This window comes from Variovorax sp. EBFNA2 (genome assembly GCF_033802765.1).
Taxonomy (GTDB): Bacteria; Pseudomonadota; Gammaproteobacteria; order Burkholderiales; family Burkholderiaceae_C; genus Variovorax; species Variovorax paradoxus_H.
Genome location: NZ_CP138496.1, coordinates 2,780,708 through 2,836,728, shown reverse-complemented (window position 1 = coordinate 2,836,728; position 56,021 = coordinate 2,780,708). Strand labels below are relative to the sequence as shown.

Genomic DNA, 56,021 nt, shown 5'->3' with positions numbered 1-56,021 from the left:
AGATCAGCCGGCTCGAAAGTGAGCTCTCGACGCGCCTCCTGCAGCGCAGCTCGACCGGCGTTACGCCCACCGACGCGGGCCTGGCCTTCCTGCACCAGGCACAGCTCACCTTGCGCCATGCCGACGATGCGGTGCGCGCTGCGCAGCAGGCGCGCCTCTCGGGCCATGTGAGCGTGGGCCTGGCGCCCACCACCGCCACCGTGCTGGGCGTGCCGCTCATGCAGGCCATGCAGGCGCGCTACCCCGAGGTGCGGCTGCACATGGTCGAAGCGCTGTCGGGCCACCTCACGACCATGCTGCATGCGCGCCAGCTCGACCTGGCCGTGCTGTTCCAGACCGACACGCCGCGGCGCTGGAGCGTCGCGCCGCTGCTGGCCGAAAAGCTCTTCGTCATCGCCTCGCCCACGCTCACCCCGCGCCCCACCGGCGCGAAGGTGCGGCTGTCGCAACTGGCCGAGGTGCCGCTGATCCTGCCCAGCGGCAGCCACGGCCTGCGCGCCACGCTGATGGCCGCCTTTGCGCGGGCGCGCGTGGCACCGCGCATCGTGGCCGAGGTCGACGGCCTGGCGCTGCTGATGGACGCGGTGCGCGCCGGCCACGGCGCCACCATCCAGCCCGGCGCCGCCACCGCGCGGCACGACCGCGACGACCTCGAACTCACGCAGATTTCCGACGCCCACGTCGGCCGCCGCAACCTGCTCGTGAGCCTGTCGGACGATGAGCTCTCGCCCGCCGCCCTGGCCGCGCGCGTGGTGGTCACCGAAACGGCCCGCACGCTGGTCAGCGAAGGCCGATGGGCTGGTGCAAGTCTTCTCGAAAGCTGAACACCTGTTGCCTCAATCGGCCTTTCGCGTGAAGGCCGCGCTCCCTAAAGTCTCCTGCATTCCAAGGAGACCCACGAGTGATAGACGTACTGGTTGTCGGTGGCGGCAATGCCGCGCTGTGCGCCACCCTGATGGCGCGCGAGGCCGGCGCTTCGGTGCTGCTGCTGGAGGCCTCGCCCAAAGCATGGCGCGGCGGCAATTCGCAGCACACCCGCAACCTGCGCTGCATGCACGACGCGCCGCAGGACGTGCTGGTCGAGGCCTACCCTGAAGAGGAGTACTGGCAAGACCTGCTGAAGGTGACCGGCGGCCTCACCGACGAGCACCTGGCCCGCCTCGTGATTCGCGCCTCGTCGAACTGCCGCGACTGGATGCGCCGCCACGGCGTGCATTTCCAGCCGCCGCTGTCGGGCGCGCTGCACGTGGCGCGCACCAACGCCTTCTTCATGGGCGGCGGCAAGGCGCTCGTCAACGCCTACTACCGCAGCGCCGAAGCGCTCGGCGTGCAGATCCGCTACGACACGCCCGTGGCCTCGGTCGAACTCGACGGTGACCGCTTCGTGGCCGTGCGCACCGAAGCCGGCGAGCGCATCGAAGCCAGGAGCTGCGTGCTGGCCTCGGGCGGCTTCGAATCGAACCGCGAATGGCTGCGCGAAGCGTGGGGCCAGAACGAGCGCGGCGAGTGGCCAGCCGACAACTTCCTGATCCGCGGCACGCGCTTCAACCAGGGCGTGCTGCTGAAACACATGATCGCCGCGGGCGCCGACAGCATCGGCGACCCGTCGCAGGGCCACATGGTCGCCATCGACGCGCGCGCACCGCTGTACGACGGCGGCATCTGCACGCGCATCGATTGCGTGTCGCTCGGCGTGGTGGTCAACCGCGACGCGCAGCGCTTCTATGACGAGGGTGAAGACTTCTGGCCCAAGCGCTATGCGATCTGGGGCCGGCTCGTGGCGCAGCAGCCGGGGCAGATCGCCTGGTCGGTCATCGACCAGCAGGCGGTCGGCCGCTTCATGCCGCCCGTGTTCACCGGCACGCAGGCAAACACGCTCGGCGAACTGGCACAGAAGATCGGCCTGGACGAAGCGACTTTCGTGCGCACCGTGCAGGACTACAACGCCGCCTGTCGCGTCGGCCGCTTCGACCACACCGCGCTCGACGACTGCCACACCGAAGGCCTCGCACCCGCCAAGACGCACTGGGCGCGCCCCATCGACACCGCGCCCTTCTACGCCTACCCGCTGCGCCCCGGCATCACCTTCACCTACCTGGGCCTGAAGGTCGACGAGACCGCGGCCGTGCGCTTCGGCGGACGGCCGAGCCCCAACCTCTTCGTGGCCGGCGAAATGATGGCCGGCAATGTGCTGGGCAAGGGCTACACGGCCGGCGTCGGCATGAGCATCGGCACGGTCTTCGGGCGCATCGCCGGCACGCAGGCTGCGAACGCGGCAAAGAACCACTTGAAGCATCTCCCGGAGACCGCCCTTGCAGCAGCTCACTGACCTCGTCGCGCGCGCCCGTGCGGATACCGACGGCATCGGCAGCACCCCGTCACGTGTCATTCCGATCCAGCCTGCGCTGCCGTTGACCGCCTCCGAAAGCGAGGTCGCGCGCATCCTGGAGATCTGCAATGCCTGCCGCTACTGCGAGGGCTTTTGCGCCGTGTTCCCCGCGATGACGCGCCGGCTCGAATTCGGCAAGGCCGACACGCACTACCTCGCCAACCTGTGCCACAACTGCGGTGCGTGCCTGCATGCCTGCCAGTACGCGCCGCCGCACGAGTTCGCGGTCAACGTGCCGCAGGCGATGGCGCAGGTGCGCCTGCAGACGTACCACGACTACGCCTGGCCACCCGCGATGGGCGCGCTCTACAAGAAGGCCGGGCTCACCGTGGCGCTGGCCCTCGCCGGCGGGCTCGCGTTGTTCCTGGTGCTGGCCGTGGCGATGTCGGGCTCGCTGTTGCACGAGCCGCTCGCGGGCAACTTCTACGCGATCTTTCCGCACAACTTCCTCGCACTCGTGTTCGGCGTGGTGTTCCTGTTCGTGGTGTTCGCGCTGGCCATGGGCACGCGCCGTTTCTGGCGCGAGGTTTCGCCTGCGAACGACCCGGGCAATGCCCCCGACCTGCCGGGCGTGCGCCGCGCAGCGAGCGCCAAAGCCGCGCACGACGCGCTGCGCCTGACCTACCTCGACGGCGGCCACGGCGAAGGCTGCAACAACGCAGACGATCGCTTCACGCTGTGGCGCCGGCGCTTCCATCACTTCACCTTCTACGGCTTCATGCTGTGCTTCGCCTCCACCTGCGTGGCGACGCTGTACCACTACCTGTTCGACCTGCATGCGCCCTACGCGCTCACGAGCCTGCCGGTGCTGCTGGGCACCACGGGCGGCATCGGCCTCGTGATCGGCCCCGTCGGCCTGCTGTGGCTCAACCTGCGGCGCCACGCCGCGCACGGCGACGTGGCGCAGCGTCCGATGGACCGCGGCTTCATCGCGCTGCTGCTGCTCACGAGCCTCACCGGCCTGGCGCTGCTCGCGTGGCGCGACACGACCTTCATGGCGCTGCTGCTCGCGGTGCACCTGGGTGTGGTGATGGCGCTCTTTCTCACGCTGCCCTACGGCAAGTTCGCGCACGGCATCTTCCGCTGCGCGGCGCTGTTGAAGTTCGCCATCGAGAAGCGCCTGCCCAGCCGGTTGCGGCTGGGTGCCGACTGATCCGCACGGCCTGAAACCACCCGGGTCGGACAAGCCCCTACGGCCAGGGCGGAAACCCGCTGGCCGGCGCCGATGGGTGTTGTCTGCAGAATAGGCGGCCATGCATGTTCGAAAAGCCGCCGTTCTCGCCCTCGTCCTGTCCGCCCTCTCCCTCCCCGCCCTGATTCCCCCCGCCACCGCGGCGTCCGTTCCCAAAGCCCTCCAGCCTTCGCATTCGCCCCAGGCGCTCGACGCGGCCGAAGCCCGCATCGAATCGCTGATCGCGCGCATGACGCTGCAGGAAAAGGCCGGCCAGCTCAGCCTGTACGGCCCGGCCGACATCAACGTCCCGAACAACCCGCAGGCCGGCTGGCGCAACGGGCAGCAGGAGACCGAGGACGTGCGCAACGGGCGCCTCACGGGCCTGTTCAACAACGCCGGCCTCGAAGGCAAGCGGCGGCTGCAGCAGGTGGCGGTGCGCGAGTCGCGCCTCGGCATTCCGCTGATCTTCGGTGCCGACGTGATCCATGGCTTTCGCACGATCTTCCCGATGCCGCTGGCCGAGGCCTCGAGCTGGGAGCCCGCGCTGGCCGAGCGCACCGCGCGCGCGGCGGCGGTCGAGGCCACGGCCGACGGCTTTCGCTGGACGTTTGCGCCGATGGTCGACATCGCGCGCGACGCGCGCTGGGGCCGCGGCCTCGAAGGCGTGGGCGAAGACCCGTACCTCGCGCGCCAGTTCGCAGCGGCGCGCGTGCGCGGCTTCCAGGGCAGTGCGCTGTCGAACGCCGATTCGATGCTGGCCACGCCCAAGCACTTCGCAGCCTACGGCGCGGCCGAGGGCGGGCTCGACTACAACACGAGCGAGCTTTCCGAACGCACGCTGCGCGAGGTCTACCTGCCGCCGTTCCGCGCGGCGCTCGATGCGGGCGCGCTGTCGGTCATGAGCGCCTTCAACGAGATCGGCGGCGTTCCCTCGACCGCCAACCCCGCGCTGCTCACCGGCGTGCTGCGCGGCGAATGGAAGTTCAAGGGCTTCGTGGTGTCCGACTACACGGCCGACGAGGAACTCATCGAGCACGGCCACGCTGCCAACAGCCGCGAGGCCGCCAAGCTGGCCTTCATGGCCGGCACCGACGTGAGCATGCAAAGCGGCCTGTACATCCGCCACCTGCCCGACCTCGTGGCTTCGGGCGAAGTGTCGATGGCGCGGCTCGACGAGGCCGTGCGGCGCGTGCTGCGCGTCAAGCTCAAGCTCGGCCTCTTCGACGACCCGATGCGCGGCCTCGACGGCCAGCCCGCCGACCAGCGCGTGGAGAACCCCGAGTTCATCGCGCTGGCCCGCGAGAGCGCGCGCCGCTCGATCGTGATGCTGAAGAACGAAGGCCAGCTGCTGCCGCTGGCCAAGACCGGCCCGCAGAAGATCGCACTGATCGGCCCCTTCGCCGAAGGCACGAAAGACCTGATGGGCTCCTGGAGCCTGTTCCCGGGCCAGTCCGCGCCCGTGGGCATCGACGAAGGCCTGCACGCCGCCCTCGGCATCGAGGCCTCGCGACTGACCGTCACGCGCGGCGCGAACGTCGAATCGCCCCTGCCCGGCGGCATCGAAACCGCCGTGGCCGCCGCGCGCGACGCCGACGTGGTCGTGCTGGCCATCGGCGAGAGCCAGAAGATGTCGGGCGAGTCGCGCTCGCGCACCGACATCGGCCTGCCGCAGGCGCAGCAGGACCTGGCCGAAGCCGTGGCCGCCACCGGCAAGCCGGTGGTCGTGCTGCTGAGCAACGGCCGCGCGATGGCGCTCAAGGGTGCGGTGCGCAACGCGCGCGCGATCCTCGTGACCTGGTTCCTCGGCGTGCAGACCGGCCACGCGATTGCCGACGTGGTGTTCGGCGACGCCAACCCCTCGGGCCGCCTGCCCGTGAGCTTTCCACAGACGGCTGGCCAGGTGCCCTACTACTACGCCCACAAGCGCACCGGCCGCCCGTCGCCCGAAAGCGCGCCGGGCACGGCCTTCAAGACCCGCTACCTGGACGCGACGAACGAGGCGCTGTACCCCTTCGGTTTCGGCATCGGCTATGCACCGGTGCGCTACGACCATGTCGAGCTGAGCAGCGACCGCTTGGCCATCGGCAACACGCTGCGCGTGCGCGCCACCGTCACGAACACGGGCACGCGCGAGGCGGAAGAAGTGGTGCAGCTGTACCTGGCGCAGCGCGCGGCGAGCGTGACGCGGCCGGTGCGCGAACTGAAGAATTTCCGCAAGGTGCGCATTGCGCCGGGTGCATCGGAGGTGGTCGAGTTCACTGTCGGCGATGACGATCTGCAGTTTCTGGGGCGCGACATGAAACCGGTGGTCGAACCGGGTGAGGTCGATCTGTGGGTCGCGCCTTCGGCTGCGAGCGGGATTCAGAAGCGCTTCGTGCTGACGCGGGAGTGAGTTGACGCACGGGCCGACTCGTCACGCCCGACGAGTCCTGCGGCCCCGCAGTCCTCGCACCGCACTGGTCACAGCACACGCTGCGCCAGCGCCGACGAAAAAAGCTGCGCCCCTTCATTGCGCAGCAAGGTCACGAGGCGCCGCGCCGCCGGCGACAGGTAGCCCTCCTTGCGGTACGTGACGCCCAACTGGCGGCGCAACGTGGTCTCCTTCAGCGGCACTTCGCGCAGCGTGCCTTCGCGCCCCGCCGCGCCGAGCGTGTGGCGCGACAGGAAGCTCAGCATGTCGGAGCGCGAGATGAGCCGCGGCAGCAGCGGGATCGAGTTCGCGTTGACCTGCACCGCGGGCAGCGGCAGCCCGCGCGACTGGAACGCCGCGTCGAGCCATTGGCGGCTCGGAATGGGGTCGGCGGGCAGCACCCAGCGCCATTGCAGCAGCGACTTCATCGTGATCTTCGGCAGGTCGAACACCGGGTGCTGCGGGCTGGCGGCGACCACCACCACGTCCTCGACGATGGAGTGCGTGACAAAGGCCGGGTCGTGCTCGGGCATGAGACCGATCAAGAGATCGATGGCGCCTTCGCGCAGCCGCTCGCGCAGCGCCATGCTGGGCGCGACGGTGATGTCGATGCGCGTGTCGCCGGCCTCGGCCAGCAGCAGGTTGCACACCTCGGGCAGCACGTGGTCGGCCGCGATGGGCCCGCTGCCGATGCGCACATGACCCGCGTTGCCCTTGGCGAAATCGCTCACCTCGCGCAGCGCCTCCTCGGTGGCGCCGCGCAGCAACCGGGCGCGCGCCAACAGCACCTCGCCCACCGCCGTGAGCTGGATGCCTCGGCCCTTGCGCTCGAACAGCGCGCTGCCGAAGGCTTCTTCGAGCCGCTGCACCGCCTTGGTCAGCGCGGGCTGCGTGCGGCCCAGCTTGTCGGCGGCCTGGCCCAGATGGCCGGTGTCGGCGACCACCTCGAAATATTTCAGGTCGCGCAGCTGGATGTCCATTCATAGCTCCGAGGAATCATTGAATGAACATTATCGATTGGACGGAATGAATGGCGATTTCCACAATCCAGCCCATACCGACCCTTGAACGACCCCGATCCATTCATGAACCCCACCGTCCTGGTCACCGCGCCACGGCTTGCCGAGGCCGGCGCCGACCTTCTCGCCGAAGCCGGCGCCCGCGTCATCTACCTTGCGAACGCAGACAGCGTTGAAGAAGTTGAACAACTGATGGCGAGCGAGCCCATCGACGCCGTCATCTCGCGCACCGTGCAGCTGTCGGCCCGCGCCATCGCTTCGTGCCCGACGCTGAAAGTGATTTCGAAGCACGGCGTGGGCGTGAGCAACATCGACGTCGAGGCGGCCAGCACGCGCGGTATTCCGGTCTACGTCACGCCCGGCGCCAATGCGCAGTCGGTCGCCGAAATGACGCTCGGCCTCATGCTCGCCGCCGCCCGCCGCATCGGCTGGATGGACCGCGAACTGCACGACGGCCGCTGGTCGCGCGCGCAGGACGGCGTGCAGCTGCATGGCAAGACGCTGGGCCTCGTCGGCTTCGGCCAGATCGGCCAGCGCGTGGCCAGGGTGGGCCTCGCGCTCGGCATGCACGTCGCCGCGTTCGACCCTGCGCTCGGCAACGGCCCGAGCCCGGTGGCCGGCGTGCGCCTGCTGCCGTCGTTCGATGCGCTGTTGCCGCTGAGCGATGTGCTCAGCCTGCACGTGCCGCTCAACCGCCACACGCGCCAGATGCTCGGCGCCGCGCAGCTTGCGGCGCTGCCACGCGGCGCGATCGTCGTGAACACGGCGCGCGGCGAGGTGATCGACGAGCCCGCGCTCATCGCCGCGCTGCAAAGCGGCCAGTTGCACGCGGCCGGCCTCGACACCATGGCCGACGAACCCCTGCCCGCCGGCAGCCCGCTGGCCGCCCTGCCCAACGTGGTGCTCACGCCGCATGTCGGCGGCTCCACGCCCGCCGCCCTCGCGGGCATGGCCAGCGGCGCCGCGCGCAACGTGCTGGGCTGGCTGCAAGGCCGTCCGGTCGATCCTTCGGCTTGCGTGAACCCGCAGGTTTTGTCTTCACCCCTTCTGCACGGAATCACCGCATGACCGCCCCGCTCTCCTGGCCGCCCGGCTACCGCATCAACCCACGCGCGCCCGGCCTCGACGCCGCCCTCGTCGACGCCTTCCGCACGCTGCCCGTCGCCGCCATCGGCGATGCGATGAGCCGCAACGTCGGCACCGTCGGCCTGCGCCAGTACCACGCGCGGCTCGACACCGTGCTGTGCGGCCCGGCCGTCACCGTGCGCGTGCGGCCCGGCGACAACCTGATGATCCACAAGGCGCTGATGATGGTCGCGCCGGGCGACGTGCTCGTGATCGACGGCGGCGGCGACGTCGCGCAGGCGCTGGTCGGCGGCCTGATGCGCACCACCTGCATCGCGCGCCAGCTGGCGGGCCTCGTCATCGACGGCGCCGTGCGCGACCTGTGCGAGTGGGCCGAAGACGGCATGCCGATCTTCGCGCGCGGCCACACGCACCGCGGGCCCAGCAAGGACGGCCCCGGCGAGGTGAACGTGCCGGTTTCGTGCGCGGGCCTGGTCGTGATGCCGGGCGACCTGGTGGTGGGCGATGCCGATGGCGTCATCGCCGTGCCGGCCGCCGAAGCGGTCGACGTGCTCGCCAAGACGCGGGCCCACCTCGCCCGCGAGGAAAAGATCCGCGAGACCAACCGCACCGGCACCGCCGACCCCGAGCGCTTCGACGCTGTGCTGCGCGCCAAGGGCCTGCCGGTCTGAACAGCAGCCACGAAAACACAAGAACCCCCAGGAGACAAGACATGAACCGACGAGACTTTCTGCAGACCACCGCCTTCGCATCACTCGCCCAAGCGGCGGGCATGGCCTACGCCCAAGGCGACTGGCCGCAGCGGCCCGTGAAGCTGGTGGTGCCCTTCACACCCGGCGGCGGCACCGACGCGACCTCGCGCCTGATTGCGGAGCGCCTCACCTCGCTCGAGCGTTGGACCGTCGTCGTCGACAACAAGCCCGGCGCGGCCGGCAACATCGGCCTCGACGCCGTGGCCAAGGCCACGCCCGACGGCTACACGATCGGCATGGGGCAGACCTCGAACCTCACGATCAACCCCTGGCTCTATTCGAAGATGCCCTTCGAGGCGCTGAAAGATTTTTCGCCCATCGCCGAAGTCGCGTCGCAGCCCGTCGTGCTCGCCGTGCGCGCGGACTCGCCGCTGCGCACGCTGGCCGACTTCATCAAGGCCGCGAAGGCGAAGCCGGGCGAGTTCAGCATCGCGCAGGCCGGCAATGGCACCGTGGGGCACCTGGCCGGCGAAATGCTGGCGCGCCGCGCGGGCATCAAGGTCATGCAGGTGCCCTACAAGGGCGCGGGCCCGGCCATGAACGACCTGATCAGCGGGCAGATCGCGTTGTACTTCGGCAGCAGCGTGTCGGTGATGTCGCAGCTGTCGAACGGCCGCGCCCGCGCGCTGGCCGTCACCTCGGCCAAGCGCCTGCCCGCATTGCCGAACGTGCCCACCGTGGCCGAACAGGGTTTCGCGGGCTTCGAGGCCACGACCTGGGTCGGCCTCGTCGGTCCGGCCGGCCTGCCCGCCGACGTGGTCAACCGCATCAACGCCGCCGTGGTGAAGACCGTGGCGCGCAAGGACGTGCAGGACAAGCTCGCGCAGGAAGGCAGCGTGCCCGCCAGCGGCACGCCGCAGCAGTTCGATGCCTACATCCGCGCCGAACACGCCAAGTGGGGCGCGCTGATCCGCGAATCCGGCATCAAGCTGGACTGAGCCGCATGGACCGGATCGACTGCGTCGTGATCGGCGCCGGCGTGGTGGGCCTGGCCATTGCGCGATCGCTCGCCCTGGCCGGGCGCGAGGTGGTGATCCTCGAGGCCGAGCACGCCATCGGCACGCACACCAGCGCGCGCAATTCAGAGGTGATCCACGCGGGCATTTCGTACGCACCCGGCTCGCTCAAGGGCCGGCTGTGCGTGGCGGGCAAGGCCGCGCTCTACGCCTACTGCGCCGAACGCGGCATCGGCCACCAGCGCATCGGCAAGCTCATCGTGGCGGTGCAGGACTCGGAGCTGCCCGAGCTCGACAAGTACATCGCGCTCGGCGCGGCCCACGGCGTGACCGACCTGCGCATCCTTGGCGCCGCCGAAACGCGCGACCTGGAGCCCGAGGTGGCCTGCGTCGGCGCGCTGCACTCGCCTTCGACGGGCATCGTCGACAGCCATGCGCTGATGCTGTCGTACCTGGGTGATGCGGAACGTGCGGGTGCCTCGCTTGCGCTACAGAGTCGCGTGCTGGCCGTGCGCCCCACCGCGGACGGTCTTGTGGTCGAGGTGGACGGCGCGGAAGCAACGAGCGTGCTGTGCAACACGGTGGTGAACGCGGCGGGGCTGGGTGCGCAGCAAGTGGCCTCGCGGATCGAGGGCATGCCCGCCGGCCTGGTGCCGCCGCTGTACTACGCGATCGGCCACTACTTCTCGCTCGCCCGCAAATCGCCCTTCCGCCACCTCGTGTACCCGACCGGCCGCGAAGGCGCCTTGCGCGCTCACGTGACGCTCGACCTCGGCGGCCAATGCAAGTTCGGGCCCGACCTGAGCTGGCGCGACGGCATCGACTACAGCTTCGACGCCTCGCGCGAGGCGGCCTTCTACCAGTCGGTGCGCCGCTACTACCCCGCCTTGCAGGACGGTGAGTTGCAGCCGGGCTACACCGGCATCCGCCCGCGACTGGCGGGCCCGGGTTCGTCGATGCACAACACGGCGACGGATTTCGTGATTCAGACGCCGCGCGACCACGGCATCGCGGGGCTGGTGAATCTGTTCGGCATCGAGTCGCCGGGGCTGACGGCGTCGCTCGCGCTGGGCGAGCACGTCGCAGACTTGGTCGCGAAGATGCAGGCATGAAAAAACGGGCCCGAGGGCCCGTTCGTTCGTGTCAGCCCCCGAAGGGACTGTGGTCGCCCAATTACAGGCCAGCCTGGCGCGTGAACGACACGCTGGGCTTCTTGTAAGCAGCCGGCACTTCGTCGCGGTAGAACGCGCGGCGGTCGAGGCTGGCGAGCGGGTCGTGGGCCTTGGCGACGGCTTCAGCGCGGATCGTCGAGCGGTCGGCGGTCGAGGTGAAGGTCTGTGCGCCGGCGGTGGCACCGTCGCTGTATTCGTTGCCGGCACGGGCGGCGGCCACGGCTTGCGACGCGACTTCCGAACGCGAGAGCGTCGAGTTCACGGTGTGCACGCCGTCATAGGTTTCAGCGTGGGCACCGGCAGCAGCCAGCAGCGAGAGGGCAACGGCGGCGAGGGTCTTCGAGGCATTCATTTCAATCTCCTTCAGGTGGTGTGTCGATGGAATGAAGTTTGAACCTGAAGCGCCCAAAAAAACGGCAGCAAAAGGAATCGCGGCGTTCACGGGATTGAAACAATCGCGCACTGCTCGCGCATGCGATGCGGCGGCCGAAACCCTGCCCTCCAGAGGGGAACGCACGAGAAAGTTCTCGTCATGGGCATTCCTTGCATGCGCATGGCGCATGCAAGGAATGCACGCCGAAGCCTCAGTGCGAGATCATCCAGGGCCGCCGCGACGGGGCCGATTTCGCACCGTTCGGCGCCGTCTGCGTGGCACCGCGGCGCGACGATCCCGAGCAGCAACCGCAGCCCGACGGATGCCGCAGCCGCGCATAGTCGCGCGAGCTCGACGGCTCGTGGCGCGCGCGCTCGTTGGTGGCCATCGCGTGGCGCGTGTCGGCGGCCATCAGCGCCAGGCGCGGCGCGGCGGTGAACACGCGCGGCGAGGCCGTGCCGCAGTCGGGGCAGGCAGCGGGCTCGTCGCGCTGGCCCGAAGGCCGCAGCGATTCGAAGCCACCGCACTGCCCGCAGGCGTAGTCGTAGGTCGGCATGCGTGAGCCTTCTCTTCTTCGTCAGCGCAGGTCGTGCGACAGCGGCATGTCGATGCTGCCGTCGATGAACTTCACCGGGCCCGACGCGTTCGGGTTGATGTCGAAGTCGAAGATGCCCGTGGGCAGCCACAGCGTGGCGCACGAGTTGGGCACGTCGACCACGCCGCTGATGTGGCCCTGCACGGGCGCCGTGCCCAGAATCGAATAGGCCTGCGCGCCCGAGTAGCCGAACTTCTTCAGGTACTCGATGGCGTTCAGGCAGGCCTGGCGGTAGGCCACGTTCACGTCGAGGTAGTGCTGCTTGCCGCTCTCGTCGACCGAGATGCCTTCGAAGATCAGGTAGTCGTTGTACTGCGGCGTGATCGGGCTGGGCTTGAAGATGGGGTTCTTGATGCCGTACTTGGCCATGCCGCCCTTGATGAGCGTGACCTTCATGTGCACCCAGCCGGCCATTTCGATGGCGCCGCAGAAGGTGATCTCGCCGTCGCCCTGGCTGAAGTGCAGGTCGCCCACGCTCAGACCCGCACCATCGACGTACACGGGGAAGAACACCTTCGAGCCGCGCGACAAATCCTTGATGTCGCAGTTGCCGCCGTGCTCGCGCGGCGGCACGGTGCGGGCGCCCTCGGCCGCGGCCTTGTCGCGTGCTTCACCGGTCATCTTGCCCATGTGGGCGGTGCCGGCGAACGGCGGGTTCGCGAGGCCGGGCACGCGGTCCGGGTCGGTGGCGATGAGCTTGCCTTCGCGCTCGTTCCACATGTCGAGCATGGGCTTGTCGGGCAGGCAGCCGATGAGGCCGGGGTGGATCAGGCCTGCGAAGTTCACGCCCGGAATGTGGCGCGAACTCGTGAACATGCCCTTGAAGTCCCAGATCGATTTCTGCGCTTCGGGAAAGTGGTCGGTCAAGAAGCCGCCGCCGTTCTTCTTCGAGAAGAAGCCGTTGAAGCCCCACAGGCTGTCCTGCTTGGCGCCGATGTCGAGCAGGTCGACCACCAGCAGGTCGCCGGGCTCGGCGCCCTTCACGCCCACCGGGCCCGAGAGGTAGTGCACGGTGCTCAGGTCGATGTCGCGCACGTCGTCGGCGCTGTCGTTGTTCTTGATGAAACCGCCGGTCCAGTCGAAGGTCTCGAGGATGAAGTCGTCACCCGGGTTGACCCAGCAGGCCATCGGAATGTCCGGGTGCCAGCGGTTGTGGATGTTCTCGTTCTCGGTGGGCGATTGGGTCAGGTCGACCTTGATCAGCGTGTCCGTCATGTGCAGTGGCTCCTGGGGTTGTGGTTAGACAGAGAGGTAGGCTTTGATGTGCTCGACATCGGTCTTGTCGCGCGCGGTCTCGTGCACGAGCCGGCCGCCTTCGATCACGAAGAGCCGGTCGGCCACGTCCATCGCGAAGCTCAGCACCTGTTCGGACACGACGATGGTGATGCCGCGCAGCTTGCGGATCTCGTTGAGCGCCTTGGCGATGTCCTTGATGATCGAAGGCTGGATGCCCTCGGTGGGCTCGTCGAGCAGCAGCACCTTGGGGTCGGTGACGAGCGCGCGCGCAATGGCGAGCTGTTGTTGCTGGCCGCCCGAGAGGTTGCCGCCCTTGCGGCTCTTCATGTCCCACAGCACGGGAAACAGCGCGTAGATTTCTTCGGGGATGCGCCGGGTCTTCGAGTTCTCCAGGCCGGTCTGGATGTTCTCTTCCACCGTCAGCGTCGGGAAGATCATCCGGCCCTGCGGCACGTAGGCAATGCCCTTGGCCACGCGCCTGAAGCTCTCGTCGCGCGACACGTCCTGCCCCGCCACTTCGATGCGCCCGCTCCTCAAAGGCAGGATGCCCATGAGGCTCTTGAACAGCGTGGTCTTGCCCATGCCGTTGCGGCCCATGATGGCGATGGTTTCGTTCGCATGGCCTTCGAACGAGAGGCCGTGCAAGGCCTCGCTCTGGCCGTAGGCGACGTGCAGGTCTTCGACCTTCAGCATGATGTTGCTCATGGTTCAGTGCCCCAGGTAGACGTCGATGACTTTCGGGTCGGCCTGCACCTTCTCCATCGGCCCTTCGGCGAGGATCTTTCCCTGGTGCATCACCGTGACCTTGTGCGCGATCTGCTTCACGAAGGCCATGTCGTGTTCGATGACGATCACGGCGCGGTTCTGGCAGATGCGTTTGAGCAGGTCGGCCGTGAGCTCGCGTTCGCGCGCACTCATGCCGGCAATGGGCTCGTCGAGCATCAGCAGCTCGGGCTCCTGCATCAACAGCATGCCGATTTCGAGCCACTGCTTCTGGCCGTGGCTCAAGAGGCCCGCTTCGGTGCGCAGCTTGTCGGCCAGGCCGATGTCTTCGGCCACTGCCTGCACCTTCGACTTGACTTCGTCGTCGCACTGGAACGCCAGTGCGCCGAACACCGAGCGGCCTTTCGGAAACGACACCTCGAGGTTCTGGAACACGCTGAGGTTTTCGTAGATCGACGGTGTCTGGAACTTGCGGCCGATGCCCAGCCGCACGCGCTTGTGCTCGGCCATCTTGGTGAGTTCGGTGTTCTTGAACTTGATGCTGCCGGCGCTGGCGCGCGTCTTGCCGCAGATCAGGTCGAGCAGCGTGGTCTTGCCGGCGCCGTTGGGGCCGATGATCACGCGCAGCTCGTTCTTGTCGATGTACAGCGTCAGGTCGTCGATGGCCTTGAAGCCATCGAAGGAGACGGTGAGGTCTTCCACGGCGAGCGCGAAGTCGGTGTTGCTCATGGGGTGGGGGCTCCGGGTTCGATCAGGCGCGCTGGCGGCCGATGCCGTCGGGCAAGGGGGGCTCGGCCTGCGGCGCGGCGACAGGTGAAGGGGCCGACACGGCGGCGGGCGGCGGCTTCACCGCGGCATCGCGCAGGGCCTGGCGGCGCGAGGCCCACCACGGCTTGATCGTGTCTTCCCACAGGCCCGCCAGGCCCATCGGGAAGGCCATGGTCACGCCGATGAAGAGCGCGGCCATCAGGAAGAGCCACAGGTCGGGAAAGCTTTCGGAGAACAGCGTCTTGCCCGCATTGACCAGCAGCGCGCCGTACACCGCGCCCACCAGGCTCATGCGGCCACCGACGGCGCAGAAGATCACCATCTCGATCGAGGGCACGATGCCCACGAAGCTCGGCGACATGAAGCCCACCTGCAGCGCGAACATCGCGCCGCCGATGCCCGAGAGCCCGGCCGCCAGGCAGAAGGTGAAGACCTTGAAGTTCGACACGTCGTAGCCCGAAAAGCGCACGCGGTCTTCCTTGTCGCGCATCGCCAGCAGCAGCGTGCCCAGCTTGCTGGTCTGCACCCAGCGGCACAGCAGGATGCTCAGCACCAGCAGGCCCACGCAGACGTAGTAGAGGATGTACTTGGCGCTGTCGGTGCGCGTGTCCCAACCGAGCATCGTCTTCAGGTCGGTCATGCCGTTCACGCCGCCCGTGTAGCCCTGCTGGCCGATGATGAGCACCGTGCAGATCAGCGCCACCGCCTGCGTGATGATCGCGAAGTAGACGCCACCCACGCGGCGCTTGAACATCGCAAAGCTCACGAGCCAGGCCAGCGCCATCGGTGCCAGCACCACCAGCGCCAGGCTCAGCGGCAGGCTCTTGAACGGCAGCCACAGCGCGGGCAGCTCGGTGATCTGGTTCCAGTCCATGAAGTCCGGGATGCCGGGCGTCGACTGGATCTTGGTGGTGATGGGGTCGGACGCTTCGAGCTTGAGGAACATCGCCATCGCATAGCCGCCGATGCCGAAGAACACGCCCTGCCCCAGGCTCAGCACGCCGCCGTAGCCCCACACCATGACGAGGCCCACGGCCACGAAAGCGTAGGTGAGGTACTTGCCCACGAGGTTGAGGCGGAAGATGTCGAGCGACAGCGGCAGCACCACCGCGAGCAGCAGCACCAGCAGCAGGAGGCTGCCGAGCTGGTAGCGCTGGATCGAGGCCTTGAGGAAATTCATCGGGAGGTTCTCCGGGAAGAAGCGGGAATCAGCGACGCACCTTGACGGCGAAGAGGCCTTGGGGGCGCATCATCAGAATCAAGACGATCAGCGACAGCGTCAGCACCTTGGCCATCGAGCCGGTCATGAAGAACTCCGAGATCGACTGCGTCTGCGCAATGCCGAAGGCCGAGACCACGGTGCCCAGCAGGCTGGCCGCGCCGCCGAAAGTGACGACCAAGAAGGCGTCGACGATGTACAGCGAGCCCGAGGTCGGCCCGGTCGAGCCGATGGTGGTGAAGGCCGCGCCCGCTACGCCGGCAATGCCGCAGCCGATGGCGAAGGTGAGGCGGTCGGTCTTCTGGGTGTCGATGCCGGTGGCGTTGGCCATGGTGCGGTTGGCCACGGTGGCGCGCACCCGCAGGCCCCAGCGGCTCTTGTGCAGCGCGATGAGCACGCCGCCCGTGGCCAGCGCGGTGAGCGCCAGCACGAACAGGCCGTTGATGGGAATGTCGAGGCCTTCGTGCGGCGTCCACGAACCCATGAGCCACTCGGGCAGCGTCGGGCTCACTTCCTTCGGGCCGATGAAGGTGCGGAAGATCTGCTGCAGCCCCAGGCTCACGCCCCAGGTGGCGAGCAGCGTGTCGAGCGGTCGCTTGTACAGGTGGCGGATCAGCGCCCATTCCACGAGCCAGCCCGCGATGAAGGCGAACACGAAGGCCAGCCCGATCGCGATCGGAAAGTAGTACGGCATGAACGAGGGCGCCAGGCGCTCGGTCACCTGCGCGGCCAGGAAGATCGAGTAGGCGCCGATGGTCATGAACTCGCCATGCGCCATGTTGATCACGCCCATCTGCCCGAAGATGATCGCGAGCCCGAGGCCCATGAGCAGCAGCACCGCGAAGAGGCTCAGCCCCGCGAAGCCCTGCATCAGGCCGATGTTCATCATGTCCGACAGCGTCATGGCGACAGGTTCCGGTGTTGGGTATTGGGTATTGGGTGTTGGCCCCTTCCCCCTCTGGGGGAAGGTTGGGATGGGGGCTCGTCGGCACTGGCAAGCGCAAGGCTTCATCAACGGCCGCTTGCCCCCACCCCTGCCCTCCCCCAGAGGGGGAGGGAGAAATGCAAGTTACTGGTAGCCCTTCGGAAACGGATCCGGCTTGATCAGCTCAGCCGACTCCGCCACCACCTTGAAGCTGCCATCCAGCTGCCCCTGCCCGATGCGCGCCTTGCTCCACAGGTGATGGTTCGCATCCAGCTTCACGTAGCCTTCTGGCGCCGTCTTCAGCTCGATGCCCGGCGACCCGGCCACCACCTTGTCCACGTCGAAGCTGCCAGCCTTTTCCACAGCCGCCTTCCACAGCCACGGGCCGAGATACCCGGCCTGCGTCACGTCGCCGATCACCGCGTCCTTGCCGTACTTGGCCTTGAAGGCGGCCACGAACTTCTTGTTGTTCTCGTTGTCCAGCGACTGGAAGTACTTCATCGACGAGTAAAAGCCCGCGAAGTTCTCGCCGCCCACGCCGGTCATTTCGTCTTCGGTCACGGCCAGCGTCAGCAGGAACTGCTTGTCGCCGGTGATGCCCGCGGCCTTGAGCTGCTTGTAGAAGGCCACGTTCGAGCCGCCCACCACCGCCGCAAAAATGCAGTCGGGCTTGGCGACCTTGATCTTGTTGATCAGCGAGTTGAAGTTGGTGTGGCCCAGCGGGTAGTACTCCTCGCCCTTGACCGACCCCTTCTGGAAGTTCTCGATGTGCTTGCGCGCGATCTTCATGGAGGTGCGCGGCCAGATGTAGTCGGAGCCGACCAGGAAGAAGGTCTTGGCCTTTTTCTCCTTCGCGCCCCAGTCGAGGCCCCAGATGATCTGCTGCGTGGCCTCTTGCCCCGTGTAGATCACGTTCTTGCTCTGCTCCAGGCCTTCGTAGAAGGTCGGGTAGTACAAGAGGCCGTTCTCTTTCTCGAACACCGGCAGCACGGCCTTGCGCGAGGCGCTGGTCCAGCAACCGAACACGGCGGCGACCTTGTCGTTGACCAGCAGCTTCTTCGATTTCTCGGCGAAGGTCGGCCAGTCGGAGGCGCCGTCTTCCTTGATGACCTTGATCTTGCGGCCCAGGATGCCGCCCATCGCGTTGATCTGGTCGATGGCGAGTTGCTCGGCCTGGATGGAGCCGGTCTCCGAGATGGCCATGGTGCCGGTGGACGAATGCAGCTGGCCCACCGTCACTTCGGTGTCGGTCACCGCGAGCTTGGTGGTGTTGACCTTGGCCGTGGGGAACTGCCCCTGGCCGAAGCTCAGGCCGCTCAGGCCCATCACGGGCAGCGCGGCGGCGCCCTGCAGCAGACGGCGGCGGCGCAGTGCCATGGCATCGAGAGAGGAAGGGTCGGAATCACGCGACATCAGGAACTCCAGGCAGGTTGAAAGAAGGAAGAAGAAGGGAGAGCCGCGCACCATCGAAGTGCATCGGACGGTGCCGCTAGCACCATGGCTGGTACTTTAGAAATCACTTGCGTACTCGCGAATACGTCATTCAACGTAGCGGTGCGTCTCTGCCGGAGCCGCAGACTCCCGAGCCAGACAAGGCAGGAGACAGCAGGGAGCGCTTCTTGCTGTACCTGTCGCATGCCACCGTTGCCGCCGCCGCGAGAACCCGCCATGACATCCGTCTCCGGACAGAAGATCTTTCGCATCCGCCGCGACTACAACGCCTGGGTCGCGAACGAAACGCTGGAGGACTACGCGCTGCGCTACACGCCGCGCAGCTTTCGCAAGTGGTCGGAGTTCCGCGTGGCCAACGCGGCCTTCGGCGCCACCTCGTTCCTGGCGCTGGAGGCCATCGGCGGCGCGATCGCGCTGAGCTATGGTTTTTCGAATGCGCTGTGGGCGATCCTCGTGGTCGGGCTCATCACCTTCCTCACGGGCCTGCCCATCTCGTACTACGCGGCGCGGCACGGCGTGGACATGGACCTGCTCACGCGCGGCGCGGGCTTCGGTTACCTGGGCTCCACGCTCACCTCGCTGATCTATGCGAGCTTCACCTTCATCTTCTTCGCGCTCGAAGCGGCCATCCTCGCGCTGGCGCTGCAGATGTACCTCGACTGGCCGCTGTGGCTGCTGTATCTCGTGTCATCGATCGTGATCATTCCGCTGGTGGCGCGCGGCATCACGCTCATCTCGGGGCTGCAGCTGTGGACGCAGCCGATCTGGATCGTGCTGTTCGTGTGCCCCTTCATCGCGGTGATGGTGAAGAAGCCCGAGCTGTACGCCGACTTCACCGGCCTCGTGGGCCGCACCTCGGACAGCAGCGGCTTCGATCCGCTGATGTTCGGCGCGGCCGCCACGGTGGCGTTCTCGCTCGTGGTGCAGATCGGCGAGCAGGTCGACTACCTGCGCTTTCTGCCCGAGAAGACCGCCGCCAACCGCGGGCGCTGGTGGACGGCCGTGCTGGTCGCCGGGCCCGGCTGGATCGTGCCGGGTATGCTGAAGATGATGGGCGGCGCGTTCCTGGCCTTCCTCGCGCTGCAGCACGAGATTCCGGCCAACCATGCGATCGAGCCCACGCAGATGTACCTCACGGGCTTTTCGTACGTGCTGCGCGACCCGGCCTGGGTGCTGGGCATCACGGTGCTCTTCGTCGTCGTGTCGCAGATGAAGATCAACCTGACCAACGCCTATGCGGGCTCGCTGGCGTGGTCGAACTTCTTTGCGCGGCTCACGCACAGCCACCCGGGGCGCGTGGTGTGGCTGGTGTTCAACGTGGCCATCGCAATCCTGTTGATGGCGCTGGGCGTGTTCGCCGCGCTGGAGCACGTGCTGGGCTTTTACAGCAACATCGCCATCGCCTGGGTCGGCGCGCTGGTGGCCGACCTGGTCATCAACAAACCGCTGGGCTGGAGCCCGAAGACCATCGAGTTCAAGCGCGCGCACCTGTACGACATCAATCCCGTGGGCCTCGTCGCGATGCTGGTCGCGGCCGCGCTTGCGATGCTCGCATATTCAGGCGCACTCGGCCAATGGGCCAAGGCTTTCTCGCCTTTCATCGCACTCGCGACGGCCATGGCGGTGTCGCCGCTGCTCGCGTGGAAGACGCGCGGCCGCTACTACCTCGCGCGCACCGACATCGACCGCTGGACGCCGGGCCAGAGCGTGAAGTGCTCGGTGTGCGACAACAGCTTCGAGTCGGAAGACATGGCCCACTGCCCGGCCTACAGCGCACCGATCTGCTCGCTGTGCTGCACGCTCGAATCGCGCTGCCACGACCGCTGCAAGACCGACTCGCGCGCGGCCGAGCAGATGAGCGGCTGGCTACAGGCGCTGCTGCCGCCTGCGCTGTCGGCACGGCTCAACTTTCGCGTCGCGCACTACCTGCTGGTCGCCACCTCGCTGATCGCGCTGCTCGCCACGGTGGTGGGCGTGGTCTACGCGCAGGAGGCCATTGCCGGCACCATCGATTCGGCGATGGCGACGGCCTTCCTGAAAGTGTTCGCGCTGCTCTCCGTGATCGCCGCCGTGGCCGCGTGGTGGGTGGTGCTGGGCAGCGAGAGCCGGCAGATGGCGCAGGAAGAATCGAACCGCCACAACAACCTGCTCGCGCTAGAAATCGAAGCGCACCGCCGCACCGACGCCGCGCTGCAGACCGCAAAGGAAGCCGCCGAGGCCGCCAACCAGGCCAAGACGCGCTACGTGGCCGGCATGACACACGAACTGCGCACGCCGCTCAACAGCATCCTGGGCTACTCGCAGATCCTGCTCAAGGGCGGCGACGCGGCCCTGCCGCCGCGCGAGGCGGTGCAGACCATCCACCGCAGCGGCGAGCACATGCTGGGCCTCATCGACGGCCTGCTCGATCTCGCGCGCATCGAAGCCGGTCGGCTGCAGCTGGAGCCCTCGCCGCTCGCGCTGCCGGCCTTTCTCGACCAGGTGGTGCAGATGGTGCGGCCGCAGGCCGAGGCCAAGGGCCTGGCCTTTGTCTACACGCATGCGGGCCGGCTGCCGCCGTGGGTGCATGCCGACGTGAAGTGGCTGCGCCAGATTCTCATCAACCTGCTGACCAACGCCGTGCGCTTTACCGACAGCGGCACCGTCACGCTGCATGTGGACGCGCGGCGCGAGGTGCTGCGCTTCGATGTGGTCGACACCGGCATCGGCGTGGCGCCGCAGGACCGCCAGCGCATCTTCCTGCCCTTCGAGCGCGGCGCCGCGGGCCGCCGGCGCGGCGAGCCGGGCACGGGGCTGGGCCTGACCATCACCGGGCTGCTCACCTCGCTCATGGGCGGCGAGCTCAAGCTGGCGTCGACCTCGTCGGCGGGCAGCACCTTCAGCGTGCGCGTGTACCTGCGCGAAGTGGCCGACCCCGGCCCGCAGGCGGGCTCGCGCGAGCCGGTGTCGGGCTACCTGGGCGAGCGCCGCACGCTGCTGGTGGTGGACGACCAGCCGGTGCAGCGCCAGATGCTCGCCGGCATGCTCGCGCCGCTGGGCTTCACGGTGCGCGAGGCGGCCAGCGGCACCGAATGCCTCGACAGCCTGCGCGAAGAGCTGCCCTCGGCCATCCTGCTCGACCTGACGATGGACGACATGGACGGCTGGCAGACCGCGCGCTCGGTGCGGGCCTCGGGCTTCGCCGAGCTGCCGATCATCATCGTCTCAGCCAACATGTTCGAGAACCAGCCCGACCGGCTGCGCGCCGCGGGCTGCCAAGCCTTCGTGGGCAAGCCGGTGATCGAGTCGGAACTCATCGCCACGCTGGAACGGCACCTGGGCCTCGAATGGCTGGCGATCGGCGACGCCCTGCCGCCTGCCGACCCCGACGCGACGCCGCAGCGCCCGCCCCTGCTCGCACTCAGTGAAGACGACCGCGCCGACCTGATGCGCCTGGTGCAGATGGGCCACGTGCGCGGCCTGCACTCCGCGCTCGACCGGCTGGCCGCGGCCTCGCCCGACGCGGCGGCCACCTGCACCTGGCTGCGCGGCATGGTCACGCGCTTCGAACTCGACACGCTCCGCAACGCACTGGCAGAAGATGCAGACACCACCCTCGCCTCCTCCTCCTGAATCCATCTCCGAACGCCCTGTCGTGCTGGTGGTCGACGACGCCCCCAGCAGCCTGGGCATGCTGTGCGACACGCTCGAGGCCAGCGGCTACACCGTGCTGGTGGCGGCCGACGGCGAGTCCGCGCTGCAGCGGCTCGAACTCGTCGTGCCCGACGCGATATTGCTCGACGGCCTCATGCCGGGCCTCTCGGGCTTCGAGACCTGCCGGCGCATCAAGGCCAACCCGGCGCTCGCGCACATTCCGGTGCTGTTCATGACCGGCCTCTCGGAAACCGCGCACGTCGTCGAAGGCTTCGAGTGCGGCGGCGTCGACTACGTGGTGAAACCGATCCGCGCGCAAGAGGTGCTGGCGCGCCTGCACACCCACACGCGCAACGCCCGCATCACGCGCATGGCGCGCGACGCGGTCGACGTGGCCGGCATGGGCGTGGTGTTCGTCGACACGCGCGGGCGCATCGCCTGGCGCTCGCCGCAGGCCGCGCTGTGGCTGCATGCGCTCGAAGACCCCGTGGCACCCGGGCGCCTGCCCGCCTCGGTGGAGCCCGCGCTGGCGCCGGGCGCATCGATCGCCATCGGCACCGCCACGGCCATGCGGCTGTCGGTGCGCAACCTGGGTGCGGCGGCACTCGGCGAGACCATGCTGCTGTTCGCCATCCAGCGCGAAGGCCCGGCCTCGCGCCTGGCCGACGCGGCCCTCACGCCGCGCGAGACCGAGGTGCTGTCGTGGCTCGCCAAGGGCAAGACCAACCGCGACATCGGCGAGATCCTGGGCACCAGCCCGCGCACCGTGAACAAGCACCTGGAGCACATCTTCGAGAAACTGGGCGTGGAGACGCGGGCGGCGGCGGCGGCGCTCGCGAGCGGTATGTAACCTCCATGGGGTAACCGCCCCAACGGCGCCGGGCTATCGCCCTCAAAGGCCCCGGTTGCGCTCAGAATGGGCATGCCACCGGAGACAGAGATGCTTTCAAGCCTGCTGGCCTTCCCGCCCCGCGAAAGCGCCTACAAGCGCAAGTTTTTGAACAACACGGACGAGAACCTCTTCATGGGGTCGTTCGAGAGCTTCGCGGCGGCCGAGGCCGGCGCACCGCCCAGCAAGGCCGTCGGCTATGCCAATGCCGACGCGGGCGAGCTCTACAGCCCGCAGATCTATTTCTACGACTATCCCGGCCTCTTCTGGCTGGGCCGCTCCATCGATGCGGGCCTGACGCGCGTGTTCGACCTGGGCGGGCACGTCGGCATCAAGTACTACGCCTTCCGCCGCGTGCTGACCTACCCCGACATCCTGCGCTGGACGGTGTGCGACGTGCCCGGCGTGGTCGAAAGCGGCCGCGCGATGGCCGTCAAGCGCGAAGCGACCGGGCAGCTCGGCTTCACCACCGACCATCGCGACGCGAGCGGCTGCGACGTGCTGTATGTCTCGGGCAGCCTGCAGTACCTGCCGACACGCATGGACGCGATTCTTTCTTCGCTCGCCGTGAAGCCCCGGCGCATCGTCATGAACACCACGGCCGTGCACCCCGAGCGCACGATCTACACGCTCAACAGCATCGGCGTGGCCGTGTGCGCCTACCGCATCCAGCACCACGACGAGCTGCTGGCTGACCTCGCACGCTCCGGCTACCGCAAGCGGGACGTGTGGCGCAACGAGGGCAAGCCGATCGCCGTGCCCTTCGTGGAGGGCGGCGACAAGCCCTACTACGCGGGCTGCTGCTTCGACCTGATCGTTTGATTCGCCCCCATCGGCTTGTCGCGGGGGTGAGCCCGGGCGGCCCTTGTCAGACGGCGAACAGCGAATCCAGATCCGCAAAGGACTTCAGCTCGATGGCGTTGCCCGACGGGTCGAGAAAGAACATCGTCGCCTGTTCGCCGGGCTCGCCCTTGAACCGGATGTAGGGCTCGATCACGAACTTCGTCTGGCGCGCGATGAGCTTGTCGGCCATGGCCTGCCACAGGTCCATCGGCAGCACGGCGCCGAAGTGGCGCACGGGCACGTCGTGGCCGTCCACGGCGCTGTGCGACTTGTGGCCGCATTCGTCGGGTGCCAGGTGCGCCACGATCTGGTGTCCGTAGAAGTTGAAGTCGACCCACTCGGCCGAGCTGCGGCCTTCCGGACATTCAAGCAACTCGCCGTAGAAGGCGCGCGCTTCTGCGATATCGCGAACAGGAAAGGCCAGGTGGAACGGGATGCGTGCAGTGGGCGTGTTCATGGGGTTCATCGATCTAGGAGTTCAGGTTGAGCGAACTCTAAGCAGCGATCCACATAACTGAAAACGATATATTTCATCGCTGAGCACCACCAATTTCGATGAATCAACAATGATCACCGAGCTTCGCACCTTCATCGCCGTGTGCCGTCACGGCACATTCGCCGCGGCGGGAGAGCGCATCGGCCTGACGCAATCGGCTGTCAGCAGCCAGATCAAGCGCCTCGAGGAATCGCTGGGGTTCCCGCTCTTCGATCGCACGGGCCGCTCCGCCACCTTGAATGCTGCGGGCGAGACCACGCTGGGGCGGGCGGAAGAAATCTGCGCGCTCTACGCCAAGCTCGGCGAGTTGCCCGACGACGCGGCGAGCACCGGGCTGCTGCGCATCGGCGCCATTGCGTCCGCGCAACCGACGCTGGTGGCACGGGCGCTCGAAAAACTGCGCGTCGGCTTCCCCCTTCTGCGCGTGCACATCTCGCCCGGCGTGTCGATGCGGCTCATGGACGACCTGGACGCCGGCAGCATCGATGCGGCCGTGATCATCCGGCCGCCCTTCGGCATTCTTCCGGAACTGACGTGGCAAACCTTGGTGCGCGAGCCCTATGTGCTCATTGCCCCCGCGAACGTGCCGGGCCGGAACTGGCGCACCCTGCTGCGCGAACAGCCGTTCCTGCGCTACGACCGCGCGTCGTTCGGCGGGCGCATGGTCGGACGGTTCCTGCGGCGCGAAGACATCGCGGTGAGCGACGCCATCGAGGTCGACGAAATCTCGGGGCTCATCCACCTGGCCTCGAAAGGCCTGGGCGTTGCGCTCGTGCCGTGGGTCGAGGCCCACCTTCCGCTGCCGCCGGGCGTACGCATGCTGTCGCTGGGCGAGTCCACGTTCCATCGCGAAGTCGGGCTGCTGCAGCGCAAGCCGCGGGCCAGCCCGCCCCTCGTGGCGCAGTTTGCGCAGTGCCTGCGCGAAGCGGCCGAACCGGCGAAGGCAGGCCGAAAGAAAGTCTTGACGGCCTCCAAAAAGATATTAAAGTGATATCACTTTAAACAGGAGGCCTTCATGCATGAGCAGACCCCGTCCATCCCCCGCCCGGTTCGCAGGGAGCGGCCGTACCGGTCCGTCAACGGATACGGCATCGTCGCCGTGGCGCTGCTGATCCTTGCGGTCGGCGCCTGGGTGCTCGTGCGGCGGATGATGCCGCTGCCCCTGGGCATCCTGCTGATCGTCGCAGGCGTCGCGCTGCTGCCGGGGCTGTACATCCTCAAGCCCAACGAGGGCATCATCCTCACGCTGTTCGGCAAGTACCAGGGCACCGACCGCGCCGAGGGCCTGCGCTGGACCAACCCGTTCCAGTCGGGCCAGAAGATATCGCTGCGCGCGCGCAACCTCAACACGCCGCCGCTGAAGGTGAACGACAAGCGCGGCAACCCGGTGGAGATCGGCGCGGCCGTAGTCTGGCGTGTGCACGACACGGCGCAGGCCGTGTTCGAGATCGACGACTACAACAAGTTCGTCGCCATCCAGTCCGAAGCCGCGATTCGCCACCTGGCCACGGTCTACGCGTACGACAGCGGCGACGACCTGCAAAGCGACGAGGTCACGCTGCGCGCCGGCCTCGACGTGGTGGCGGATGCGCTCAAGGCCGAGCTGAACCAGCGCTTTGCCAGCGCCGGTGTCGAGGTGCTCGATGCCAAGCTCACGCATCTGGCCTACGCGCCGGAAATCGCCCAGGTGATGCTGCGGCGCCAGCAGGCGGTGGCCATCGTGAGCGCACGGCACCAGATCGTGGCGGGCGCGGTCGGCATGGTCGAGGCTGCCCTCAAGGGATTGTCAGAGCGCAACCTTGTCGTGCTCGACGACGAGCGCAAGGCCTCGATGGTGTCGAACCTGCTGGTGGTACTGTGCTCGGACCGCGAAACCCAGCCCGTGGTCAACACGGGCACGCTCTACACCTGATGCACCCACGGCACCTTCCTGCTGCCGCCACGTTCTCCTCTGATGGCCAGTCCCGGTAAGAAGTCCTATCCGCTGCGCATCGACCCGGCCCTGTGGGCCGAGATCGAGCGGCTGGCGGCCCAGGAGCTGCGCAGCGCGAACGCGCAGGTCGAGTTCCTGCTGCGCGAAGGGCTTGCGAAGCGGGGGCGGCTGCCAGCGGTGGATGCGCCCGCCAAAGACGGGGCTCCGCCCAAGCCGCCGCGCTAGGCTGGTAGTAACCCCGAATTTTCTGAAGGCCGATTGACAGCCTCGGCCTCTACGATGGAACGGCACCCCTCATCAGGAGACACCCGCCGTGACCCCCTTCGCCTCCCGTTCCGCCCTGACCCGCCGCGCCGCCCTGGCGCTGGCCGCCTCCTTCGCCCTCGCCGGTTGCGCCAACCTCGGTGGCAACACCCCACCCGCCGCCGCCGGCGACATCCACGTCATGACCTCCGGCGGCTTCACCGCCGCCTACAACGAGCTGCGCCCCGGCTTCGAGCGCAGCAGCGGCCGCAGCGTGAAGACGGCCTACGGCGCGTCGATGGGCAACGCCAGCGATTCGATTCCCAGCCGCCTCGGGCGCAACGAGCCCGCCGACGTCGTGATCCTCGCGCGCCCCGCGCTCGATGCGCTGGTGGCGCAGGGCAAGGTGGTGGCGGGCAGCCAGGTCGACCTGGTGCGTTCGTCGATCGGCTTCGCGGTGCGCAAGGGCGCGCCCAAGCCGGACATCAGCACCGTGGACGCGCTCAAGCGCACGCTGATCGCCGCGCCGTCGATTGCCTACTCGGCGAGCGCGAGCGGCACCTACTACGAGACCGAGCTGCTCAAGAAGCTCGGCATCGAAGACCAGGTGAAGCCCAAGAGCAAGCGCATCCTCAGCGAGCGCGTGGGCACGGTGGTGGCGCGCGGCGATGCGGCCCTCGGCCTGCAGCAGGTGAGCGAGCTGCTGCCCATCGAAGGCATCGACTACATCGGCCCGCTGCCCGCCGAGGTGCAGCGCGTGACGGTGTTCTCGGCCGGCGTTGCCACGGCGTCGAAGCAGCCCGACGCGGCGCGGCAGCTGATCCGCTACCTCAACGCACCGGCCGCGGCGCCGACGATTGCGAAGACGGGACTGGAGCCAATCTCCGCCCGGTGAATGGCGCGGTGAACGCTGCGCGCCTCACTTCATCTTGATGACGACCTTGCCCTTGGCCCGCCCCGTCTCGAGGTAAGCGAGCGCGTCGTTGGTCGCGTCGAACGCGAAGACCCGGTCGATGACCGGGCGTATCGCGCCGGCATCGATGAGCGAGGCGATCTCGCGCAACTGCGCTCCGCTGGCGCGCATGAAGAGAAACGAATAGCGCAGGCCGAGACGGCGCGCGCTGTTCCTGGCCTTGGCACTGAGCAGGCGCACGACGAGCTTCACGAACCACGGCGCCTTGATGCCACTGGCAAACGCGGGATCCGGCGGGCCTGAGATCGAGATGAGCGTGCCGCCGCGCCGCAGCACGCGCAGCGACTTGTGCAACGCGGCCGCGTCCTGGCTGTGCAGGACCACGTCGACGCCCTGCAGCACTTTTTCGAAGTCGTCTTGTCTGTAGTCGATGACGGTGTCGGCCCCCAGGCCCTTCACGAGCGCGGTGTTGGCGGCGCTCGTGGTCGTGGCGACGGTGGCGCCGAGCTGCCGCGCCAGCTGGATGGCAAACGTGCCCACGCCGCCCGAGCCCGCCTGGATGAAGACCTTCTGACCGGCCTTCAGGTTCGCCCTTTCGACGAGCGCCTGCCATGCCGTCAGGCCCACCAGCGGCATGCTCGCCGCCTCTTCCATGCTCAGCGTTGCAGGCTTGATCGCCACGGAGGCCTCGGCCACCGCCACGTACTCCGCGAAGGTGCCGATGCGAAAGTCGTCCGCCCGTGCATAGACCTCGTCACCCGCCTTGAAGCGCTGCACGCGCGGCCCGACCTTGACCACGACACCGGCGACGTCGTGGCCCAGCACCAGCGGCAAGTGGTACGGCAGGATGAGCTTGAACTCGCCGTCCCTGATCTTGGCGTCGAGCAGGTTCACGCCGGCGGCGTGGACCTCGACCAGGACCTCGTCGTCGCGCAGCTCGGGCGCGGGCACATCGGCCAGGCGCAGTGCGCCCTTCTTGCCGTAGCGATCGAGGACAAATGCTTTCATGGCGTTTTCTTTCGGGATTGGTCGATCAGTTGTGGCGCCGGAAACAGAAAATCATCGTTTCAAATGATGACCGTCATACATAAAACGAGCGAATGGGGCGGGGTTTGGTCAGGCGCTTCAGGCGCCGGCGGGCAGCAGTTTGTCGAGCGCGGCTTCGCGCAGGCGCTCCGACAGCGCCGGCTCGTCAACGGCGCGCGCCAGCACCAGCGCGCCGACCATGGTCGCCAGGGTCACGAGCGCTTGCTCGTGCACCTCGGGCTGGCCCCAGCCGGGCGACTGGCGGGCGATCAGGTCGACGATCGCCTTGATGTGCCGGGTCGTGGTGCGGCGCACTTCGGGGGTTTGGCGGGGCGTTTCGGAACCGAGTGCCGCCAGCGGGCAGCCGGTGTCCATGCCGTCCTGGTGCTGCTGCGAGAGGTAGCCGCGCAGCATGCGCTCCAGGGTTTTTTCGGGCGGCGCGGTGGCGACGACATCCGCGGCCGCGGCGGCCGATTCGGCGCAGGCCCGGCTTGCAGCCTCGGCCAGCATGGCCTCGCGCGAAGCAAAGTGGGCATAGAAGGCGCCATGCGTCAGGCCGGCCTCTTTCATGATGTCGGCGACGCCTGTGCCGTCGTAGCCGTCGCGACGGATCGCCCGGGCGGCCGCGGCCACGATGCGCTCGTGCGAGGCTTCCTTGGCTGCGTTGCGGGCATTGATTTTCTCATTTCGCATGATTTGCATCATATCAACATTGCGCGCGAGGCATGCGGGCGGGTTGCCGCTCTTAAACTGCACGCTCCTGCCTTCCCCACCCTGACGAACGGACGCCATGACTCACCCGACGCCCTCTTCCGCCCTCGTGAACGCCTTCGCTCCCAGCGGCACGCTGCGCGCCTCGATCAACCTCGGCAACCCGATCCTTGCCAACAAGGACGCCACCACCGGTGAACCGGTCGGCGTGTCGATCGACCTGGCCCGCGAGTTCGCACGGCGACTCGGTGTCGGCATCGAGCTGGTGGTGTTCGAGAAGGCCGCGGCCTCGGTGGACGCGGTGAAGAACGAGAAGGCCGACATCGGCTTCTTCGCAGTCGACCCGGCCCGCAGCGAAGGCCTGCGCTTCACGGCGCCCTATGTGCTCATCGAAGGCAGCTACCTCGTGTCTGAATCCTCTGCGCTGACCGACAACGCGCAGGTCGATGCGAAGGGCCACCGCATCTCGGTCGGCTCTGGCAGCGCTTACGACCTGTTCCTCACGCGCGAGATCAAGGCGGCGGAGATCGTGCGCCTTCAGGGCGCGGGGCCTGCGCTCGCTGCATTGCGCGCAGGCGAGGTCGAAGTGGCGGCGGGCATTCGTCAGCTGCTCGAAGGTGAAGCCGCCCGCGCGCCGGGCGTGCGTGTGCTGCCGGGGCGCTTCATGGTGATCCAGCAGGCAATGGGGACGCCGGCCAGTCGCGGGGCTGAGGCGCAGGCGCTGCTTTCCTCCTTCGTCGAGGAGATGAAGGCTTCTGGTTTTGTGGCCGATGCATTGAAGCGCCATCGCATCGAGGGCGCGATCGTTGCGCCGTAACTGAACGCTGCTGTTCAGGGCGCGTGCACAGGCCACCGGGTACTTCCCTCCGCGAATGTCCCCCGGGGCTGCGCCCCTCCTTTATTTCGCTGCGGGAAGTACCCAGTGTCCTGTGCCCGCTGGGCGCTCTCGTGGTGCTGGCTGATCAACCACCGCTCTGAACCCGCTCACGTCGATGAGGTGCCTTGCGCAGCGAAATCAAGGAGGAGCCGAAGGCGGGGGACATTCGCGGAGCAAGGTACCGCGTCGGCGGGAGCGACGCCCTGAACATCAAAGCTTGTGCGCCTCCACAGGCCCTTGCGAATAAAACAGGAAGTAGCCCGTCTGCGTCTTGAAGCCGTTCTTCTGCCATCCGGGCGGCACCTTGAAGATGCCGAGCTGGTCGCTCGAAATGCCGACGAAAGACGTGTGCTCCGTGTCGGTGGTGATGCGGCTCCAGCGCTCGCGCGACACCGGCTGCATCTGCATCTTGGGTTCGCTCCATTCGGGCGTACGCACCTTGTCGCGCATGATGAAGCGGTCGCCGTCGCGCTCGATCTTGACGACCTCCTTGAGCACGCCGTTGCGTTCGACGGCGTAGACGCCGACCAGTTCGGTCTCGGGTCCGCCGCGTGCGCCGCAGGCCGAGAGCAGTGACACGCAGGCCACCGCCAACAAAGAATTCAGAAGTGTTTTCATGGGATTCGGATGAGGTGACGCATGCACCGCCAGGCAGGCCCGGCGGCACATGCGGGGTTCATGAAAGAAGACTCAACGACTCAGCGCTTCTGGTTCTCACGCAGCGGCAGCTTGCCCTGGAAGCGCAGTGCGTGCGGGTACTCTTCCTTGCCGCCCGCGTCCGCCGCCGCCATCTTCTGCTGGCTCAGCTGCGTCTTGGCGAGCAGCGGCGCCGGCAGGTTGAGCACGCCCTTGATCTGGTCGTACTGCGCCTGCGTGATGCGCCCCACGCCCAGCAGGCGGAAGGCATCGCGCTCGATGTTCAGCAGCAAGGGCTTGTTGCCCGCGAAGTTCTGCACCTTGGCCAGCAGGTTGCTCCACGACGGCGCGCTGTAGTTGCTCACGTAGTAGTCCTGCCCCGTCGGTCCGGCGAGCACCGCGGTGCAGCCCGGCAGTTCGACCTGCGTGGCGTTGTTCGACATCACGAAGGTCTCGCGCTTTTCCATCGCGTCGCCGTACGCCAGCGTGACGGGAATGGTCCACGTCGAGGCCGGGAACTGGTTCTGGTTGGGGAACGACTCCTGCGTGATGTTGACGTAGGTGCGGTCGCCGGCGCACTGCGCATCGACCGTGAGCAGCGGCACGCCGGTCTGGCGGATGAGGCTGTCGCCGATGTCGCTGACCTTCTTGTTGGTGGCCTTTTCCAATGAGGTCCACAAGCGCGTGGGCGTGACGTTGCCGTATGCATAGTCTTTCAGGTAGATCTGCAGGCCCTTCTGCATCGCCTCTTCGCCGATGTAGTTCTGGATCGTCTCCAGCACGTGGCTGCCCTTGTTGTAGACAAAGATCGACGGGCTGATGAAGCCGAACGAGCCCGCGTCGTTCAGGTTGCGCTGCACCGGCACGGCCGTGTTCTTCAGGTCGGCCACGATCACGTTGTGCTTGTCGAGCACGTAGTCGGAGAAGCTGTAGTACTCGGGGTGGAACTTGATGGTGGTGCGCCGTTCGAACCAGCGCGCAAACGACTCGTTGAGCCACACGTTGTCCCACCAGTCGAGCGTGACGAGGTCGCCGAACCACTGGTGCGCCACCTCGTGCGTGACCACGGTCACCGAGTACAGCGTGGGCTTGTCGCCGGGCTTGGTGAGCACCGCGTCGGCAAACTCGAAGATCGCGCCCCAGTTCTCCATGCCGCCGAAGCCGGTGTTGGGCTTGTTGTCGTAGCTGTCGTTGGCGGCCACGGTGTCGAACTTCTTGAAGGGCAGCGAGATGCCGGTGTACTTGTAGTAGTAGTCCATCGACACCTTGGTCCACTCCATGGCGAACTTGGCCCAGTCGGAGCGGCCCGGCGGCGTGAACCAGCGCAGCGCCATGTCGCTGCCGTCGAGCGGGTTCTTGAAGGTGTCGGCCAGGATGTCGAACTTGCCGCCGCCGAAGAAGGCCAGGTACATCGGCATCGATGGCGTCTTCTCGAAGGCCACGCGCTGGTAGCCGTCGGGCAATTTCACGGCCTCGGTCTGCGCACCGTTCGACACGGTCTTCCAGTCGCCCGGCACCTCGGCCGAGATCTCGAAGGTGTGGCGAAACGCCGGCTCGTCCCAGCCGGGGAACCACTGGCGCGCGAAGTTGGTTTCGCCCTGCGTCACGATGGCGTCGCTGCTCACGCCCTCGGGTGTCGAGAGGCCCACCTTGAAGATGCCCGACGCGGCCGAGCACAGCGGGTTCTTCGCGAGCACTTCCGGCGTGCAGTACTCGGCATCGGAGAACTGGATTTTTCCGTCCCACTCCATGTGCAGCAGGTACTTGCCCTTGGCGATCTGGCCGTCGTTCAGGCGCAGCTGCACGAAGTCGCCGCGCGTCTGCGGCGTGGGAATCAGCGGGATCGCCTCGCCCGGCTTGGACACCTTGCGCAGCGTGGTGCGCCCGCGCGCAAAGTTGAGGTCGTGCGCGGCGACGACGATGGCGTCGACCGGCTGGAGCACGTCGATCTCCACGTCGGCGCGGCCCACGAAGGTCTTGAGCGCTGCATCGGGGCGGAACCACAGCTTGTAGTTGACGGGCCAGACCGTGTCGGGAAGCTCCATCGGCCGCGCCGAACGATCGACCGCGGCCACTGCCGAGTCGGGTGCGGCGGGCACGCCGTCGTCGGGTGTCTTCTTGGTGGTGTCGCCGCTGTCGGCCGCGGGTGCCGTGGCCACCGACGGCGCGTTCAGGCCGGAGCCGCCGAACGATGCGCCGCCGCCGCTGTCTCCGCCGCCGCCGCAGGCCGTCAGCGCGGCAAGGGTCACGGCCGTGAGAGCCAGACGATGAACGACAGGTGTATTCAGTGTTTTCATGATCGCCTCTGGGTACGCTTGGTAAGGAACATGCGCCGCACCGCAGGCACCGGCGGATAGCCGGTGATGCACGTGACGCGCGCGGGATGAGTGGAACGACAGGTCAGCAAGAAATGCGGGCAGCACAACGCCCTCCCGGCGAACAGACAGTTCGTCAGGAACGCAGGCTCAGGCCGGACCGCACCGCGCGTGTTGCGGTGGTCCCAGGATGCGCGGGGCGAGCGGCGCCATTCCCGTCAGGACGCGGGGTGTTGGGGGAGCGTTTGAACGCGGTGGGGTGTCGGGGCCGGGCTCAGTGCCCGTGCATCGACACGATGCGTTCACCCGTCAGGTGAACGGCCGGGGCCATGGCGAAAGCGATGGCGACGGCAAGACTGGCTGCGGCTCTTGTGGTTGATTTCACGCGCATTCCCTCGTCCGTTGAAGTGCTCGCAGTTGTAGCTGATCGATGCAATGAGCTCAACGATTCGCGGAACTTTTCTCTCTCCAATTGTTCGCGTGCGATAGGCCGAATGGCGTCATGGCACGCGGTGTGTGCCATGCGATACGAAGATGGTTCTGCGCCCGAAACACCTGCTCACGCAGATGACGAAAACACGGGCCATGCACTGTGACGAAGCGGCCACAGTACGAAGGTTCAAGCCGCGGCGAACGCTACGAAAGCTGTGAACCAGAGACTGCAGCGGTGCGTTGCGCGCGCTCGCGCCACCACAGCAGAAAGCCGCATGCGAACACGACGACCTGTGTGCCGATGAGCAGTGCAAAGCCCGCGAAGAAACCCGCCGCCGACGAGGCCGCGGTGACCGTGGTGTGCGTTGCGCCGCCACTGTGCGACACCGCCGTGATCACGCCGCCCATCAGCGCCGGCATGAAGCCCGCCACGAGGCTGCCCACGCCGTTGGTCACGCCGAACGCGCTGGCCGTGTGCTCGGCACGCGAGCAGTGCTGCACCGTGCTCGGAATGGCCGGGCTCTGCAGGCCCCAGAAGAAGTTGGCGGCCACGAGGCAGGTCGCGGCCATGTACGGGTCGCGCGCATTGATGGCCAGCAACACCGACAGCGCCACGCCCGCGCTTGCGCCCATGAAGATGAAGGGCACGCGGTCGCGCCCGAGCTTGTCGATGAGCACGCCGCCCGTGAACACCGCGAGCACCGTCGCGTACTGCGGCAGCGAGGCGATCCAGCCCATCTCGCGCAGCGAGAAGCCGCGCGCCTCGCGCAGGTAGGTCGGCAGCCAGTTGCTGCTGCCCCAGAGGTAAGCCAGCGCCGCCGACGTGAGCAGCGTGATGAGAAACAGATGCCGCGTGTGCAGCGCGCCCTTCACGATGCCCGCCACGCGCGACATCGCATCGCCGAGCGACGAAGGCTTGATGTCGTCGCCATGCCCCGGCGGCATGCGCACGAAGGCCAGCACCAGCGGAATGCCCAGCACGATGTTGAGCACGCCGAGCACATGGAAGGAGCTGTCCCAATCGAACTGCGTGAGCAGGTAGCCCACCAGCGGATAACCCACCGCCAGTCCCAGGCCCGTGCCCATGTTCACCAGCGCATTGGGCTTGCCGTTCTCGTCGCTCTTGAAGTGCGCCTTGATGTACGACGAGGCCAGCGAGAACAGCGGCCCTTCCGACACGCCCAGCAGCACGCGCGAGGCCAGCAGCAGGCCGTAGCTGTTGAACATCGGCGAGGCCCAGGTCACCACGCCCCACAGGATGAGGCCGTAGATCAGGCTGCGCCGCACGCCGAACAGCGCCGAGCAGAACGGCGTGAGCACGAAGGCCGACACGCCGTAGCCGAGCATGAAGGCCGTGGCCAGCAGGCCCTGGCTCACGCGGTCGGAAGGGTCGAGCCCCACGTGCTTCAGAAAGTCCGCATCGGTGATCAGCACCGCGATGTTGATGCGGTCGACGTAGGAGATCGCCACGATCACGAACAGCGTGATGACGCCGTACCAACGGAAGTTCTTGCTCTGCATGACCGGGGCTCTCTCTTGCTTGGGGGATGCGCGTCGTGTGGCCGCGCCTAGAACATGTGGCGCATGCCGAACTCGACGCCGCTGGAGGCGCGGTTGGGCCGCGTGATGGCGCCGGCCAAGGCCTGCGTTGCGCCGTTCTTGTTGCTGATGCGGGCAATGGTTCCGTACACCGCCGTGCGCTTGGACAGGTTGTGCACGTAGCCCAGCGCCAGCTTCGACGTCGTGGGCTCGCGCACCGCGTTGAGGGGCTCCAGCTTGTAGCGCGCGTACGAGGCCTTGATCTCGCCCGGACCGATGGGCAGCTGGAAGCCGACCAGCACGCCCTTGGCATCGGTGCTGCCCTTCGATTCCTTGTACAGCTCGCTCGTGAGCTTGAGGTTCATGAGCGAGGGGCCGAAGGTGTAGGCCGCGCCGAGGTTGGTCACGCGCAGGTCGCCGCTCACGTAGCGCGTGCGGCCGGTGGCAATGGCCACGTTGAGGCCGCCGCTCTGGTAGCCGAAGCGCGCGCCCGTGTGCTGGCCGTCGCGCTTGTTCGACACCTGCGTGCCGGGCAGCACCGAGGTCGAATCGTTCTCGCCCATCCCGTACATCACCTGGCCGTAGAAGCCGCCCAGGTTGGCCGGCAGGAAGTAGCCGATGCTGTTCGACGCGCGCGTGCCGGTGGGCGCCACGAGGCCGCCCAGGCCCGAGAAGTAGATCTGGTTGGCGCCGATGCCGCCGCCGGTGCCGAAGGGGTCGAAGATCGCGGTGTTCCAGAAGGCCGGCACGTAGTCGCGGCCCAGGCGCACTTCACCGAAGGGGCCGGCCAGGCTCACGGTCGAGCGGCGGTTGAAGCTCATCACGCCGGACGTGCCGTTGCCGCTGGCCTGGTTGTTCGAGTTCGACGGAAAGCCCGTACCGCTGTCGTTCTGCAGGCCCATCTCGAGCCAGAAGCTGGCCGAGAGTCCGCCGCCGAGGTCTTCGGTGCCGCGGAAGCCGAGGCGGCTGAACATGTTGCCGCTGTTGCCCAGCTGCGTCTTGTGGGCCGATCCGTCGCCGCTGCCGCGCGTGTAGATCACGGAGGCATCGACCACGCCGAACAGCGTGACGGAAGATTGGGCCAGCGCTGCGCCAGCCGCGGTGGCCGCAGCCATCGCGATCAAGTACTTTTTCATTGAATGTCTCGGTTGGTTTTTCTCTCGGCCGTCTTGTGGGGGTGTGGCCTCAGCGTCTCAAATGTCCAGCACCAGCCGCTCGCCCTTGCAGCGAGAGACGCAGATCATCATGGTCTTGTTGGACGCACGTTCGATCTTGGTGAGGATGCCGTCGTGGTGATCGACTTCGCCCTCGAGCACCGCTGTTTCGCAGGCGCCGCAGACGCCCTCTTTGCAGCTGTGGTCGGGGGTGAGGCCAGCGTCGATCAGGCTGTCGAGAATCGATTTGCCCGGGGGCACCTCGACACTCTTGCCGCTCTTGGCGCACTGCACCACGCAGGTCTGTGTGGCGCTGGGCGCCTCCACATGCACGGCGGCGAAGCGCTCGATGTGTGCGTTGGCGTAGCCCAGTTGCTCGCAGCTCTTTTCAAAAGCGTCGAGCATCGGCGTGGGGCCGCAGCAGTAGTAGTGGCTGGCGGTGCCCTTGCCGGCCAGCAGCGATGCGAGGTCGGGCGGAGCACCCCTCTCGTCGTCGAAGTGCCAGGTGAGCTGCACCGATTTCTCGGTGGCCAGCGCCTCGATGGCGTCGCAGAAGGCGGCCTCTTTGCGGGTGCGCGCGCAGTAGACGATTTCGACCGGTTTGCCGATGGCAACGAGCCGCTGCAGCATGCACCAGATGGGCGTCACGCCGATGCCGCCGGCCACGAGCACCGAGCGTTCGGCGCCCTCTTCCAGCTTGAAGTTGTTGCGCGGCGCCGAGATGGGCAGCGTCATGCCCACGCGCAATTGCTGGTGCACGTAGCGCGAGCCGCCGCGGCTCTTGCGGTCGTTGAGCACGCCCACCACGTAGCGCTGGCGGTCGCTCGAGGGGTTGCACAACGAGTAGCTGCGCACCAGCCCGTTGGGCAGGTGCAGGTCGATGTGGGAGCCGGCCTCGAAGGCGGGAAAGTCCACCGCCGGCGTGGCCGGCCGGAACTCGACGCTGACGATGCCGTCGGCCTCGTAGCGCATGGTGTGCACGAGGGCGTTCAGCGTGGGAGAAGACATGGCGATGCTCGCTTGCTTGCAGTTCAGGCCGTGGCGGCTTCGGCTTGCGCCAGCTGCGCCTGCGCCAGGTTGCGCATGTGGCGGCGCAGGCGGACGATGCCCAGGTCGTGCTGGTACAGGTTCTCGTGCTGGTTGGCGTCGGCTTCCATCTCTTCGAGCATCACGCGGTCTTGTTCCAGCACGTGCCAGTGGCGCGCCTCGAGGCGGTTCTTGTAGAGGAAGCGCCAAGTGTCGCGCTCCCAGCCCGGCGACAGCTTGCGTGCGCGCCAGAAGAAGGTGGCCGTCATGCCGTTGGCCATCGGCGAGAAGGCGCCGATGATGATGAAGTTGCCGCCGGGGCCGCCGGTCTTCGGGTACGGAATCTCCAGGCGCATCCAGTGGATGCCGGTGTCTGCCCACTCGGTCCAGTCGAAGTTGACGTTGCGCTGGCCTTCCTTCTCGAACACGAAGCCGATGTCGGTCGGGCGAACGCCGAACTTGGCGCTCGAGTCGCCCTCGGCCATCGAGTGCGACTGCTTGTGCAGGTACGTGCCGTGCATCGGGTCCATCACGTTGTCCAGCACGTAGCGGTAGTCGCCCTTCCACTCCGTGTAGCAAAGGAAGTTCGAGTACTCGGCTTCGTCGGTCAGCTGCTCGGGCAGCACCAGAGGAGGCGGCACATCGACCGGCTCCTTCGAGTTGTAGAGGAACACGGCGCCCGCGCGCTCCTGCACATGGAAGTGGCGGGTGGCGCGCGAGCCTTCGAGCTTGCAGCCGGGGCTGCCGGGCACGCGCGTGACCACGCCGTCGTGGCGCACTTCAACGCCGTGGTACGGGCACGAGAGGCGGTCACCCAGGATCACGCCCTGCGACAGCGGCGCGCCGCGGTGCGGGCAGCGGTCTTCCAGCGCGTGCAGCACGCCTTCGCCGTCACGCCAGAGCGCGATCTTGCGGCCGAGGCGGCGCAGGGAGATCGGGTTCTCCTTGATGAAGTGGGAAGGGCAGATCGGGTACCAGAGATCCTTCAGGCCGATCTCGAGCAGGTGGTCGACCGGATCGACAGGGGCCGGTGCGACGGGATGGATGGCGATGGTCATGGTGGTTCTCCTCAGGCGGCCAGCGTGGCCATTTCCTTGCGGTACAGCGCCTCGGTCCATGCGAGGCCGCCCGGCGTGGCCAGGCCGCTGTCGTTCAGGCGCTGCACGAGGCCCGCCAGGTCATGGATGCCGTCGGCATAGGCGCGCTCGATCACGTCGCCCAGCAGGTCTTCGTAGGTGGTCGCGGGGCGCTGGCGCGCCTGGTGCGGTTGGAGAAAGCGGTCTTGTTGCATCGTGAGCCTCCGTATGGCGAGGAGAAAAATTTCAGGCAGTAGCAGCGACAGCGCCCTGCGCCGGCTCGCCCAGCGGCACGGCCCAGGCGTCGTAGGCGTACACCCAGTCGGCGTTGCCGCCTTCGCGCAGCCAGTTGTTGCCGCGCGAGCCGAGCTGCACCTGGCTGGCGCGTTCGATGCGCGCGGTCTGGTAGGCCTGCAGTGCGGCAGGAATGTCGGCCATGGCCACGCCGTCGAGGTGGCGCGACAGCACCACGGCGTCTTCGATGGCCATGCCGGCGCCCTGCGCCATGAAGGGCAACATCGGGTGCGCGGCATCGCCCAGCAGCGCCAGGCGGCCCTGCGCCCAGGCGGGCATCGGGTCGCGCTCGTACAGCGCGGTCTTCAGCACGGTGTCGCAGGCGTCGAGCAATGCGCGCGCCTCGGGGTGGTAGGCCACGTACTGCTCGCGCAGTTCGTCGACGCTGCCCGGCGCGGTCCACGACTCGAGGTGCCAGGTGTCCTGCGGCGTGGTCGCGAAGATGAAGATGTCCTTGCCGCGGTTCAGCGGGAACGTGACGATCTGGCTCTGCGGGTTCGGGCCCCACCACTTGGTGAAGGCGCCCAGGTTGGGCACGCCGGCCACGCGCTCGGCGGGCACCACGGCGCGGTAGGCGACGATGCCCGTGAAGCGCGGGCTCTCGGCGCCGAACATCGCGGTGCGCACGCCCGAGTGGATGCCGTCGGCACCAAGGAGCACGCCCACACGGGCGCTGGTGCCGTCGCTGAACGACAGGGTCACGCCGTTGTCGTCGGCCGCGATGGTCTCGGCCCGCTTGCCGAGCGCCACGCGCTCGGCGGGGAACATGTCGGCCAGCGCGGCCAGCAGATCGGCGCGGTGGATGGTGAGCTGTGGCGCGCCGTAGCGCTGCTCGGCCGAGTCGGCCATTTCGAGGCGCGAGGTTTCTTCGCCGCTGTCGTAGGTGCGGCTGATGCGGTGCGACGGGCGCGCCGCTGTTACGCGGGCGGCGTCGCCCACGCCCAGGCCGTCGAGTGCGCGCACGGCGTTCGGCGTGAGGTTGATGTCGGCGCCAACGCGGGCGAACTGCTTGGCCTGTTCGAACACGACCACGTCGTGCCCGGCACGGCGCAGTGCAATGGCGGCGACCAGGCCGCCGATGCCGGCACCGACGATGCCGATGGTGGATTCGCTTGTGTGCATGCTGTCTCTCTTTGTTCTTGCGTGCGGCTTACTCGGCCACGATGTTGCGGGCCTTGATGATCCGGGCCCAGACGGCCGTCTCATCGCGGATGTGGGTGGCGAACTCGGCGGGCTTCATGGCCGCATCGGTCATGCCTTGTGCCTTCAGGCGTTCGCGCACGTCGGGCTGCGCCAGCATCTCGGCCGCATCTTTCGCAAGCTGTTCGACCACGGCGGGCGGCGTGCCCTTGGGGGCCAGCAGGCCGTACCACGAGGTCACGGCGACGCCCTGGATGCCCTGCTCCGCCAGCGTGGGAATGTCGGGCGCGGCGGGGCTGCGCTTGGCCTCGGTCACGCCCAGCGCAATGAGCTTGCCGTTCTTGATGAAGGGCATGGTCGCGGGCAGGTTGCTGAACATCAGCGGCACCGAGCCGCCGAGCACGTCGTTGAGCGCGGGCGCCGTGCCCTTGTAGGGCACGTGCAGCAGGTCGATGCCGGCCTGCTGCTTGAACAGCTCGCCCGCCAGGTGCAGGCCGCTGCCCACGCCGGGCGATGCATACGACAGCGTGTTGGGCTTGGCCTTGGCCATCGCCACCAGTTCCTTCGCGCTCTTGATGCCCGAGGCCGGCGCCGCCACCAGCACGTTGGGCGCTTTGGCGAGCATGGTGACGGGCACGAAGTCCTTTTCGATGTTGAACGGAAAGTTCGGCATCAGCGTCGGGTTGATCGTGAGGTTGCCGGCCGGCACCACGAGCAGCGTGTGGCCGTCGCCCTTGGCGCGCTTGACCTTGTCGATGCCGATGTTGCCGGCCGCGCCCACGAGGTTCTCGACCACGGCGGCCTGGCCGTAGCGCTTGGCCAGGCCGTCGGACAGCACGCGGGCCAGCGTGTCGACCGGGCCGCCGGGCGGGAACGGCGAGATGATGGTGAAGCGATCGCTCGACAGCTGCTTGTGCACGTCGCTCTGCGCGTACGCGGGCAAGGCGATGGCCAGTGCGGCGGCCGCCAGCAGGGAGAAAGAAAAACGTCGTTGCATGAGGTTCACCGGGTTCACTTTTTCTCGGTCAGGAAAGCACCTTTCGGGCCTTCGGCGTTCTTCTGGCGGCGCGTGTGGCCATCGAGGCCGCCATCGACCGCCCATTCGGCGAACACGGTCGGGCCGGGTTCGAACTCGCGCGGCTGCCAGTCGGCGGTGAGCTGGTCTTCGTCGGCGTAGTACTCGATGAGGCCGCCGGCCGGGTTCTTGAAGTACCAGAAGTACGCGGACGACACGGGGTGGCGGCCCGGGCCCAGTTGCGTGTCCCAGCCGCAGCGCGAGAAATGCAGGCCGCCGCCGAACACCTCGTGGATGTCGCGCACGGTAAAGGCCACGTGGTTGAGCCCGCGCTTGCCCGACGGAATCTGCAGCAGGAACAGGTCGTGGTGGCCACCCTCGGGTGCGCAGCGCATGAAAGCACCGCGGTTCGGATAACCGTCGGACGAGACGAAGCCGAAGCGCTGCGCGTAGAACGCGCTCGTCGCTTTCACGTCGCTCACGAAGAACACGACGTGGCCGACCTCGATGGGCGTGGCGCGTTCGTAGATCGGTGCGGCCTGGTTCACGCGCGGCTTGGCGTTCCAGGTGTTCATGGCGCCGCAGTCGACTTCGACCGCGCGCTTGCGGCTCACTTGCAGGCGCACCGCCAGGCCGTTGGGGTCGGTGCAGCCGATGCGACGCGCGCCGTCGACCGTCGTGTCGATGAAGGCCGGGTCTTGCGCGATGGCGGCGGCGTAGCGGTCCAGGTCGGCGTCGCTTTCCACGCCCCACACCACTTCACGCAATGTCGGGCCCTCTTCCATCGCGGGCGGCAGGCCGGGCTTGTCCCACGCCGCAACGACCACTTTGCAGCCGTTGAGGCACTCGAAGACGAGTTCGTCGGCGGCTTCGGACGTGAGTGACAAGCCCCAGTCCTGGAAGAACTGGCGGCAGGCGGGCAGGTCGTCCGCGCCGTAGGTGATCTGGTCGATGCCAAGTACGCTCATCGTGCGTTCCTCTTCAGTTCGCCCACGGGAGCGGTTGTTCGTTCGTGCCCCAGTACATGCTCTTCTGCTCCATGTACTGGAAGATGCCTTCGCGGCCCTTCTCGCGGCCCAGGCCGCTGTCGCGCCAGCCGCCGAACGGCGTGGACACCGAGAACTGCTTGTAGGTGTTGACCCAGACCGTGCCGGCCTGCACCGCGCGGCCCAGCTTCCAGGCGCGCTTGAAGTCGCGGCTCCACACGCCGGCGGCCAGCGCGTAGATGCTGTCGTTGGCCTGCGCGATCAGCTCTTCCTCGTTGTCGAAAGGCATCGCGACCAGCACCGGGCCGAAGATTTCTTCCTGGCTGATGCGGGCGCTGTTGGTCAGGCCTTCGAGGATGGTGGGCTGGTAGAAGTAGCCCTTGTCGTAGTCCGCGCCGTGCGGGCGCACGCCGCCCGTGCGGATGCGGCCGCCTTCGGACACGCCCAGGTCCACATAGCGCTCGATCCCTTCGCGGTGCTTGGCCGTGATGAGCGGCCCCATCTGCGTGCGCTCCGAGGCCGGGTCGCCCACGCGCAATGCGTTGGCACCTTCGGCCAGCCGCGTGAGGAACTCGTCGTAGATGCTGCGTGCGACAAACAAGCGCGAGCCCGCGATGCACGACTCGCCCGACGAACTGAAGATGCCGTACAGCACGCCGTTCACCGCATGGTCGAGGTCGGCGTCGTCGAGCACCATGGTCGGCGACTTGCCGCCGAGCTCGAGCGACACGGGCATCATCTTGTCGGCCGCGATGTGGGCGATGTGCTTGCCGGTGGTGGTGCCGCCGGTGAACGACACGCGCTTGACCAACGGGTGCTTGGTGATCGCGTCGCCGATCACCGAGCCCTTGCCCGGCAGCACGCTCACGATGCCCTTGGGCACGCCGGCCGCTTCGCAGATGCGCGCCAGTTCCAGCGCCATCAGCGGCGTGACTTCGGCGGGCTTCACGACCACCGCGTTGCCGGCCGCCAGCGCGGGCGCCAGCTTCTGGGCTTCGCTCGCGATGGGCGAGTTCCACGGCGTGATGGCCGCGACCACGCCCATGGGCTCGTGCACGCTCATCGTGACGAAGGCGCCGCGCGAGGGGGTGATGGTTTCTTCGAGCGTCTCGAGCGCGGCGGCGAAGAACTGGAAGGTGGCCGCGGCGCTGGCCACGAGGTTGCGCGTTTCGCTGATCGGCTTGCCGTTGTCCAGGCGCTGCTTCTGCGCGAGCGACTCGCCCTCTTCGCGGATCAGCTGTGCCACGCGGTGCAGCACGGCGGCGCGCTCGTGCGGCAGGCGCTGGGCCCAGCCGCTGGTGCGGAAGGCGTGGTCGGCGCGCGTGATGGCTTCTTCGACGTCGGCAAGGCTCGCGGCCTTCAGGCGCGCAATGGGCTCGCCGGTGGCCGGGTACAGGCTTTCGTAGACGTCGCCGCCGCCCAGGCGCCATTCGCCGGCGATGCAGATCGGAAGGAGTTCGGAAGAAATCATGGGGTGACTCGAAAGGTCAGATGGCCAGGGGCGCGACGCGGTTGCGCAGCGCGCGCACGGCGCTGTACACGGTCAGGGCCGAGGTCTTGGGGTTGGCCGCGAGCGGCTTGTTGCGCATGGTCAGCGCGAAGCTGCCGAAGGCGCCTTCGGCTTCGACGGTGTGCACGTTCTCGGTGGTGGCCGGGTCGGCAATGAGGCGCACCTGCGTCTGGTCCAAGCCCAGGCCCGCGAGCGAGACGGTGGCCGCCACGTTGGCGTTCTTCGGGTAGAGCAAGGCCGCTTCGCGCGCGCTGCCTTCGAAGATGACGGTTTCGTGGGCGAGCGTGTCGAGGTTGCGGCCCTGCTCGGCCGGCGTGCCCTTCCAGGCCTGCGGCGGCTTGCGGCCCGTGTAGCGCACGCTGCTCAAGCCGCCGATGCGGGCCGCGGCGAGCGCGTCGATGCCGCCGATGGCGCCGGGAATCAGCTGCACCTGTGTGTGGCCGGCGACGGCGGCGGCTTCGAGCTTCTCGGCGAAGCCCGTGGCCGACAGCGCGCCCACCGATGCGACCACGCAAGGCGTGCCGCGTGCCAGCGCGGGCAGCACGTGCTGCTCGATGGCGGCATGGCCGGCGGTCTCGACCACGAGGTCGATGCCGTCGGCGGGCACGGCGCTGCCGACCTGCGCGTCGGGTGCGACCTTCTGCGCGGCGGCGATGCCTTCGGCCGGCACGACGATGGCCACCACCTTCAGGGCGGGATCGCCGCGCAGCAGTTCGAGCACCGAGGTGCCGATGGCTCCGCAGCCGACGAGTGCAATGCGCGTGATGGCAGTGGTCATGCGTGGGGCTCCGCGTTCGCTCACTGGGCCGCGCCGAGCGCGGGAATCTGCGTGACCGTGTTGGTCGGCGGGCCGGCGAAGGTGGTCTTGAAACCGCCGATCGACAGCATGTCGATCTCCAGCAGGAACGGGCCGTCGGCGGCGAGCGCCTTGTCCAGATGCGCCGGCAGGTCGGCCAGGTCCTTCACGCGGGCATGCGGCAGCGCGATCGACTGGCACAGCAGGTCGTAGTCGGGCGTGTGCAGCTCGGCGTAGCACTGGCGGCCGCCGTACTGCGCGTCCTGGATGTTCTTGATGACGCCGTAGCTCTTGTCGTTCATGAGCACGATGACCATGGGCGCCTTCTCCTGCACCATGCAGGCCAGCTCGCCCAGGTTCAGGATGAAGCCGCCGTCGCCGGCCAGGCAGAAGGTCTTGCGACCCGAGCCCGTCACCGCCGCGCCGATGGCCGCGCCGATGGCCATGGGCATGCCCTGGCCGATGCCGCCGCCCGTGGCGTGCACGCCGGCGCTGGGTTCGAACACGCGCAGCTCGCGGTTGCCCCAGGTGCTGTTCGACACCGTCACGTCGCGCACCCAGTTGAATTGGCGGCCGGCCACCGACTGCAGCTGGCGCACGAGTTCGGCGTACGGGCCGAGGCCGTCGCGCAGCGTGGCCACGGCCTGGTCGTGCGCGGCGCGCAGGTCGACCAGCAACTGCGGGTCGGCCTTGTACTTCGCGGCTTCGAGGCGGTCGGCCAGGCCGTCGAGGGCCAGCGCGGAATCGCCGCAGACAAAGGCTTCGGACGCATAGCAGCGGCCTTCGGCGGCGGCATCGGCGTCGATGCGGTACAGCGGACGCGGCAGCTTCAGCTCGTACTTGAGCGTCTCGTTGCCGCGCAGGCGCGAACCGACCACGAGCAGCGCGTCGCAGGTCTGATAGAAGGCCTCGACGGGCTTCTGGATGTTGTAGGCGCCGAGCGAGCCGGCGTCGTCTTCCGGCACCGTGCCGCGGCCCTGCGTGGTCGTGACCACGCCGAAGCCCAGCTTCTGCAGGCGCTGGATGGCCGAGCGGGCGTGGCGGGCACCGCCGCCGACCCACAGCATCGGACGCTGGGCGGTGGCCAGGCGCGCGGCCAGTGCATCGAGGCCGGCGGCCGAAGGCACGGGGCGCTCGATGGGCAGCGGCGACAGGTCGGCCGGCATGGTCGTGAGCGCCGACTGGATGTCGATCGGAATCTCCACGCTGACCGGGCCGGTCGGCGCCGTCATCGCGAGTTGCACCGCGCGCTTGAGCGTGCCGAGCACCGTCTCGACGCTGCGCACGCGCAGCGCGGCCTTCGACACGGCCTTGAGCATGGTGAGCTGATCGGGCGCTTCGTGGATGTACGACATGCCCTTGTCCAGGTACGGCGTCTCGATCTGGCCGGTGATGTGCAACAGGGGCGCGCCGGCGGTCAGCGCCTCGACCATGCTGCCGGCGATGTTGCCCGCGGCCGGGCCGGTGCTGGTGATGCACACGCCCAGGCTGGCGGTGGAGCGCGCATAGGCGTCGGCCATGTTGCCCGCGCCGGCCTCGCCGCGCGCCGAGATGAAGCGCACCGTGCCGCGCTGCGCGAAGGCATCGAGGATCGGCATGTTGTGGATCGAGATGACGCCGAAGGCTGCCTTGACGCCGCACTGCTCGAGAAAGGCGGCGACGACGGCGCCGACCGTGACGGTGTTGTTGGGGTTATGCATGGCGGGAATGGCCTCCGGAGATATCGATGTGGCTGCCGGTCGTGTACGACGCGAGCGGTGAAGCAAGGAAAAGGATCGCGCGCGCGGCTTCGGTCGGAAGCCCCAGGCGACCCAGCGGGATGTGTTTGGTGGTGGCGAGCTGGCGGCTCCAGGTGGCCCAGTCCTGCGACTTGTCTTCGCGCGCCTCGAAGCGGCGGCGCCACTGGCCCGACTCGACGAGGCCGATCAGGATGCCGTTGACGCGCACGCCGTGCGGCGCGAACTCGGTGGCCATGGAGCGCACGAGGTTCAAGAGGCCGGCGCGCGCGGCCGAGGTGGCGACCATGTGCGGCTCGGGCTGGCGCGCAAGCAGCGAGTTGGCGCAGACGATGGCGGCATCGCCGAGCACGGCGCGCTGCGCGGCGAGCTGCGGCAGGAAGGCGCGCGTGGGGTGGATGACCGAGAAGAACTTCAGGTGCAGCTCTTCCATCCAGGCCGCATCGTCGGTGTCGGCGAACGTGGACACACGCCCCTGCCCTGCGTTGTTGACCAGCATCGACGCCGGGCCAAGCGCGGCCTCGCTGGCGGCGGCGAAGGCGCGCACCGAGGCGGCATCCAGCACGTCGCAGGTCTGCGCGAACAGCTTCGCGTCCGGGTACATGGCGCGCAGGCCGGCCACGGCGGCATCGAGCCGTTCGGCGTTGCGGCCGCACAGCGCCACGGCGGCGCCGCAGCCGAGCAGCAGCTCGACCGTGGCCAGGCCGATGCCCGACGACCCGCCCGTGACCACGGCCACGCGGCCGGCCAGTGCGTCGGCGGCGAAGAAAGAGGAGGAAGGGGCGAAGGTCGTCATGATCGAAAAAAACGTGTCAGGCGCTGCGCAGCGGAACCACCTTGGCGGTGCTGTTGCGTGCGGGCGAGTAATTGAGCAGGCCCGAGATCTCGTCGGCCGTGCCGCGCACGCGCAGCACCATCTCGTCCATGCGGTTCTCGTCGATGTGGCCCGAGGTGATGGTGGCGCCCAGCGCCGCCACGATGTGGCCGCTGTGGTCGCGCACCGGTGCGGCGATGGTCGAGATGTTCGATTCGAAGAAGCCCTCGCCCAGCACATAGCCGCGCTGGCGGTCGGCCTGCACCATGTCGAACAGTTCGTTCACGGTCTTGGGCGTGCTCGGCGAGAAGGTCTCGAGCTTGTCCTCGGGGTACAGCGCGCGCAGCTGCGGCAGCGTGAGGTCTTCGAGCAGGATGCGGCCCAGCACCGTGGCGTGGGCCGGCAGGCGCGTGCCCACCGTGACCGAGCTGGCGAACGGCGTGGCCGGTGCCACCTTGGCGACGTAGACGATCGAACGGCCGTCGCGCACCACGAGGTTGCAGGGCGTGCGCAGTTCGTCGCACAGGCGGTTGAGCAGCGGCGTGCCCAGCTGCGTGAGTTCCAGCGAGGCCAGGTATTCGAAGCCCAGGCGCAGCACGGCCAGGCCCAGGCGGTAGTCGCGTCCGCCCTCGGCGCGCTCCAGGAAACCCATGCTCTCCAGCGTGGTGAGCAGGCGAAAGACGGTCGAGCGCGGCAGGTCGAAGCGGCGCGCCAGTTCGGGTGCGGAGAGCGTGCGGCTCTCGCGGCTGAACTCGCACAGCACGCGCAGGCCGCGCTCCAGCGCGGGCACGTTGTAGCGGTCTGCGCCCTCTTCCATCACTTCGTTGTCGGTGGCCATCTGGGAATTCCTCTCGGTTCTCTTGTTCGTGTCGGGTCAGCCGGCGAGCGATTCGCGCAGCAAGGCGGCGACGGCCTGCGGTTGTTCCACATAGCCGGCGTGACCCGCATCGTCCACCAATTCAAGCGGCACGCCGCAGCGGCGCGCGACTTCTTCGCAGGCAGCCGGCGGCGTGACGACGTCGAGCGCACCGCAGGCCACGCGCACGGGCATCGGCGGCGGCAGATCGGCCAGCAGGTCGGCGTTGCACAGCAGCTCGACGGCCTGGCGGTAGCCGTGGTCGTTCAGGCGCGCCATGTTCCAGCGCACCCACTGGCGGGCATGCTCGGAGGCACCGTCGGACACGAGCCGGCCCGCGCGCTTCGCGGCCATGCCGGCGATGCCGAGGTCGTCGAGCGTGGCCAGGCGTTCGGCGCGCACCTTGGCGCGGGCGTCGATGCGGTCGGGGGCGCCGTAGCCGATGGCGGGGCTCACGAGCACGAGGCGGCGGATGCGGGCACTGGTGCTCGAGTCTTCGCGCGCAGCCGATGCGGCGGTGATGGCGCCCAGCGAATGGCCGACGAGCACGCAGGAGCGGATCGAGAGCGCGTCGAGCAATTCGCCCAAGCGTGCGGCGTAGTCGGCGGCGGTCGGCGCGGCCGAGGCCAGCGGCGTCGAGCGGCCGTAGCCCGGTGCGTCCCACGCGATGAGGCGGGCCTGCGGCGCCAGCAGCGCCGCGGTGTCGAGCCACGAGGCCGCGCCCGAGCCGATGCCGTGCAGGCACACGATCACCGGGCCCTGTCCGCATTCGCGCACCGACACCACCGCACCGCCGCCGACCGCGACGTCGCGGGCCGGAAAGCGCGCGTCGAGCCGCGCCAGCTCGGAAGCCGGCAGGGTCTGCGCGGGGATGTCGATGGTGGCCATGGGCTGCTCGCTCGCTCAGCGCTTGATCTTGGCCAGCGGATGGTCGGCCGGGTACGTCGGCTTGATCGGCTTCTGTGCGCCGAGCATCACGCACATCAGCGCGTCTTCGTCGCCGATGTTGATCTCTTCGCGGTACACGCCGGGCGGCACCGAGATCAGGTCGCGGTCGGTCATGATGGTTTCGAAGCGCTCGCCGTCTTTTTCGATGACGACCTTGAGCTTGCCGCGGATGAGGAAGAACACCTCTTCCACGTCGGTGTGCAGGTGCGGCGGGCCTTCATGGCCGGCGGGGATCACCATCGTCGAGAAGGTGAAGTGCTCCGAAGGCACGGTGTTGGTGTCGGCCGCGACACCGGTGCCGCCGGTGCCCACGTAGCGCATCTGCGCGCGGCGGAACTTGGGATCGAAGTCGGCCTGGAACTTCAGCGCGTCCCAGTCGTAGGTGCGGGTTTCGTAGCGCGCGATGCGCGTGTTCATCCACTCGGCCAGGCTGGAACCTTCAGGCTGCACCAGCGTGCTGCCGACATCGCCAGCGGCGGTGTTGCTGTTGATCTTTTGCTGTTCGGACAAATCGCTCATGGGTGTACTCCTTGGTCGGGAAAATTCGTTCGGTGATTCGCTCAGTGCATCGCGAAGCCGCCGTTGACGGCCAGCAGCTGGCCGGTGACGAAGCGCGCCAGGCCGGACAGCAGGAACACGGTGGCGCCGCAGACGTCGGCCGCCTGCTGCTCGCGCGGGATGGCGCGGCCTTCGAGGTACTTCTGGTGGCGCGCCATCGGCACGTACTCGGTGGCCTCGACCAGCGTGAGGCCGGGCGCCACGGCGTTCACCGTGATGTTGTCGCCGCCCCATTCGCGCGCCAGCGAGCGCGTCATGGAAATGACGGCGCCCTTGCTCGATGCATAGGCCAGCAGGTTGGGCGCGCCCCACAACGCCGTGTCCGACGCGAGGTTGACGATGGCGCCACGGCCGCTGGCAGCCAGCGCGGGGCGGCAGGCGCGGCCCATGAGCCAGCTGCCGCGCACGTTGACGTTCATCACGCGGTCCCACATGTCGATCTCGAGCTGGTGCGCGTCGCGCCCGCCCGAGTTGGTGATGGCGGCGTTGTTGACGAGGCCGTCGAGCCCGCCCAGCAGGCGCACCGCCTCGGCGGCGCCCGCCTCGATGGAGGCCGGGTCCGACAGGTCGATCGTCAGCGCGTGCGCCGTGCGGCCGGCATCGCGCAGCGCCTGGGCTTCCGTCTCGGCCAGCTCGCCGAGGATGTCGGCCAGCACCACGCTCGCACCCGCCGCAGCCACACACTGCGCGAACGCCAGGCCCAGCCCGCGCGCGCCGCCGGTCACGAGCACGCGGCGGCCGGCCAGCAGATTGGCGGGCATCTCGGCCAGCAGCGACTGCAGGCTGGAGGGATCGGCGATGGCTTTGAGGTCGGTCATGGCGGGCTTCTGGTTAAGTTCAGTCGGCCTGGATGCCGAGCTCCTTGATGACCTTGCCGAAGCGCGCGAAGTCGGCGGCGTTGGTCTTGGCGAGCACGTCGGCGTCGCCGCCCACGGGCGTGGTGCCCAGCACAGCCATGCGCGACACGATGTCGGGCATCTTCAGGATTTCGTTGAAGTGGCCGTTGAGCGTCTTCACGACTTCGGGCGGCAGGTTGCGCGGGCCCCACAGGCCGTTCCAGGCGGTCAGCTCGACGTCCTTGTAGCCCAGCTCGGCGAAGGTCGGCACCTTGGGTGCGAGCGGCGAGCGTTCTTTCGAGGCCACAGCCAGCGGAACCATCTTGCCGTTGGGCATGTACGGCGCCACGGGGCCGAGCGTGATGAAGGTCACCGGCACGTGGCCGCCGAGCACGTCGTTGACGGCGGGCGCCACGCCCTTGTACGGCACGTGCGCCAGGCTGGTGCCCGAGGCGCGGGCGAACATCTCGCCCAGGATGTGCATCGGCGAACCGCTGCCCGGGCTGGCGTAGCTCAGCGACTTGCCGCCCTTGGCCGCGGCCACCGCATCCTTCAGGCCGGTGTAGCCCTTGGCGCCGCTGGCCACGAGGAACAGCGGCAGATTGCCGGTCTGCACGATCGGCGTGAAGCCGTTGAGCACGTCGTAGCCAGAGGAGCTGCCGGTCTTGAGCACCAGCTGCGCGATCGAGAAGGTGCTGGGCGCGAGCAGCAGCGTGTAGCCGTCGGGCGCGGCCTTCGACACATAGGCGCTGCCGATGATGCCGCTGGCACCGGGCCGGTTGTCGACCACCACGGGCTGGCCGACGCGGGCCGAGAGCTTCTCGGCGTACAGGCGCGCCAGGGCGTCGGTGTCGCCACCCGCCGGATAGGCAACGACCAGCGTGATCGGCTTGCTGGGGTAGGTGTCTGCCCAGGCGAGTCCGGAAGCGCAAGCGGCGGCCAGGGAGACGGCAGCGGCGATGGCGAGGCGGCGAGTGTGTGTCATCGAGGGTCCGTGGAATCGGTTGTTTGTTTCACTAAAGAAACAACGATTTATTAATGGAACACCGCGAGAATACCGAGGAAGACAACTTCATGACTAGGTAAAAACCCTAGTCAGCGTGCAACCGGGCGTGTACGCCCCACGAAAAAGGGCGGCCGTTTCGGGCCGCCCTTCGAGGGTGGGAGCGGGGTTTGGCTACCCGCCGTAGCGCGCGACGGTCAGGCCTTCCATGTCGATCTCGGGCGCCCTGCCCCCGATCAGGTCGGCCATCACGCGGCCCGTGCCGGCCGCCATGGTCCAGCCGAGCGTGCCGTGGCCGGTGCTGAGCAGCAGGTTGGGCACGCGGGTGGCGCCGATCACCGGCGTGCCGTCGGGCGTCATGGGGCGCAGGCCGGTCCAGAAGGACGCGTCGCGCACCGGGCCGCCGCGCGGGAACAGGTCGGTCACGACGTGTTCGAGCGTGTCGCGCCGCCGCGTATCGAGCGCGAGGTCGAAGCCCGAGAGCTGCGCCGTGCCGCCCACGCGGATGCGATCGCCCAGGCGCGTGACGGCGACCTTGAAGGTCTCGTCCATCACGGTCGATTCGGGCGCGCCGCTCGCGTCGGTGATGGGCACGGTGATCGAGAAGCCCTTGACCGGGTACACCGGCAGGCCGATGCCCAGCGGCCGCACCAGCGCGGGCGAGTAGCTGCCGAGCGCGACCACGTAGCGGTCGGCGGTGAAATGGCCCTGGTCGGTGCGCACCGCGGTCACGCCCTTCCCCGCTTCGTGCTCGATGGCCTCGATGCTCACGCCGAACCGGAACTGCACGCCCTCGGCTTCGGCCAGCTTCGCGAGCGCCTGCGTGAACTTGAAGCAGTCGCCGGTCTCGTCGCCCGGCAGGCGCAGGCCGCCGACGAACTTGTCTTTCACGGCGCCGAGCGCAGGCTCATGCACAACGCAGCCGTCGCGATCGAGCACTTGGTAGGGCACGCCGGACGCCTTCAGCACTTCGACGTCTTTCGCAGTGCCGTCGAGTTGTGCCTGCGTGCGAAAGAGCTGCAGCGTGCCCTGCATGCGCTCGTCGTAGCGGATGCCGGTGTCGGCGCGCAGCGTCTTCAGGCAGTCGCGACTGTATTCGGCGAGCCGCACCATGCGGCCCTTGTTGAGTTCGTAGCGCGCCTGCGTGCAGTTGCGCAGCATCGACAGGCCCCAGCGCCACATCGCCGGATCGAGCATCGGCTTGATGACCAGCGGGCTGTGCTGCATGAGCATCCACTTGATCGCTTTCACCGGCACGCCCGGCCCGGCCCACGGCGCCGAGTAGCCGGGCGACACTTCGCCCGCATTGCCGAAGCTGGTTTCGAGCGCGGGCGCCGGCTGGCGCTCCAGCACCGTCACCGTGTGCCCGGCGCGCGCCAGGTAGTAGGCCACCGAGGTGCCGATGACACCGCTGCCGAGAATCAGGACCTGCATGACAACCCCTCCCTCTTGAAAGCCGCCATGGGCCGAGGGTACAGGGCCGGCGGTCAAAGACCCAGTGCGTCCTGCAATTGGCGTGCCGTCCAGCGCTTCGGGCTTTGCGGCCAGGCCTCGAGCAGCGCGACCATGCGCGCATTGCGCGGTGCGCTCAGGCCATGCTCTTGAGCGAGCCGCACCACCTCGCCGCTGAGCGCGTCGATCTCGGTGCGACGGCCCAGTGCGAGGTCGTCGGCCATGCTGGAGCGTGCCTTGACGTCGATGCGCAGCATGCGCGCCGCGACGATGCGAAACAGCCAGTCGGGCAAGCGCAGCAGCCCAGGCAACCGCCGCGCCGGCACGGCCGCCACCTGCGCGGGCACGATGCCGCCCGTGCGCAGCACGTCCAGCGTTTCGTCGATGAGCGCCGCGAAGCAACGGCGGTAGCCGCGCTGCATGAGTTCGTCGCGCAGCGGCAGGCCCGACAGCGCGTTGACCGGGTTGTTGAGGTTGAGCAGCAGCTTGCCCCACTGCACGGGCAGCAGGTCGGCATGCAGGTCGAGCGGCACGCCGGCGCGCTCGAACACGGGCAGCCAGTCGCGCAGCGCAGGGTCGTCTTCCGCGGCCAGGCGACCGGCCGTGCCGCGGTGGAAGGCGCCGTCGTCGATCTCCGCCACGTTGTACGGCACCATGCCCGCGCGGATATTGAGCGAAGGGCCGGCCTGCCCCGCAGCAGCGCAGTTCGAGATGCCGTTCTGCAGCGAGACGACCGTGGTGCCGGCCGGCAAGGCAAAGGCCAGTTCGCGTGCCGCCTCAGCCGTGGCGCCGCTCTTCACGCACAGCAGCACCAGCGCGGGCCGCGCGCCCACCGGCACCTGCTCGCACAGGCGCAGTGTGGGCGCCGCCAGCTTGTGCCTGGCGCCGTCGAGGTCGGTGAGCGTGAGGCCGTGGCGCGCGAGCTTGTCGAGCACGCGCGGACGGCCGACGAAGGTGACGGGCACGCCCGCCGCGGCCAGGCTGCCGCCGATGAAACAGCCGATGGTGCCCGCCCCCATCACGAGCACTTCACCGGGGATCGCGTCGGACATGAAGTGCTGTGTGGGTAGTGAGCGGAAGGGTCTCAGGTGCGTTGGGCGACCCAGGCCTGCACCGATTGCAGCGCAGCCGGCAGGCCCGCGGCATCGGTGCCGCCGGCCATGGCCATGTCGGGCTTGCCGCCGCCCTTGCCACCGACCTGCTGGGCCACGAAGTTGACCAGCTCGCCGGCCTTCACCTTGCCGATGCTGTCGGCCGTGACGCCGGCCGCGATCTGCACCTTGTCGCCATCGACGGCGGCCAGCACGATGGCGGCCGTTTTCAGCTTGTCCTTCAGCTTGTCCATGGTGTCGCGCAGCGTCTTGGCGTCGGCGCCGTCGAGCTTGGCCGCGAGCACCTTGATGCCGTTGACGTCGACCGCCTGGGCGATGAGTTCGTCGCCCTTGGACGATGCGAGCTTGCCTTTGAGCGCACCCACTTCGCGTTCGAGCGTCTTGACCTGCTCGAGCACCTGCGAGAGGCGGCCCTGCAGCTCGGCGGCCGGCGACTTGAGCGTGGCGGCCACGCTCTGCACGGTCGATTCGAGGTCTTGCAGGTACGACAGCGCGTTGGCGCCCGTGACCGCTTCGACGCGGCGCACGCCGGCGGCCACGCCGCCTTCGCTGACGATCTTGAACAGGCCGATGTCGCCCGTGCGGCCCACGTGGGTGCCGCCGCACAGTTCGCGACTGGTGCCGATGTCGAGCACGCGCACGGTCTCGCCGTACTTCTCGCCGAACAGCATCATGGCGCCGGTCTTCTGGGCCGACTCGAGGTCCATCACGCGGGCTTGCGTGGGGGCGTTGTCCAAAATCTCGGCGTTGACGCGCTTCTCGATCTCGAGGATCTGGTCGCGCGTGACGGCTGCGTTGTGCGCGAAGTCGAAGCGCGTCTTGTCGGCATCGACCAGCGAACCCTTCTGCTGCACGTGGTCGCCGAGCACTTCGCGCAAGGCCTTGTGCATCAGGTGGGTGACCGAGTGGTTGCGCATGGTGGCGGCGCGGCGCGCGGTGTCGACCGCGGCCTTGACCGCGTCGCCGACCTTCAGCGTGCCTTGCGTTTGCGTGCCGTGGTGGCCGAACACGTCGGCCTTGATCTTCTGCGTGTCGTCGACGCCGAACTGCACGCCTTCGGCCACGAGCACGCCCTGGTCGCCGACCTGGCCGCCGCTCTCCGAATAGAACGGCGTGGTGTCGAGCACCACGATGCCGCTCTGGCCTTCCTTCAGCGCGTCGACGGCCACGCCGTCGAGGTACAGCGCGACGACCTGGGCGTTTTCTTCGAGGTGGTCGTAGCCGGTGAAGGTGTTGCCCGCGCCGGCGTACTCGACGTTGCGGTCCATCTTGAACTTGCCGGCGGCACGGCCCGCGGCCTTCTGCTTTTCCATGGCGGCGTGAAAGCCCGCTTCGTCGACGCTCAGGCCGCGCTCGCGGCACACGTCGGCCGACAGGTCGAGCGGAAAGCCGTAGGTGTCGTGCAGCTTGAAGGCGACGTCGCCCGGCAGCACCTTGGCATCGCCGGCCAGCGCCGCGTCGAGGATTTCCATGCCGTTGGCCAGCGTCTCGAAGAAGCGTTCTTCTTCGGCCTTCAGCGTGTCGATGATGCGTTTCTCGTCGGCCACGAGCTTGGGGTACGCGTCGCCCATGAGCTCCACGAGGTCGGGCACCAGCTTGTGGAAGAAGGGCTTCTTCTGGCCGAGCTTGTAGCCGTGGCGGATGGCGCGGCGCACGATGCGGCGCTGCACGTAGCCGCGGCCTTCGTTCGACGGAATCACGCCGTCGGCCACCAGGAACGAGGTGGCGCGGATGTGGTCGGCGATCACGCGCAGCGAGTTGTTCGACAGGTCTTGCGTGCCGGTTTCGCGGCCGGCGGCCTTGATGAGCGCCTCGAAGATGTCGATTTCGTAGTTGCTGTGCACGTGCTGCAGGATCGCCGCCAGGCGCTCCAGGCCCATGCCGGTGTCGACGCAGGGCGCGGGCAGTTTCTTGACCGAGCCGTCGGGCTGCATGTCGAACTGCATGAACACGTTGTTCCAGATCTCGATGTAGCGGTCGCCGTCTTCATCGGGCGAGCCGGGCGGGCCGCCGGCGATCTCGGGGCCGTGGTCGTAGAAGATCTCGGAGCACGGGCCGCAGGGGCCCGTGTCGGCCATCATCCAGAAGTTGTCGGACATGTAGCGGCCGCCCTTGTTGTCGCCGATGCGCACGACGCGCTCGGGCGGCAGGCCGATTTCCTTGGTCCAGATGTCGTAGGCCTCGTCGTCCTCGATGTAGACGGTGGCCCAGAGCTTTTCGGCCGGCAGCTTGTAGACCTGGGTCAGCAGCTCGAAGGCCCACTTCAGCGAGTCGCGCTTGAAGTAGTCGCCGAAGCTCCAGTTGCCCAGCATCTCGAAGAAGGTGTGGTGGCGCGCGGTGTAGCCCACGTTCTCGAGGTCGTTGTGCTTGCCGCCGGCACGCAGGCAGGCCTGCACCGAGGCGGCGCGCACGTAGGGGCGCTTGTCCTCGCCGAGGAACACGTCCTTGAACTGGACCATGCCCGAGTTCGTGAACATGAGCGTCGGGTCGTTGCCCGGCACCAGCGAACTCGAAGGCACCACCGTGTGGCCCTTGGAGGCGAAGAAATCGAGAAAGGTCTTGCGGACGTCCGCGACCGTGAATGTGGGCTGGCTCATCTTTGGATTTCGTCTGCCGTCAGGGCGGCCTGGCGATGGCGACCCTGCGTCGAAACCACTGCGTTGAACCGGCCTAACTGCTTGATTTGCTTGAACAATCGATTATAGGTTTGCGCATGGTGCCCGGGCCCGCCCCGGGCCTTGCGCGCACGCGATCCGAAAGCCGGGGCTAATATGGACGGCTGAAGCGGCGCGCGCCCTCCCCGGCTGCAGCCTGTTTCTTCCCTGTTTTCATCGGCAACCATGAATCAAGGAGCACGCATGGCGGGTCAGGCCTCAGCACCTCACTGGAAGATCGAAGACCTCGATTTCTCCCGCATCGCACGCGAACAGGTGCGCACGGACGAAAACCTCTTCTACCTGGTGGCGTCGGCCTC

At 68.0% G+C, this 56,021-nt stretch carries 51 protein-coding genes (2 of these 51 running past the window's edge); 17 read left to right on the top strand and 34 right to left on the bottom strand.

The genetic code is table 11. The features are described from left to right. The 4 genes from RZE79_RS13190 to RZE79_RS13175 all read left to right on the top strand — a co-directional run. On the top strand, positions 1 to 824 hold the 3' portion of the coding sequence (locus tag RZE79_RS13190; protein ID WP_153284593.1) for a LysR substrate-binding domain-containing protein. Its footprint begins 103 nt before the window's first position; only the last 824 of its 927 coding nucleotides appear in the window; its start codon lies off the left edge, out of view; it ends in the stop codon at positions 822 to 824. Between the two features lie 77 nt (positions 825 to 901). Next, positions 902 to 2,329, top strand: coding sequence for an FAD-dependent tricarballylate dehydrogenase TcuA (gene tcuA / locus RZE79_RS13185; protein ID WP_319360773.1), 1,428 nt, complete (start codon positions 902 to 904; stop codon positions 2,327 to 2,329). A 34-nt stretch (positions 2,330 to 2,363) separates the two neighbouring features. Further along, positions 2,364 to 3,542: a tricarballylate utilization 4Fe-4S protein TcuB gene (gene tcuB / locus RZE79_RS13180; RefSeq protein WP_319361171.1), complete on the top strand. Its 1,179-nt coding sequence runs from the start codon at positions 2,364 to 2,366 to the stop codon at positions 3,540 to 3,542. A 100-nt stretch (positions 3,543 to 3,642) separates the two neighbouring features. After that, positions 3,643 to 5,955: a glycoside hydrolase family 3 N-terminal domain-containing protein gene (locus RZE79_RS13175; RefSeq protein ID WP_319360772.1), complete on the top strand. Its 2,313-nt coding sequence runs from the start codon at positions 3,643 to 3,645 to the stop codon at positions 5,953 to 5,955. Positions 5,956 to 6,023: 68 nt separating this feature from the next. Here RZE79_RS13175 and RZE79_RS13170 read toward each other — a convergent pair whose 3' ends face one another. Beyond that, positions 6,024 to 6,953: a LysR family transcriptional regulator gene (locus tag RZE79_RS13170; protein WP_319360771.1), complete on the bottom strand. Its 930-nt coding sequence runs from the start codon at positions 6,951 to 6,953 to the stop codon at positions 6,024 to 6,026. Between the two features lie 105 nt (positions 6,954 to 7,058). Here RZE79_RS13170 and RZE79_RS13165 point away from each other — a divergent pair, with 105 nt between their 5' ends. Genes RZE79_RS13165 through RZE79_RS13150 form a run of 4 tightly spaced genes read left to right on the top strand, consistent with a single transcriptional unit; the run spans position 7,059 to position 10,898 of the window. After that, entirely contained in the window at positions 7,059 to 8,060 is a 1,002-nt protein-coding gene (locus RZE79_RS13165) for a hydroxyacid dehydrogenase (protein ID WP_319360770.1), read from the top strand. Then, positions 8,057 to 8,749: an RraA family protein gene (locus RZE79_RS13160; RefSeq protein ID WP_319360769.1), complete on the top strand. Its 693-nt coding sequence runs from the start codon at positions 8,057 to 8,059 to the stop codon at positions 8,747 to 8,749. Before RZE79_RS13165 ends, RZE79_RS13160 begins: the two co-directional genes overlap by 4 nt. Positions 8,750 to 8,790: 41 nt before the next feature. Continuing rightward, the gene (locus tag RZE79_RS13155) at positions 8,791 to 9,768 is read left to right on the top strand and encodes a tripartite tricarboxylate transporter substrate binding protein (protein ID WP_319360768.1); all 978 of its coding nucleotides are present in this window, start codon (positions 8,791 to 8,793) and stop codon (positions 9,766 to 9,768) included. A 5-nt stretch (positions 9,769 to 9,773) separates the two neighbouring features. Next, complete coding sequence (locus tag RZE79_RS13150) at positions 9,774 to 10,898, top strand: NAD(P)/FAD-dependent oxidoreductase (protein WP_319360767.1); 1,125 nt, start codon at positions 9,774 to 9,776, stop codon at positions 10,896 to 10,898. A gap of 61 nt (positions 10,899 to 10,959) precedes the next feature. Here RZE79_RS13150 and RZE79_RS13145 read toward each other — a convergent pair whose 3' ends face one another. From RZE79_RS13145 to urtA, 8 genes are all read right to left on the bottom strand, one after another. Continuing rightward, positions 10,960 to 11,310: an alpha/beta hydrolase gene (locus RZE79_RS13145; protein WP_319360766.1), complete on the bottom strand. Its 351-nt coding sequence runs from the start codon at positions 11,308 to 11,310 to the stop codon at positions 10,960 to 10,962. A 232-nt stretch (positions 11,311 to 11,542) separates the two neighbouring features. After that, the gene (locus tag RZE79_RS13140; protein ID WP_153284610.1) at positions 11,543 to 11,887 is read right to left on the bottom strand and encodes a zinc ribbon domain-containing protein; all 345 of its coding nucleotides are present in this window, start codon (positions 11,885 to 11,887) and stop codon (positions 11,543 to 11,545) included. A 21-nt stretch (positions 11,888 to 11,908) separates the two neighbouring features. Next, the gene (gene fmdA / locus RZE79_RS13135; RefSeq protein WP_319360765.1) at positions 11,909 to 13,141 is read right to left on the bottom strand and encodes a formamidase; all 1,233 of its coding nucleotides are present in this window, start codon (positions 13,139 to 13,141) and stop codon (positions 11,909 to 11,911) included. 24 nt (positions 13,142 to 13,165) lie between these two features. Continuing rightward, a complete protein-coding gene (gene urtE, locus RZE79_RS13130; RefSeq protein WP_319361169.1) occupies positions 13,166 to 13,855 on the bottom strand; it encodes an urea ABC transporter ATP-binding subunit UrtE in 690 nt (229 codons plus the stop codon). 15 nt (positions 13,856 to 13,870) lie between these two features. Then, the gene (urtD, locus tag RZE79_RS13125) at positions 13,871 to 14,614 is read right to left on the bottom strand and encodes an urea ABC transporter ATP-binding protein UrtD (protein WP_101492825.1); all 744 of its coding nucleotides are present in this window, start codon (positions 14,612 to 14,614) and stop codon (positions 13,871 to 13,873) included. A gap of 22 nt (positions 14,615 to 14,636) precedes the next feature. Then, positions 14,637 to 15,833: an urea ABC transporter permease subunit UrtC gene (urtC, locus tag RZE79_RS13120; RefSeq protein ID WP_319360764.1), complete on the bottom strand. Its 1,197-nt coding sequence runs from the start codon at positions 15,831 to 15,833 to the stop codon at positions 14,637 to 14,639. A 28-nt stretch (positions 15,834 to 15,861) separates the two neighbouring features. Then, positions 15,862 to 16,776 carry an urea ABC transporter permease subunit UrtB gene (gene urtB, locus RZE79_RS13115; protein WP_319360763.1) on the bottom strand — a complete coding sequence of 305 codons (915 nt, stop codon included), beginning with the start codon at positions 16,774 to 16,776 and terminating at the stop codon, positions 15,862 to 15,864. 165 nt (positions 16,777 to 16,941) lie between these two features. Next, complete coding sequence (urtA, locus tag RZE79_RS13110; protein WP_319360762.1) at positions 16,942 to 18,210, bottom strand: urea ABC transporter substrate-binding protein; 1,269 nt, start codon at positions 18,208 to 18,210, stop codon at positions 16,942 to 16,944. Positions 18,211 to 18,465: 255 nt separating this feature from the next. On the opposite strand from urtA, the gene RZE79_RS13105 reads away from it, so the two are divergent. The 3 genes from RZE79_RS13105 (at position 18,466) to RZE79_RS13095 (ending at position 23,593) form a co-directional block, all read left to right on the top strand. Further along, complete coding sequence (locus RZE79_RS13105; RefSeq protein WP_319360761.1) at positions 18,466 to 21,861, top strand: ATP-binding protein; 3,396 nt, start codon at positions 18,466 to 18,468, stop codon at positions 21,859 to 21,861. Further along, positions 21,830 to 22,732 (top strand): response regulator transcription factor, encoded by a 903-nt coding sequence (locus RZE79_RS13100; RefSeq protein WP_319360760.1) that lies wholly within the window; start codon positions 21,830 to 21,832, stop codon positions 22,730 to 22,732. Before RZE79_RS13105 ends, RZE79_RS13100 begins: the two co-directional genes overlap by 32 nt. A gap of 90 nt (positions 22,733 to 22,822) precedes the next feature. Beyond that, complete coding sequence (locus tag RZE79_RS13095) at positions 22,823 to 23,593, top strand: TIGR04325 family methyltransferase (protein WP_319360759.1); 771 nt, start codon at positions 22,823 to 22,825, stop codon at positions 23,591 to 23,593. Between the two features lie 46 nt (positions 23,594 to 23,639). Here RZE79_RS13095 and RZE79_RS13090 read toward each other — a convergent pair whose 3' ends face one another. After that, positions 23,640 to 24,080 (bottom strand): VOC family protein, encoded by a 441-nt coding sequence (locus RZE79_RS13090; RefSeq protein WP_373696553.1) that lies wholly within the window; start codon positions 24,078 to 24,080, stop codon positions 23,640 to 23,642. Positions 24,081 to 24,180: 100 nt separating this feature from the next. Between RZE79_RS13090 and RZE79_RS13085 the strand changes: the two genes are divergently transcribed. From RZE79_RS13085 to RZE79_RS13070, 4 genes are all read left to right on the top strand, one after another. Continuing rightward, on the top strand, positions 24,181 to 25,101 hold the full coding sequence (locus RZE79_RS13085; RefSeq protein ID WP_319360757.1) for a LysR family transcriptional regulator: 921 nt from the start codon (positions 24,181 to 24,183) through the stop codon (positions 25,099 to 25,101). 24 nt (positions 25,102 to 25,125) lie between these two features. After that, a complete protein-coding gene (locus RZE79_RS13080; RefSeq protein WP_319360756.1) occupies positions 25,126 to 26,022 on the top strand; it encodes an SPFH domain-containing protein in 897 nt (298 codons plus the stop codon). 42 nt (positions 26,023 to 26,064) lie between these two features. After that, positions 26,065 to 26,268 (top strand): hypothetical protein, encoded by a 204-nt coding sequence (locus RZE79_RS13075; RefSeq protein WP_153284620.1) that lies wholly within the window; start codon positions 26,065 to 26,067, stop codon positions 26,266 to 26,268. 88 nt (positions 26,269 to 26,356) lie between these two features. Then, complete coding sequence (locus RZE79_RS13070) at positions 26,357 to 27,181, top strand: substrate-binding domain-containing protein (RefSeq protein ID WP_319360755.1); 825 nt, start codon at positions 26,357 to 26,359, stop codon at positions 27,179 to 27,181. A 24-nt stretch (positions 27,182 to 27,205) separates the two neighbouring features. Here the strand turns inward: RZE79_RS13070 and RZE79_RS13065 are convergent, their stop codons facing one another. After that, the gene (locus tag RZE79_RS13065) at positions 27,206 to 28,207 is read right to left on the bottom strand and encodes an NADP-dependent oxidoreductase (protein WP_319360754.1); all 1,002 of its coding nucleotides are present in this window, start codon (positions 28,205 to 28,207) and stop codon (positions 27,206 to 27,208) included. A gap of 117 nt (positions 28,208 to 28,324) precedes the next feature. Next, complete coding sequence (locus RZE79_RS13060) at positions 28,325 to 28,930, bottom strand: TetR/AcrR family transcriptional regulator (protein WP_373696570.1); 606 nt, start codon at positions 28,928 to 28,930, stop codon at positions 28,325 to 28,327. 85 nt (positions 28,931 to 29,015) lie between these two features. Between RZE79_RS13060 and RZE79_RS13055 the strand changes: the two genes are divergently transcribed. Beyond that, positions 29,016 to 29,753: a transporter substrate-binding domain-containing protein gene (locus RZE79_RS13055; protein ID WP_319360752.1), complete on the top strand. Its 738-nt coding sequence runs from the start codon at positions 29,016 to 29,018 to the stop codon at positions 29,751 to 29,753. A gap of 270 nt (positions 29,754 to 30,023) precedes the next feature. Here the strand turns inward: RZE79_RS13055 and RZE79_RS13050 are convergent, their stop codons facing one another. The 22 genes from RZE79_RS13050 to alaS all read right to left on the bottom strand — a co-directional run bounded on the left by RZE79_RS13050 (position 30,024) and on the right by alaS (position 55,644). Continuing rightward, positions 30,024 to 30,431 (bottom strand): hypothetical protein, encoded by a 408-nt coding sequence (locus tag RZE79_RS13050; RefSeq protein ID WP_319360751.1) that lies wholly within the window; start codon positions 30,429 to 30,431, stop codon positions 30,024 to 30,026. A gap of 80 nt (positions 30,432 to 30,511) precedes the next feature. Continuing rightward, positions 30,512 to 32,746 (bottom strand): M1 family metallopeptidase, encoded by a 2,235-nt coding sequence (locus RZE79_RS13045; protein ID WP_319360750.1) that lies wholly within the window; start codon positions 32,744 to 32,746, stop codon positions 30,512 to 30,514. Positions 32,747 to 33,400: 654 nt separating this feature from the next. Further along, positions 33,401 to 34,717 (bottom strand): MFS transporter, encoded by a 1,317-nt coding sequence (locus RZE79_RS13040; protein ID WP_319360749.1) that lies wholly within the window; start codon positions 34,715 to 34,717, stop codon positions 33,401 to 33,403. A 47-nt stretch (positions 34,718 to 34,764) separates the two neighbouring features. Continuing rightward, the gene (locus RZE79_RS13035) at positions 34,765 to 35,871 is read right to left on the bottom strand and encodes a porin (RefSeq protein WP_319360748.1); all 1,107 of its coding nucleotides are present in this window, start codon (positions 35,869 to 35,871) and stop codon (positions 34,765 to 34,767) included. 57 nt (positions 35,872 to 35,928) lie between these two features. Continuing rightward, positions 35,929 to 36,897, bottom strand: a complete 969-nt coding sequence (locus tag RZE79_RS13030; RefSeq protein ID WP_319360747.1) for a PDR/VanB family oxidoreductase — start codon at positions 36,895 to 36,897, stop codon at positions 35,929 to 35,931. A 23-nt stretch (positions 36,898 to 36,920) separates the two neighbouring features. Beyond that, positions 36,921 to 37,973 (bottom strand): aromatic ring-hydroxylating dioxygenase subunit alpha, encoded by a 1,053-nt coding sequence (locus RZE79_RS13025; protein WP_319360746.1) that lies wholly within the window; start codon positions 37,971 to 37,973, stop codon positions 36,921 to 36,923. An 11-nt stretch (positions 37,974 to 37,984) separates the two neighbouring features. After that, positions 37,985 to 38,206, bottom strand: a complete 222-nt coding sequence (locus tag RZE79_RS13020; RefSeq protein WP_319360745.1) for a recombinase-like helix-turn-helix domain-containing protein — start codon at positions 38,204 to 38,206, stop codon at positions 37,985 to 37,987. Positions 38,207 to 38,237: 31 nt separating this feature from the next. Beyond that, on the bottom strand, positions 38,238 to 39,407 hold the full coding sequence (locus RZE79_RS13015; protein WP_319360744.1) for an FAD-dependent monooxygenase: 1,170 nt from the start codon (positions 39,405 to 39,407) through the stop codon (positions 38,238 to 38,240). 28 nt (positions 39,408 to 39,435) lie between these two features. Then, positions 39,436 to 40,422 (bottom strand): tripartite tricarboxylate transporter substrate binding protein, encoded by a 987-nt coding sequence (locus RZE79_RS13010; RefSeq protein ID WP_319360743.1) that lies wholly within the window; start codon positions 40,420 to 40,422, stop codon positions 39,436 to 39,438. A 14-nt stretch (positions 40,423 to 40,436) separates the two neighbouring features. Then, positions 40,437 to 41,408 carry a VOC family protein gene (locus RZE79_RS13005; protein ID WP_319360742.1) on the bottom strand — a complete coding sequence of 324 codons (972 nt, stop codon included), beginning with the start codon at positions 41,406 to 41,408 and terminating at the stop codon, positions 40,437 to 40,439. A 13-nt stretch (positions 41,409 to 41,421) separates the two neighbouring features. Beyond that, complete coding sequence (locus tag RZE79_RS13000) at positions 41,422 to 42,897, bottom strand: aldehyde dehydrogenase (RefSeq protein ID WP_319360741.1); 1,476 nt, start codon at positions 42,895 to 42,897, stop codon at positions 41,422 to 41,424. Between the two features lie 16 nt (positions 42,898 to 42,913). Further along, positions 42,914 to 43,714, bottom strand: a complete 801-nt coding sequence (locus tag RZE79_RS12995; protein WP_319360740.1) for an aspartate dehydrogenase — start codon at positions 43,712 to 43,714, stop codon at positions 42,914 to 42,916. Between the two features lie 20 nt (positions 43,715 to 43,734). Further along, on the bottom strand, positions 43,735 to 45,432 hold the full coding sequence (locus RZE79_RS12990; protein WP_319360739.1) for a thiamine pyrophosphate-binding protein: 1,698 nt from the start codon (positions 45,430 to 45,432) through the stop codon (positions 43,735 to 43,737). Further along, positions 45,425 to 46,264, bottom strand: a complete 840-nt coding sequence (locus tag RZE79_RS12985) for an SDR family oxidoreductase (protein ID WP_319360738.1) — start codon at positions 46,262 to 46,264, stop codon at positions 45,425 to 45,427. Before RZE79_RS12985 ends, RZE79_RS12990 begins: the two co-directional genes overlap by 8 nt. 16 nt (positions 46,265 to 46,280) lie before the next feature. Further along, complete coding sequence (locus tag RZE79_RS12980) at positions 46,281 to 47,120, bottom strand: IclR family transcriptional regulator (protein WP_319360737.1); 840 nt, start codon at positions 47,118 to 47,120, stop codon at positions 46,281 to 46,283. 36 nt (positions 47,121 to 47,156) lie between these two features. After that, complete coding sequence (locus tag RZE79_RS12975; RefSeq protein WP_319360736.1) at positions 47,157 to 48,026, bottom strand: alpha/beta hydrolase; 870 nt, start codon at positions 48,024 to 48,026, stop codon at positions 47,157 to 47,159. Between the two features lie 15 nt (positions 48,027 to 48,041). Continuing rightward, positions 48,042 to 48,605, bottom strand: coding sequence for a cupin domain-containing protein (locus RZE79_RS12970; protein ID WP_228121791.1), 564 nt, complete (start codon positions 48,603 to 48,605; stop codon positions 48,042 to 48,044). 41 nt (positions 48,606 to 48,646) lie between these two features. Beyond that, entirely contained in the window at positions 48,647 to 49,462 is an 816-nt protein-coding gene (locus tag RZE79_RS12965; protein ID WP_373696552.1) for an SDR family oxidoreductase, read from the bottom strand. Between the two features lie 19 nt (positions 49,463 to 49,481). Continuing rightward, positions 49,482 to 50,465 carry a tripartite tricarboxylate transporter substrate binding protein gene (locus RZE79_RS12960; protein ID WP_319360735.1) on the bottom strand — a complete coding sequence of 328 codons (984 nt, stop codon included), beginning with the start codon at positions 50,463 to 50,465 and terminating at the stop codon, positions 49,482 to 49,484. A gap of 192 nt (positions 50,466 to 50,657) precedes the next feature. Continuing rightward, a complete protein-coding gene (locus tag RZE79_RS12955) occupies positions 50,658 to 51,917 on the bottom strand; it encodes a D-amino acid dehydrogenase (RefSeq protein ID WP_319360734.1) in 1,260 nt (419 codons plus the stop codon). A gap of 53 nt (positions 51,918 to 51,970) precedes the next feature. Next, positions 51,971 to 52,987 carry a 2-dehydropantoate 2-reductase gene (locus RZE79_RS12950; protein ID WP_319360733.1) on the bottom strand — a complete coding sequence of 339 codons (1,017 nt, stop codon included), beginning with the start codon at positions 52,985 to 52,987 and terminating at the stop codon, positions 51,971 to 51,973. Positions 52,988 to 53,019: 32 nt separating this feature from the next. Further along, on the bottom strand, positions 53,020 to 55,644 hold the full coding sequence (alaS, locus tag RZE79_RS12945; RefSeq protein WP_319360732.1) for an alanine--tRNA ligase: 2,625 nt from the start codon (positions 55,642 to 55,644) through the stop codon (positions 53,020 to 53,022). 261 nt (positions 55,645 to 55,905) lie between these two features. Between alaS and RZE79_RS12940 the strand changes: the two genes are divergently transcribed. Beyond that, positions 55,906 to 56,021, top strand: partial view of a ferritin-like domain-containing protein gene (locus tag RZE79_RS12940; protein WP_319360731.1) — the 5' end (the start) only. It continues 709 nt past the right edge of the window; 116 of the gene's 825 nt are visible here — the first part of the coding sequence; its start codon is at positions 55,906 to 55,908; its stop codon lies off the right edge, out of view.

Excerpts from the sequence above, each read along its gene's own strand:
- RZE79_RS13175 (WP_319360772.1), top strand. The coding sequence starts at position 3,643 with ATGCATGTTCGAAAAGCCGCCGTTCTCGCCCTCGTCCTGTCCGCCCTC.
- RZE79_RS13170 (WP_319360771.1), bottom strand. The coding sequence starts at position 6,953 with ATGGACATCCAGCTGCGCGACCTGAAATATTTCGAGGTGGTCGCCGAC.
- RZE79_RS13165 (WP_319360770.1), top strand. The coding sequence starts at position 7,059 with ATGAACCCCACCGTCCTGGTCACCGCGCCACGGCTTGCCGAGGCCGGC.
- RZE79_RS13160 (WP_319360769.1), top strand. The coding sequence starts at position 8,057 with ATGACCGCCCCGCTCTCCTGGCCGCCCGGCTACCGCATCAACCCACGC.
- RZE79_RS13155 (WP_319360768.1), top strand. The coding sequence starts at position 8,791 with ATGAACCGACGAGACTTTCTGCAGACCACCGCCTTCGCATCACTCGCC.
- RZE79_RS13150 (WP_319360767.1), top strand. The coding sequence starts at position 9,774 with ATGGACCGGATCGACTGCGTCGTGATCGGCGCCGGCGTGGTGGGCCTG.
- RZE79_RS13145 (WP_319360766.1), bottom strand. The coding sequence starts at position 11,310 with ATGAATGCCTCGAAGACCCTCGCCGCCGTTGCCCTCTCGCTGCTGGCT.
- RZE79_RS13140 (WP_153284610.1), bottom strand. The coding sequence starts at position 11,887 with ATGCCGACCTACGACTACGCCTGCGGGCAGTGCGGTGGCTTCGAATCG.
- fmdA (WP_319360765.1), bottom strand. The coding sequence starts at position 13,141 with ATGACGGACACGCTGATCAAGGTCGACCTGACCCAATCGCCCACCGAG.
- urtE (WP_319361169.1), bottom strand. The coding sequence starts at position 13,855 with ATGCTGAAGGTCGAAGACCTGCACGTCGCCTACGGCCAGAGCGAGGCC.
- urtD (WP_101492825.1), bottom strand. The coding sequence starts at position 14,614 with ATGAGCAACACCGACTTCGCGCTCGCCGTGGAAGACCTCACCGTCTCC.
- urtC (WP_319360764.1), bottom strand. The coding sequence starts at position 15,833 with ATGAATTTCCTCAAGGCCTCGATCCAGCGCTACCAGCTCGGCAGCCTC.
- urtB (WP_319360763.1), bottom strand. The coding sequence starts at position 16,776 with ATGACGCTGTCGGACATGATGAACATCGGCCTGATGCAGGGCTTCGCG.
- urtA (WP_319360762.1), bottom strand. The coding sequence starts at position 18,210 with ATGTCGCGTGATTCCGACCCTTCCTCTCTCGATGCCATGGCACTGCGC.
- RZE79_RS13105 (WP_319360761.1), top strand. The coding sequence starts at position 18,466 with ATGACATCCGTCTCCGGACAGAAGATCTTTCGCATCCGCCGCGACTAC.
- RZE79_RS13100 (WP_319360760.1), top strand. The coding sequence starts at position 21,830 with ATGCAGACACCACCCTCGCCTCCTCCTCCTGAATCCATCTCCGAACGC.
- RZE79_RS13095 (WP_319360759.1), top strand. The coding sequence starts at position 22,823 with ATGCTTTCAAGCCTGCTGGCCTTCCCGCCCCGCGAAAGCGCCTACAAG.
- RZE79_RS13090 (WP_373696553.1), bottom strand. The coding sequence starts at position 24,080 with ATGAACCCCATGAACACGCCCACTGCACGCATCCCGTTCCACCTGGCC.
- RZE79_RS13085 (WP_319360757.1), top strand. The coding sequence starts at position 24,181 with ATGATCACCGAGCTTCGCACCTTCATCGCCGTGTGCCGTCACGGCACA.
- RZE79_RS13080 (WP_319360756.1), top strand. The coding sequence starts at position 25,126 with ATGCATGAGCAGACCCCGTCCATCCCCCGCCCGGTTCGCAGGGAGCGG.
- RZE79_RS13075 (WP_153284620.1), top strand. The coding sequence starts at position 26,065 with ATGGCCAGTCCCGGTAAGAAGTCCTATCCGCTGCGCATCGACCCGGCC.
- RZE79_RS13065 (WP_319360754.1), bottom strand. The coding sequence starts at position 28,207 with ATGAAAGCATTTGTCCTCGATCGCTACGGCAAGAAGGGCGCACTGCGC.
- RZE79_RS13060 (WP_373696570.1), bottom strand. The coding sequence starts at position 28,930 with ATGATGCAAATCATGCGAAATGAGAAAATCAATGCCCGCAACGCAGCC.
- RZE79_RS13055 (WP_319360752.1), top strand. The coding sequence starts at position 29,016 with ATGACTCACCCGACGCCCTCTTCCGCCCTCGTGAACGCCTTCGCTCCC.
- RZE79_RS13050 (WP_319360751.1), bottom strand. The coding sequence starts at position 30,431 with ATGAAAACACTTCTGAATTCTTTGTTGGCGGTGGCCTGCGTGTCACTG.
- RZE79_RS13045 (WP_319360750.1), bottom strand. The coding sequence starts at position 32,746 with ATGAAAACACTGAATACACCTGTCGTTCATCGTCTGGCTCTCACGGCC.
- RZE79_RS13040 (WP_319360749.1), bottom strand. The coding sequence starts at position 34,717 with ATGCAGAGCAAGAACTTCCGTTGGTACGGCGTCATCACGCTGTTCGTG.
- RZE79_RS13035 (WP_319360748.1), bottom strand. The coding sequence starts at position 35,871 with ATGAAAAAGTACTTGATCGCGATGGCTGCGGCCACCGCGGCTGGCGCA.
- RZE79_RS13030 (WP_319360747.1), bottom strand. The coding sequence starts at position 36,897 with ATGTCTTCTCCCACGCTGAACGCCCTCGTGCACACCATGCGCTACGAG.
- RZE79_RS13025 (WP_319360746.1), bottom strand. The coding sequence starts at position 37,973 with ATGACCATCGCCATCCATCCCGTCGCACCGGCCCCTGTCGATCCGGTC.
- RZE79_RS13020 (WP_319360745.1), bottom strand. The coding sequence starts at position 38,206 with ATGCAACAAGACCGCTTTCTCCAACCGCACCAGGCGCGCCAGCGCCCC.
- RZE79_RS13015 (WP_319360744.1), bottom strand. The coding sequence starts at position 39,407 with ATGCACACAAGCGAATCCACCATCGGCATCGTCGGTGCCGGCATCGGC.
- RZE79_RS13010 (WP_319360743.1), bottom strand. The coding sequence starts at position 40,422 with ATGCAACGACGTTTTTCTTTCTCCCTGCTGGCGGCCGCCGCACTGGCC.
- RZE79_RS13005 (WP_319360742.1), bottom strand. The coding sequence starts at position 41,408 with ATGAGCGTACTTGGCATCGACCAGATCACCTACGGCGCGGACGACCTG.
- RZE79_RS13000 (WP_319360741.1), bottom strand. The coding sequence starts at position 42,897 with ATGATTTCTTCCGAACTCCTTCCGATCTGCATCGCCGGCGAATGGCGC.
- RZE79_RS12995 (WP_319360740.1), bottom strand. The coding sequence starts at position 43,714 with ATGACCACTGCCATCACGCGCATTGCACTCGTCGGCTGCGGAGCCATC.
- RZE79_RS12990 (WP_319360739.1), bottom strand. The coding sequence starts at position 45,432 with ATGCATAACCCCAACAACACCGTCACGGTCGGCGCCGTCGTCGCCGCC.
- RZE79_RS12985 (WP_319360738.1), bottom strand. The coding sequence starts at position 46,264 with ATGACGACCTTCGCCCCTTCCTCCTCTTTCTTCGCCGCCGACGCACTG.
- RZE79_RS12980 (WP_319360737.1), bottom strand. The coding sequence starts at position 47,120 with ATGGCCACCGACAACGAAGTGATGGAAGAGGGCGCAGACCGCTACAAC.
- RZE79_RS12975 (WP_319360736.1), bottom strand. The coding sequence starts at position 48,026 with ATGGCCACCATCGACATCCCCGCGCAGACCCTGCCGGCTTCCGAGCTG.
- RZE79_RS12970 (WP_228121791.1), bottom strand. The coding sequence starts at position 48,605 with ATGAGCGATTTGTCCGAACAGCAAAAGATCAACAGCAACACCGCCGCT.
- RZE79_RS12965 (WP_373696552.1), bottom strand. The coding sequence starts at position 49,462 with ATGACCGACCTCAAAGCCATCGCCGATCCCTCCAGCCTGCAGTCGCTG.
- RZE79_RS12960 (WP_319360735.1), bottom strand. The coding sequence starts at position 50,465 with ATGACACACACTCGCCGCCTCGCCATCGCCGCTGCCGTCTCCCTGGCC.
- RZE79_RS12955 (WP_319360734.1), bottom strand. The coding sequence starts at position 51,917 with ATGCAGGTCCTGATTCTCGGCAGCGGTGTCATCGGCACCTCGGTGGCC.
- RZE79_RS12950 (WP_319360733.1), bottom strand. The coding sequence starts at position 52,987 with ATGTCCGACGCGATCCCCGGTGAAGTGCTCGTGATGGGGGCGGGCACC.
- alaS (WP_319360732.1), bottom strand. The coding sequence starts at position 55,644 with ATGAGCCAGCCCACATTCACGGTCGCGGACGTCCGCAAGACCTTTCTC.